This window comes from Pseudovibrio sp. Ad26, from assembly GCF_001623285.1.
Taxonomy (GTDB): Bacteria; Pseudomonadota; Alphaproteobacteria; order Rhizobiales; family Stappiaceae; genus Pseudovibrio; species Pseudovibrio ascidiaceicola.
This window is the reverse complement of record NZ_LMCE01000008.1, coordinates 173,015-229,627: the sequence shown is the minus strand read 5'-3', so window position 1 is coordinate 229,627 and position 56,613 is coordinate 173,015. Positions and strand designations below refer to the sequence as shown.

General features: G+C 51.1%; 54 protein-coding genes (2 of these 54 only partly in view). 30 read left to right on the top strand and 24 right to left on the bottom strand.

The genetic code is table 11. The annotated features are described in order from the left end of the window. The 5 genes from PsAD26_RS02600 to rsgA all read left to right on the top strand — a co-directional run. On the top strand, positions 1-309 hold the 3' portion of the coding sequence (locus tag PsAD26_RS02600; RefSeq protein WP_063309146.1) for a hypothetical protein. 141 nt of this gene lie to the left of the window's left edge; the window shows 309 of its 450 coding nt (coding positions 142-450); its start codon lies beyond the left edge, outside the window; its stop codon occupies positions 307-309. A 40-nt stretch (positions 310-349) separates the two neighbouring features. After that, on the top strand, positions 350-775 hold the full coding sequence (locus PsAD26_RS02595) for a hypothetical protein (protein ID WP_063309145.1): 426 nt from the start codon (positions 350-352) through the stop codon (positions 773-775). Between the two features lie 304 nt (positions 776-1,079). After that, positions 1,080-1,592 (top strand): hypothetical protein, encoded by a 513-nt coding sequence (locus PsAD26_RS02590; RefSeq protein ID WP_063309144.1) that lies wholly within the window; start codon positions 1,080-1,082, stop codon positions 1,590-1,592. A gap of 182 nt (positions 1,593-1,774) precedes the next feature. Next, the gene (locus PsAD26_RS02585) at positions 1,775-2,575 is read left to right on the top strand and encodes a protein-L-isoaspartate O-methyltransferase (protein WP_063309143.1); all 801 of its coding nucleotides are present in this window, start codon (positions 1,775-1,777) and stop codon (positions 2,573-2,575) included. A gap of 318 nt (positions 2,576-2,893) precedes the next feature. Further along, positions 2,894-3,934 carry a ribosome small subunit-dependent GTPase A gene (rsgA, locus tag PsAD26_RS02580; protein ID WP_063309142.1) on the top strand — a complete coding sequence of 347 codons (1,041 nt, stop codon included), beginning with the start codon at positions 2,894-2,896 and terminating at the stop codon, positions 3,932-3,934. A 503-nt stretch (positions 3,935-4,437) separates the two neighbouring features. Here the strand turns inward: rsgA and PsAD26_RS02575 are convergent. The 5 genes from PsAD26_RS02575 to PsAD26_RS02555 form a co-directional block, all read right to left on the bottom strand. Further along, the gene (locus PsAD26_RS02575; protein ID WP_063309141.1) at positions 4,438-6,024 is read right to left on the bottom strand and encodes an ATP-binding protein; all 1,587 of its coding nucleotides are present in this window, start codon (positions 6,022-6,024) and stop codon (positions 4,438-4,440) included. After that, positions 6,021-6,722: a response regulator transcription factor gene (locus PsAD26_RS02570; protein ID WP_063309140.1), complete on the bottom strand. Its 702-nt coding sequence runs from the start codon at positions 6,720-6,722 to the stop codon at positions 6,021-6,023. Before PsAD26_RS02570 ends, PsAD26_RS02575 begins: the two co-directional genes overlap by 4 nt. A gap of 33 nt (positions 6,723-6,755) precedes the next feature. Next, the gene (locus PsAD26_RS02565) at positions 6,756-8,351 is read right to left on the bottom strand and encodes a DUF4173 domain-containing protein (protein ID WP_208985465.1); all 1,596 of its coding nucleotides are present in this window, start codon (positions 8,349-8,351) and stop codon (positions 6,756-6,758) included. Positions 8,352-8,519: 168 nt separating this feature from the next. Continuing rightward, positions 8,520-10,577 (bottom strand): methyl-accepting chemotaxis protein, encoded by a 2,058-nt coding sequence (locus tag PsAD26_RS02560; protein ID WP_063309139.1) that lies wholly within the window; start codon positions 10,575-10,577, stop codon positions 8,520-8,522. A gap of 344 nt (positions 10,578-10,921) precedes the next feature. Beyond that, the gene (locus tag PsAD26_RS02555) at positions 10,922-11,422 is read right to left on the bottom strand and encodes a DUF2867 domain-containing protein (protein ID WP_063309138.1); all 501 of its coding nucleotides are present in this window, start codon (positions 11,420-11,422) and stop codon (positions 10,922-10,924) included. A gap of 308 nt (positions 11,423-11,730) precedes the next feature. On the opposite strand from PsAD26_RS02555, the gene PsAD26_RS02550 reads away from it, so the two are divergent. After that, a complete protein-coding gene (locus PsAD26_RS02550) occupies positions 11,731-12,660 on the top strand; it encodes a prolyl oligopeptidase family serine peptidase (protein WP_063309137.1) in 930 nt (309 codons plus the stop codon). A 71-nt stretch (positions 12,661-12,731) separates the two neighbouring features. Here PsAD26_RS02550 and PsAD26_RS02545 read toward each other — a convergent pair whose 3' ends face one another. Further along, entirely contained in the window at positions 12,732-13,169 is a 438-nt protein-coding gene (locus PsAD26_RS02545) for a type III secretion system chaperone (RefSeq protein ID WP_153041440.1), read from the bottom strand. A gap of 397 nt (positions 13,170-13,566) precedes the next feature. After that, the gene (gene pcp, locus PsAD26_RS02540) at positions 13,567-14,235 is read right to left on the bottom strand and encodes a pyroglutamyl-peptidase I (protein ID WP_063309172.1); all 669 of its coding nucleotides are present in this window, start codon (positions 14,233-14,235) and stop codon (positions 13,567-13,569) included. A 186-nt stretch (positions 14,236-14,421) separates the two neighbouring features. Between pcp and PsAD26_RS02535 the strand changes: the two genes are divergently transcribed. Continuing rightward, a complete protein-coding gene (locus tag PsAD26_RS02535) occupies positions 14,422-15,771 on the top strand; it encodes a DUF4041 domain-containing protein (protein ID WP_063309135.1) in 1,350 nt (449 codons plus the stop codon). 25 nt (positions 15,772-15,796) lie between these two features. On the opposite strand, the gene pyrF is transcribed toward PsAD26_RS02535, so the two are convergent. After that, complete coding sequence (gene pyrF / locus PsAD26_RS02530; protein ID WP_063309134.1) at positions 15,797-16,513, bottom strand: orotidine-5'-phosphate decarboxylase; 717 nt, start codon at positions 16,511-16,513, stop codon at positions 15,797-15,799. Between the two features lie 204 nt (positions 16,514-16,717). Between pyrF and hisB the strand changes: the two genes are divergently transcribed. From hisB to PsAD26_RS02480, 10 genes are all read left to right on the top strand, one after another. Then, complete coding sequence (gene hisB / locus PsAD26_RS02525) at positions 16,718-17,311, top strand: imidazoleglycerol-phosphate dehydratase HisB (RefSeq protein WP_063309133.1); 594 nt, start codon at positions 16,718-16,720, stop codon at positions 17,309-17,311. A 35-nt stretch (positions 17,312-17,346) separates the two neighbouring features. Next, positions 17,347-17,820, top strand: coding sequence for a DUF2628 domain-containing protein (locus PsAD26_RS02520; protein ID WP_063294277.1), 474 nt, complete (start codon positions 17,347-17,349; stop codon positions 17,818-17,820). A gap of 13 nt (positions 17,821-17,833) precedes the next feature. Next, the gene (gene hisH / locus PsAD26_RS02515) at positions 17,834-18,487 is read left to right on the top strand and encodes an imidazole glycerol phosphate synthase subunit HisH (RefSeq protein ID WP_063309132.1); all 654 of its coding nucleotides are present in this window, start codon (positions 17,834-17,836) and stop codon (positions 18,485-18,487) included. A gap of 45 nt (positions 18,488-18,532) precedes the next feature. Continuing rightward, a complete protein-coding gene (gene hisA, locus PsAD26_RS02510) occupies positions 18,533-19,276 on the top strand; it encodes a 1-(5-phosphoribosyl)-5-[(5-phosphoribosylamino)methylideneamino]imidazole-4-carboxamide isomerase (RefSeq protein ID WP_063309131.1) in 744 nt (247 codons plus the stop codon). Next, positions 19,273-20,052 (top strand): imidazole glycerol phosphate synthase subunit HisF, encoded by a 780-nt coding sequence (gene hisF / locus PsAD26_RS02505; RefSeq protein WP_063309130.1) that lies wholly within the window; start codon positions 19,273-19,275, stop codon positions 20,050-20,052. Before hisA ends, hisF begins: the two co-directional genes overlap by 4 nt. 54 nt (positions 20,053-20,106) lie before the next feature. Beyond that, a complete protein-coding gene (locus PsAD26_RS02500) occupies positions 20,107-20,430 on the top strand; it encodes a phosphoribosyl-ATP diphosphatase (protein WP_057463034.1) in 324 nt (107 codons plus the stop codon). A 54-nt stretch (positions 20,431-20,484) separates the two neighbouring features. Continuing rightward, positions 20,485-21,450, top strand: a complete 966-nt coding sequence (coaA, locus tag PsAD26_RS02495) for a type I pantothenate kinase (RefSeq protein WP_063301698.1) — start codon at positions 20,485-20,487, stop codon at positions 21,448-21,450. A 325-nt stretch (positions 21,451-21,775) separates the two neighbouring features. Further along, a complete protein-coding gene (locus PsAD26_RS02490; protein WP_063309129.1) occupies positions 21,776-22,735 on the top strand; it encodes a hypothetical protein in 960 nt (319 codons plus the stop codon). A 92-nt stretch (positions 22,736-22,827) separates the two neighbouring features. Next, a complete protein-coding gene (locus PsAD26_RS02485) occupies positions 22,828-23,607 on the top strand; it encodes a GNAT family protein (RefSeq protein WP_063309128.1) in 780 nt (259 codons plus the stop codon). A 268-nt stretch (positions 23,608-23,875) separates the two neighbouring features. Continuing rightward, positions 23,876-24,181 (top strand): hypothetical protein, encoded by a 306-nt coding sequence (locus PsAD26_RS02480; protein ID WP_063309127.1) that lies wholly within the window; start codon positions 23,876-23,878, stop codon positions 24,179-24,181. Positions 24,182-24,358: 177 nt separating this feature from the next. On the opposite strand, the gene PsAD26_RS02475 is transcribed toward PsAD26_RS02480, so the two are convergent. Continuing rightward, complete coding sequence (locus tag PsAD26_RS02475; protein WP_063309126.1) at positions 24,359-29,167, bottom strand: NAD-glutamate dehydrogenase; 4,809 nt, start codon at positions 29,165-29,167, stop codon at positions 24,359-24,361. 357 nt (positions 29,168-29,524) lie between these two features. On the opposite strand from PsAD26_RS02475, the gene argC reads away from it, so the two are divergent. The 3 genes from argC to PsAD26_RS02460 all read left to right on the top strand — a co-directional run bounded on the left by argC (position 29,525) and on the right by PsAD26_RS02460 (position 31,744). Beyond that, on the top strand, positions 29,525-30,472 hold the full coding sequence (argC, locus tag PsAD26_RS02470) for an N-acetyl-gamma-glutamyl-phosphate reductase (RefSeq protein WP_063309125.1): 948 nt from the start codon (positions 29,525-29,527) through the stop codon (positions 30,470-30,472). 40 nt (positions 30,473-30,512) lie between these two features. Next, positions 30,513-31,118: a 3-isopropylmalate dehydratase small subunit gene (leuD, locus tag PsAD26_RS02465; RefSeq protein ID WP_063309124.1), complete on the top strand. Its 606-nt coding sequence runs from the start codon at positions 30,513-30,515 to the stop codon at positions 31,116-31,118. A gap of 89 nt (positions 31,119-31,207) precedes the next feature. Then, positions 31,208-31,744, top strand: a complete 537-nt coding sequence (locus PsAD26_RS02460) for a hypothetical protein (protein WP_063309123.1) — start codon at positions 31,208-31,210, stop codon at positions 31,742-31,744. Positions 31,745-31,793: 49 nt separating this feature from the next. Here PsAD26_RS02460 and PsAD26_RS02455 read toward each other — a convergent pair whose 3' ends face one another. Continuing rightward, the gene (locus tag PsAD26_RS02455) at positions 31,794-32,471 is read right to left on the bottom strand and encodes an ankyrin repeat domain-containing protein (RefSeq protein ID WP_063309122.1); all 678 of its coding nucleotides are present in this window, start codon (positions 32,469-32,471) and stop codon (positions 31,794-31,796) included. Positions 32,472-32,612: 141 nt separating this feature from the next. Then, the gene (locus PsAD26_RS02450; RefSeq protein ID WP_057463043.1) at positions 32,613-33,236 is read right to left on the bottom strand and encodes a LysE family translocator; all 624 of its coding nucleotides are present in this window, start codon (positions 33,234-33,236) and stop codon (positions 32,613-32,615) included. 91 nt (positions 33,237-33,327) lie between these two features. Here PsAD26_RS02450 and PsAD26_RS28695 point away from each other — a divergent pair, with 91 nt between their 5' ends. Further along, positions 33,328-33,798, top strand: a complete 471-nt coding sequence (locus PsAD26_RS28695) for an Lrp/AsnC family transcriptional regulator (RefSeq protein WP_084403543.1) — start codon at positions 33,328-33,330, stop codon at positions 33,796-33,798. A 12-nt stretch (positions 33,799-33,810) separates the two neighbouring features. Here the strand turns inward: PsAD26_RS28695 and PsAD26_RS02440 are convergent, their stop codons facing one another. Further along, positions 33,811-34,317 (bottom strand): cyclic nucleotide-binding domain-containing protein, encoded by a 507-nt coding sequence (locus PsAD26_RS02440; protein ID WP_063309121.1) that lies wholly within the window; start codon positions 34,315-34,317, stop codon positions 33,811-33,813. Positions 34,318-34,342: 25 nt separating this feature from the next. Further along, entirely contained in the window at positions 34,343-35,026 is a 684-nt protein-coding gene (locus PsAD26_RS02435; RefSeq protein WP_063309120.1) for a response regulator transcription factor, read from the bottom strand. 307 nt (positions 35,027-35,333) lie between these two features. On the opposite strand from PsAD26_RS02435, the gene PsAD26_RS02430 reads away from it, so the two are divergent. The 7 genes from PsAD26_RS02430 to PsAD26_RS02400 all read left to right on the top strand — a co-directional run bounded on the left by PsAD26_RS02430 (position 35,334) and on the right by PsAD26_RS02400 (position 41,442). Further along, positions 35,334-35,798 carry a L,D-transpeptidase family protein gene (locus PsAD26_RS02430; RefSeq protein WP_084403547.1) on the top strand — a complete coding sequence of 155 codons (465 nt, stop codon included), beginning with the start codon at positions 35,334-35,336 and terminating at the stop codon, positions 35,796-35,798. Between the two features lie 135 nt (positions 35,799-35,933). Continuing rightward, the gene (gene dapF / locus PsAD26_RS02425; protein WP_244278129.1) at positions 35,934-36,857 is read left to right on the top strand and encodes a diaminopimelate epimerase; all 924 of its coding nucleotides are present in this window, start codon (positions 35,934-35,936) and stop codon (positions 36,855-36,857) included. Continuing rightward, positions 36,854-38,122, top strand: a complete 1,269-nt coding sequence (mtaB, locus tag PsAD26_RS02420; protein WP_063309118.1) for a tRNA (N(6)-L-threonylcarbamoyladenosine(37)-C(2))-methylthiotransferase MtaB — start codon at positions 36,854-36,856, stop codon at positions 38,120-38,122. The genes dapF and mtaB overlap by 4 nt, the downstream gene beginning before the upstream one ends. A 30-nt stretch (positions 38,123-38,152) precedes the next feature. Then, the gene (gene ftsY, locus PsAD26_RS02415; protein ID WP_063309117.1) at positions 38,153-39,706 is read left to right on the top strand and encodes a signal recognition particle-docking protein FtsY; all 1,554 of its coding nucleotides are present in this window, start codon (positions 38,153-38,155) and stop codon (positions 39,704-39,706) included. Between the two features lie 144 nt (positions 39,707-39,850). Then, the gene (locus tag PsAD26_RS02410) at positions 39,851-40,465 is read left to right on the top strand and encodes a LysE family translocator (RefSeq protein WP_063309116.1); all 615 of its coding nucleotides are present in this window, start codon (positions 39,851-39,853) and stop codon (positions 40,463-40,465) included. Between the two features lie 39 nt (positions 40,466-40,504). Next, positions 40,505-40,966 carry an isoprenylcysteine carboxylmethyltransferase family protein gene (locus tag PsAD26_RS02405; protein ID WP_063309115.1) on the top strand — a complete coding sequence of 154 codons (462 nt, stop codon included), beginning with the start codon at positions 40,505-40,507 and terminating at the stop codon, positions 40,964-40,966. Between the two features lie 143 nt (positions 40,967-41,109). Further along, the gene (locus PsAD26_RS02400; protein WP_063309169.1) at positions 41,110-41,442 is read left to right on the top strand and encodes a hypothetical protein; all 333 of its coding nucleotides are present in this window, start codon (positions 41,110-41,112) and stop codon (positions 41,440-41,442) included. A 97-nt stretch (positions 41,443-41,539) separates the two neighbouring features. Here the strand turns inward: PsAD26_RS02400 and PsAD26_RS02395 are convergent, their stop codons facing one another. From PsAD26_RS02395 to PsAD26_RS02370, 6 genes are all read right to left on the bottom strand, one after another. Next, the gene (locus PsAD26_RS02395) at positions 41,540-43,174 is read right to left on the bottom strand and encodes an ABC transporter ATP-binding protein (protein ID WP_063309114.1); all 1,635 of its coding nucleotides are present in this window, start codon (positions 43,172-43,174) and stop codon (positions 41,540-41,542) included. Positions 43,175-43,191: 17 nt separating this feature from the next. Next, positions 43,192-44,376 carry an ABC transporter permease gene (locus tag PsAD26_RS02390; RefSeq protein WP_063286362.1) on the bottom strand — a complete coding sequence of 395 codons (1,185 nt, stop codon included), beginning with the start codon at positions 44,374-44,376 and terminating at the stop codon, positions 43,192-43,194. 6 nt (positions 44,377-44,382) lie between these two features. Further along, the gene (locus PsAD26_RS02385; RefSeq protein WP_063309113.1) at positions 44,383-45,492 is read right to left on the bottom strand and encodes a microcin C ABC transporter permease YejB; all 1,110 of its coding nucleotides are present in this window, start codon (positions 45,490-45,492) and stop codon (positions 44,383-44,385) included. A 14-nt stretch (positions 45,493-45,506) separates the two neighbouring features. Further along, the gene (locus PsAD26_RS02380; protein ID WP_063309112.1) at positions 45,507-47,378 is read right to left on the bottom strand and encodes an ABC transporter substrate-binding protein; all 1,872 of its coding nucleotides are present in this window, start codon (positions 47,376-47,378) and stop codon (positions 45,507-45,509) included. After that, positions 47,378-49,243, bottom strand: a complete 1,866-nt coding sequence (locus PsAD26_RS02375; protein WP_063309111.1) for an extracellular solute-binding protein — start codon at positions 49,241-49,243, stop codon at positions 47,378-47,380. Before PsAD26_RS02375 ends, PsAD26_RS02380 begins: the two co-directional genes overlap by 1 nt. A gap of 279 nt (positions 49,244-49,522) precedes the next feature. Next, a complete protein-coding gene (locus PsAD26_RS02370; protein WP_063286358.1) occupies positions 49,523-50,071 on the bottom strand; it encodes a cytochrome c family protein in 549 nt (182 codons plus the stop codon). Positions 50,072-50,628: 557 nt separating this feature from the next. On the opposite strand from PsAD26_RS02370, the gene PsAD26_RS02365 reads away from it, so the two are divergent. Together PsAD26_RS02365 and PsAD26_RS02360 are read left to right on the top strand one after the other, a co-directional pair. After that, positions 50,629-51,519, top strand: a complete 891-nt coding sequence (locus tag PsAD26_RS02365) for a prephenate dehydratase (protein ID WP_057463058.1) — start codon at positions 50,629-50,631, stop codon at positions 51,517-51,519. 83 nt (positions 51,520-51,602) lie between these two features. Beyond that, entirely contained in the window at positions 51,603-52,613 is a 1,011-nt protein-coding gene (locus PsAD26_RS02360) for an adenosine kinase (RefSeq protein WP_063286357.1), read from the top strand. Between the two features lie 50 nt (positions 52,614-52,663). Here the strand turns inward: PsAD26_RS02360 and PsAD26_RS02355 are convergent, their stop codons facing one another. From PsAD26_RS02355 to dapB, 5 genes are all read right to left on the bottom strand, one after another. Beyond that, the gene (locus PsAD26_RS02355) at positions 52,664-53,272 is read right to left on the bottom strand and encodes a 2,3-bisphosphoglycerate-dependent phosphoglycerate mutase (RefSeq protein WP_063301712.1); all 609 of its coding nucleotides are present in this window, start codon (positions 53,270-53,272) and stop codon (positions 52,664-52,666) included. Between the two features lie 95 nt (positions 53,273-53,367). Continuing rightward, positions 53,368-53,919: a pyridoxamine 5'-phosphate oxidase family protein gene (locus tag PsAD26_RS02350; protein ID WP_063286355.1), complete on the bottom strand. Its 552-nt coding sequence runs from the start codon at positions 53,917-53,919 to the stop codon at positions 53,368-53,370. 28 nt (positions 53,920-53,947) lie between these two features. After that, on the bottom strand, positions 53,948-54,676 hold the full coding sequence (locus PsAD26_RS02345; protein ID WP_208985462.1) for a DUF6065 family protein: 729 nt from the start codon (positions 54,674-54,676) through the stop codon (positions 53,948-53,950). 475 nt (positions 54,677-55,151) lie between these two features. Beyond that, complete coding sequence (locus PsAD26_RS02340) at positions 55,152-55,775, bottom strand: 2,3-bisphosphoglycerate-dependent phosphoglycerate mutase (RefSeq protein ID WP_057463063.1); 624 nt, start codon at positions 55,773-55,775, stop codon at positions 55,152-55,154. 215 nt (positions 55,776-55,990) lie between these two features. After that, a protein-coding gene (gene dapB, locus PsAD26_RS02335) for a 4-hydroxy-tetrahydrodipicolinate reductase (RefSeq protein WP_063309110.1) crosses the window boundary here: on the bottom strand, positions 55,991-56,613 show its 3' portion. It continues 193 nt past the right edge of the window; only the last 623 of its 816 coding nucleotides appear in the window; its start codon lies off the right edge, out of view; the stop codon is at positions 55,991-55,993.

Genomic DNA, 56,613 nt, shown 5'->3' with positions numbered 1-56,613 from the left:
CAGATCACCGGAGACATTATTCTGGCTCCCGGGACGATCGAGATGGGCAAATCTGGAATTCTGACAATTACGGGCGTTGAAGGGTATACCCCCAACCTCTTCTCCTTCACTGGTGCAACGTCTCTCGACCTGCCAGAGGGCAAAGTTTTCTGCGAGAAAGACGTCGATAAAGGTTTCATGATCATCGACCGATCGCAGCCAGATTTTCTCGTGATTGATGTCTTTGGAGGTGATGTGCCGCCTGAAGCTGGCAAGAGTGTTGATCAGCAAGCCGGGTTCTGCGGTTCGTTTACCTACAATAAGTCGTAGGCAACCTACGCCCTGACTGTTTCAATCAAGGTAGTTCCAAATGAAAATCAAGATTACTTCTGTCTTTCTGGGTCTGTCTCTCGCGTCTATTCCACTTGCTTATGCTGGCGAGGCTCCTGATAAAAAATGGGGCGCCTCCAGCACCACCGCGACAAGCATTACCGGTGATATCGTCTTGGGGATGACCTCCATCACTATGGCGACAGGAAGTGTGCTGCATATTAAGCCTGTAGCCAGCGACGTTCCCAATCTCTACCGCTTTACGGGCGCTGATATGCTCATGCTGATCCGTGACAACAATCTCTGTTTGCCCGACACGACAGATGGCTACCTCGTTCTCAGCTACCCAAGCAAAAATATGCTGGCAATCGATGTTTTTGACGGAGACATGCCGCCTATGACGGTAGAAGGCATGGAGAGCCAGTCCAATTTCTGCGCTTCATACAGCTATGAAATGCCTAGCTAAAAGCTTCAGATTGTACCCAAGTAAGCGCTGTGCAAAATACGGAGCATTCTGACGGTTGCACGAGCCTGATATTCGAACCAAAGGCACTAACTTCTATTGGAAATACTGTAAGAGGTATCATGCCGCGCGAGATTTTCTCGTGACTGACCTCTTTGGCGATGATGTGCCACCTAAGGCTGGCAAGAGCGTTTGATCAGGCGAGCACCTTCAGCAAAGAATAAGATGAAAGATTCTGCGGCACGATCTCTGTGGAAGCTTGGTTGCGTTGGCTTTATCTATATGCGAAAAAACGAGAAATCGTTTTATGCGCGGCGCACTTATGCAAAACAAAGCCATCAGCTTTTACAAGAGATATAGTGGTCAATATTCTGAGCAGGAGCTCTTTGATCCGAATTCAATGCCGCTGACGCGCTTTGGTCTCATACGCAAGTATCTGAGCTTTGTGGTTTTCTATGCCTCTTATCCGTATGTAAGTAAATTGGTTGATGCCACAGCTCAAGATAGCTTGTTCATCAACTCAATCTATCTTGGCGGGTACCTTGTTTTAGCTGCCGTTTTATGGCCGAGACGCCTTAATATTTTAGGCTTCCTAACCCGGTATCTCTGCACCTGGGTTGTTGTCGTTTTATATTGGATGTTGATCATTTATCTGGTCTCACCAGACAAGCTCAGATTATTGGTTGCAGCTTATCCTTGGCTTACCAAGGCGGCCTATTTACCTTTTGCACTTTATGCCTTTCTTATGATCTGGCTGGCTCCTCCTTCCGAGAAACGCACATCAATCCGCAGCCAGCTCCGCGCAATAGGGCTCCGTTAAAGTTTGGACCCTTATTTCAACTGGTCTTCAATTGCTCTTGAGAAAAGCTAGTCTGTGCTGGAGTTTGTGGCATTCACGTGCTGCGCTCTAACATTTGATTTGAGTAGACCGATGCGATTTGATTGAATCCAGTCACATGGATCATGCTTTATCTCTTCTCTTGAGGCGGCGGTTTTTCTGCGATGTCTGAAAACGCATACGCACAAGAAGTTTGTTACAACTTGCGCGGTGGGAACCGGGCATTGCTGATGGATGCGTTTGCCACCGTTCGCAAAGAGGATTTCCTTTTCCCTCCCCCCTGGCGTGTAGCCATCACAACGCAGGGATATGGCCGCAGGGCGGTTCTGGAGGATCCTGAGGACCTTTATCAGGACATGCTGGTAGAGCTTGTGCACGAGGCCAATATCAATACTGGTCAGCCGTCTTTATGGGCGCAGATCTTCAACTGGTCAGATCTCAAACCGGGTATGGCAGTTTTTGAATCAGGCTCTGGCCTTGGTTACTTCACTGCCATCATTGCTCATGTGGTTGGTGCAGAGGGTTCTGTCTATTTCGATGAACCGCATGACAAACTGCATGATCCGTGCCGTGAGAATCTGGCGTCCATTGCGAACGTTCACGCAGACTACAGAGGCGCGCCGTTAGATCGGACCTACATTTGTTATGGCACAACAACAATCCCGGCCCAGCTTTATCGCAACACCAAGCTGCGGGGGCAAATTGTGTTTCCCTTTACCAATGACTGGGGGCATGGCTTCTTTATCAGCTTGAAGAAGAAAAAGAAGGTGTGTGAGCTGAAGGTCAGCTCCCCGTGTGCCTTTGTCGTCAGCCACACATACAAGAACAGCCCATTTACAGACGAGTTTGGCGAGCTCTATGACATGACGGTGGACATCAGCGTGGTTGAACAAGCACTGAATGATGACGTGCTGGATGTGGCGAAAATGATCCATTTGGCACTTGAAGCCAAGTCGAATTCATAGAGCACATCGCCCTCCAAAATCTTTAGTGGAGCGAATTCTTATGGTTTGATTGAAGCCAATCAGACACAAGGTACTTCAGCCATTATGCCGCATGGGAATCCTGCTTGCCAAACACCCGGCAGCTCTATAAGCTCAATGATGTTGCACAAGAGTGTGATGCCCGAAACGTAACCAAAGGAGGTGTTTGATGATTGTAATAAAGGTGCCTCAGGCAGGTTCGTTTAAATAGGCAACACGCCTTACCTGCCTGACCCACTTTGGGGTCCGTATGCGATGGCTACGGGGACCCCTTGGTGCTGTTCTATTTCAGGCAGATAAATGTCCCATAAATTGATTGAGCTGGGTTGGTCCGCTCATTTTATGATGCAGCTTCGCGATGACGAGCTGCAAACCCTTTCTGTTGCGCGCATTACTCAGGTTCATAGGAATCAGATGGTCGCTATCAGCAGCGAGGGAGAGTTTTCTTTGAGCGTCCCAGGCCATGGGTCTACCGGCTCTTATGCAGTAGGTGACTGGGTCATCTATGATTCTCAGTTTCAGGTTACACGTGTTCTTGATCGCCTCACTGTCGTGGAACGACGGGCAGCAGGCGAAGACGCACGGACGCAGCTGATTGCGGCTAATCTGGATGTGCTGTTCATTACCACCTCCTGCAACAAAGACTTCAACATTGCGCGCCTTGAGCGATATCTGGCCGTTGCCCAGCAAGCTGGCATTCAACCTGTTGTGCTGTTGACGAAAGCCGATTTAGTGGAAGACACGCGGGACTTCGAAGTCCAGGTGCAGAAGATTGACCCTTTATTGCCCGTCATCGCTCTTGATACCCGTAATTCCTCTCAAATCACGCCGCTCTTTGACTGGTGGAAAGCCGGGCAAACAGCTGCTTTGGTTGGGTCTTCTGGTGTTGGTAAGTCGACCATTCTCAACAGTTTGAGCGGTTCTTCGGCCAAAACCTCTGGCATTCGTGAAGATGATGCCAAGGGTCGGCACACAACGACGGCACGATGCCTTTACCCCATTGGTGAAGGACGTTGGCTTATGGACACCCCGGGCATGCGTGCTTTGAGGCTCTATGAGGTTTCTGAAGGCGTTTCGGCTGTGTTTCAGGATCTTGTTGATCTTGCTGAAGAATGCCGGTTTGGCGATTGCAGCCATGAAGCAGAGCCGGGTTGTGCCATCCAAACCGCGATTAAGGCGGGTGAGCTGGATGCAGCACGATTGAAACGCTGGCAGAAGCTGGTGCGGGAAGAGCAATACAACAGTGAGACTGTTGCTCAGTCCCGGTCCCGATCAAAGAATTTTTCGAAAATGGTCAAACGCGTGCAAAGCGGGAGCCGGCATATGAAAGGCGACGCCTGACACTCATCGTATGTGCTCCTGTAGATGCTCGTTTGCGGGAGCGCATTCTTACAGTTTACTTCCGTTTTCAGGGGGAGCCGACCCACGAATTTGGCAGTTTCCGTAGGTCGGCCAGATGTCCTTGAAGTGTTGTGTTGAGGCAACTTCAAGGACCTCGGGAGGTTTGTCCACTCGGTGGATATGCTGTCTGACCGAAGTGGTGACGCTCACCTTTTTTTCAACCGAATGCAGTGCTGCAATACCGTATTCGGCGTGGCAGCCTTGTTTGTGCAGCTGCTATAGATTGAGTGTTGCGCGGATCCATGAAACAAGCTGTCCTATAAAGAACAGCGCGAGATTTTTTTTTGGGCTAGGCGCTCACCGCGAAGCAGTGCAGGCCGGACACAGATTCGGGATTATCCGTCGTACAGCAGGGTTTTAGAGCACACTGTGTTCATTTGCGTTCACGCATCATGCTCTGACATCTTTGTTGGGACAAACTCTTATTGCTTGACTAAATCCAATCAAACAGAAGACGCTTTAGGCAACTCAACAAGGAAGGTAGTTTCTACACGGTCCGATAAAAATGTGAGAGAACCGTAGTGGGATTTCACCATGGATTGCACAATGCCAAGGCCCATCCCGGTACCGCCTTCTGAGCGGCGGGTTGTGAAGAACAGGTCAAAAATTTTGCCTGCGTTCCCCTCAGAAATCCCGCTTCCATTGTCGCAAATGTAGAATCGCAGGGATATCGACGTTTCTTCGATTTGGATAGTAACTTTCGTCGCCCCGTGGTTGATCGCATTGTCCACCAGGTTGAAGAAGATGATTTCTGCATTTTCAACCGTGATTGGTAACTGGACCGAAGACTGGCTCTCACGTTTTACTTCAAGGCTAGCATATTGATTTTGCAGGTGGTTGAGCAGGTTTCCCAGATCCAACTGACCCGTTGATTTCGGGTTATCTGCACGCGCCAGATGACGCAAGCGATCCAGCAGAGCTGTCACCCTGTCAGAATCCTTGAGGATGTTGTTCAGGAACCGGTCTCGCTGTTCCTTTGACATGTCCTCTCCAGACTCCAAGAGCAGCTCTACTGCGCCCTTGGTTGCCGTGATCGGAGATTTCAGTTCATGTGCTGCGTGTGAGGCAAACGTGGAGATGTAATCTGCTCTCTCGGATATCTTGCGTGCCATGGACAGGAAGCTATCGGCCAGTGAGGCAAACTCACGTGTGCCGTTGTGCTTGAGCGGTGCGATTGCATTTGCATCACCTGTACTGATCCGCTGTGTGCGTTCTATGAGCTCGTGGATTGGTTTTGTAATCACCCGCAGGAACACAAAGCCAATCAGCGCTGTCACCAGCAATGTGAATGCGCTTGCTATGGCAACAATTTCCCATTGCTTGAAGAGCTGCCGCATTGTGTTGCTTGGGGTTCTGGACGCGTAAATCACGCCGACAACCTTGTTCTGCAACATGACTGGCATTGCGGAGAAAATACGCGTTGCAGTTCCACGACTTAAGGATGAGAACGCCGGAGCCGGTTCGTCTGAAATTCGTTCTCGCAATACGCTTTTGTATTCACCTGAAAGGGCAGCGCGGACTTCTTCAATGTGACTTAGTGAGAGCCCCAGTTCACTGCGCCCAGCGATAACATTTCCTTTGTGGTCCAGTACCCGGAAACCAGCCAGAGTGACCTTTTGAGTTTCAACCAGTAACGGAGACAGGCGGCTCCCGATCTCTTGCATAACGTCACTTGATGGATCATGCGACGTGCGGGCTCTTGCCCGGCGTGGGTATGTTTTTGCAGAAAACAGATAGTTACGGGGTGCGATAGGTTTGTAGGGGCCATTTTCAATGGAGATGGCCGGTTCAACCTCAGCAAACTCACCGAGTTCTACCTCCTCTTGCTCGGCCACCATGCGAGACATGACAGCAGACAGGACAGCACTTTGAGCAATCAGCGCATTTTCCGTTTGCTGGAAAATCTGATGCTCGAAGATGCGGAAGAATAGGATGATTGCGAATGGCAGCAGGAGCACGCTCAGCAACACGGCAACAACAACCATGCTTAGGGTCGGGCGCCACTTTTTACGTGTTATGGCAGCCTTCATGATGCTGCAGACATAGCTGCTAATCGAAACCCGACAGCATGAACGGTTTCGATAAGATTGGGAGCCCCTGCATTCGTCAGCTTCGAACGCAGATTGCGGATGTGGCTGTCGATGGTGCGATCGGAGACATGGATGTTTGGCGGGTATGCCAGATCTATGATCTTGTCGCGTGAGAATGTCATTCTTGGACGATCGAGAAACAGTTTCAGGATCTCAAACTCGATTGATGTCAGCTCCACAGGGTGCCCGCGATACGTCACGGATCGATACGCAGCATCCAGCAGCACGCCTCCGGCCTCTCGTTGTGCAGTGGTTGTTGGCTCTGCGATCTTGGGGCCTTTCGTTCTCTTCAGGATCGCACCAATCCGCGCGACCAGTTCTCGTGGGCTGAATGGCTTGGTGACGTAGTCATCACCACCCATCTCCAAGCCGAGTATCCGGTCAATTTCTTCATCACGTGCGGACAGGAACAGGATCGGCACTTCTGAGTGCTTGCGGATTTCCCGACAGACCTCAAAGCCATCCATCTCTGGCATACCAATATCAAGGATAATGAGGTCTACCGGCTCGCTCCTGAAACGGGCAACAGCTTCAAACCCATCTTGAGCAACACTTGCGTTGTAATTGGCTTTTTCGATTGCGAAGGTGATGACATCGCGAATATGAGCGTCATCATCAACTACCAGAATATTTTGCATTATCAGAGGCCCGGATCATCACGATATCGAGTTTTACTGTCGCTCGGTTCGGTTTGCAACTTGCGGTTCGACCGGGATTTGCGTCTTGGCAATAGGTTTCGATTTGGTGGGTATCGGATTGCTTCTGAGATAGTTGACAAGAAGCTGATTTCTCAGGCTCCAAAGGCGCCAGTTTTCTATCTCTCGGAGTGAACGGTTTGCCAGGGAAAAACGCGCTTTTGATAACTCTAAAATTTCCTGAGTTGTGCGGAGGCTATCATTTTCCAGATCCTTGCGGATTTCAGCATCAATTGCCGGGATTGCCTGTGGCCCCAAATTGATCAGATACCATGTATCGAACCGTTTATTTTGGGCGTGGTTTACATTGTAGTGTGCGATGAAACCTGCGGTATTTGAAAGGCTGATGATGTAAAGCACGCCGACGACAGTGAGGATATTTACCTTCAGCAACCAACTGTTGTCACGGTTTTGAGCAAGCTTCACGATAATGGTGAGAACACCAACTAACACCAAAGCCACCCCAATTATCGCAAGGAGGCGTAAGTAGGTCATTGCGTAGACGTCGACATAATTGGTGAGGCGAGCGATACACGAGACGACAAGCAGAGCTGTTTGAACTGTCCATGTCAGCAAGAGCACTTTGATTAGCTTGGATTTTGCGGTTGGCGCGCCAGATCGACTGGCAATCAAGACAAAGAGAGCAGCAAGAAGGGCTGCGATAATAAGAGTGTACACGCCCTTATGTGCATAGTTTGCATAGGTCGTGCCTACAGGTAGTTTTTGAGAGCCCCACAGATAGAATGCGTCAAGCACGGATTGTACTGCAAAGAGGCCATTGAAAAGCACCAAGGACCGCACAACAGCTTTGTAACCAAAAATATCGTCCGTCAGTGTCCGGTAAGATTGGTTCGTTTCCAGCTCAGTTGCTTGTTTGACCTGTAGCTTTGCTTTCTCGGTTTTCAGTTTTCGTTTGAATTTCACTCGCAGAAACGGCCAGATCATTGCGAAGGCAATGCTCCAGAATACAATGCGGGCGAAATCAAGTTTTTCGAAGAACTTGCCAAGGTTGATGTTGAGCAACCACTGCTCGATGACCGGGTTGGAAGAGCTGAACAGGTAGAGGAAGACTGAGAACAGCGTCAAAGGCAGAAACCACGCAAACGCCAGTTTTGCATAGTTGGGCATGACTCGCTTACGCCGTTTCACACGTCCCAGCGTGATCATGTCCTTCACAAAGCCCAGCGGCCAACGGCGCAGGAAAATAAGCAGAGCTTTCACCAACTTCAAGTCGAAGGTATTTACGCGCAAGTTCATGATCAGTGCGCACATGGCGAGTGCGAGGACTGCGATCAGCCCGCTGAGAAAGTCCCATTGAAGCACACTTGGCGCAACACCAACAATCACAGTTAATACTGCGATCCATGCACGGTGGGCGCTCGCCCTGCTCGCGCCTGCCAGCATGATTGCAAAGGCAACCGCCACGATGAAGATGCTGAAGCCGATTTCTGCACGGTGGCCAAAGAACAGGAAATCTGCGAGCAGGCAAAGCCCCAGACCGAGGATAAGACGCGCCTGAATGCCAAGAACTGGCATCCATGATGGCATCTGCATACGAGAGGTCGATAACATTGATTTTGCCCCAAAATCACTTGAAAGAATGAAGTTGGGGGAGATCTACAGAGCCTGATTGCAGGGAGTTGGGCAAAACACATGAGATCGCGTGCAGATTTGTGCAGTTTTTGTGCAGGCAGCCTACACTGATGCGCAGACTGCCTTGGAGTTGCTGTGTAAGCCTGCTTAAGCCGCTTTGATGTCACCCAAGAACTGATCAATTTCCGTCCGGAGGTGGTCTGCTTCGGTGCGGAGTTCTTCGGAAGCAATCAGGACTTGCTTGGAGGTTACGCCGGTCTGTATGGCGGCTTCGTTCACCTTGGAGATGTTTTCCGTAACCTCCGCCGTTCCACCTGCAACTTCGCTGACGTTGGTTGCGATCTCCTGCGTGGCGAACTTTTGCTCGCTAATGGCGCTGGAGACGGCACTGGCACGTTCGTCGATCTCACGAATGATCTTGTCGATGTCTTCCATTGCCGTGAGAGAGCCCTCCGTTGCGCGTTGGATATCTGCAATCTCGTTGCGGATCTGCTCAGTGGCATGTGAGGTTTGTTCTGCCAGCGACTTCACCTCACTTGCCACCACAGCAAAGCCTTTGCCTGCAACCCCTGCCCGTGCAGCCTCAATTGTGGCGTTGAGTGCGAGCAGATTGGTTTGTTCAGCAATGTCTGTGATGATGCTGACCACGTCCCCCACGCTTTGCGCGGCCTTGCGCAGTTCTGCGGCATCAGAGTTGGCGCTGTGCACTTGTTCCACGGCTTCTGACGCCGCTTTTCGGCAATGGTGCATTTGATTGCCGATTTCAGCGACGGAGCTGTCGAGTTCCTCAGTTGCTGAGGCGACGGACTGGACACTGCGGGACGCTTCTTCAGCCGCGGAAGCCACAGCTTTGGACTGGGAGCTTGTGAGCTCGGAGATATTCGACATTTCCTGCGAGGAGAGCTGCATGGTCTGCGAGTTACGGCCCATGGTTTCCAGCACGTATGAGACAGCCTGCTCAAAATCAGCGATGCGCCCTTCCAGAAACTCACCGCGCTCAAGCTGTACGGCGTGCTGAGTATCTTGCTCCTGCTTGAGATCACGCGCCAGGATCATGTTTTCCTGAAACACGGATACCGCCTTGATCATTTGGCCGACTTCGTTTTTGGCAGGCTTTGACAGTTTGATGTTGAGATCACCGCTTGCCAGTTGCTCCATGGCTTCAATGATACCTGCGAAGGAACGTTGGATGGATTTGATAAGGATGAGAGACATCAAGAGCACCAAAAGGAAGGCAACCGCAGCGATGCTCATGTGCAGGGTCAAGCGTCTGTTCGCATTTGCCTGAAGTTGCTTAGTGTCAGCAATCAGGCTTGACGCTATGATATTTTCCAATGTCTTGAGCTGGTTGATCTTCTGGGACGCCGTCTCAAACCATTCCGGACCGCTGATCATTTCCAAGGCGGTCGTGGAGTTCGCCTCGCCCAGCGCGATATTGCGATAGGTGTTTAACTTCGTATTGGCAGCCCCTTTTTGCACCTTTGTGAAGTCCGCAAAAATCTCAGAGGTGGCGTAGGTCTGGAAGATATGGGTGAAGGACTCTTGTTCCACGATCAGTTTTTGGAATTTTTTTAAAGCGGCAGGCGGGAACGCGTTGCTTGCAAAGCCTGCTGCACCAACTGCCCGCTCCAGTCCAGCCCGCTCCTTTGCCAGCAGAAAAGCGTGATAGCTCACGATGCGGTCTACGATCTCCGCATTGGGACTGAGCTCGCTCATGGAGCCGATGATATCCAGCTTATCGGAGTTGAGCTGGGTGTAGAAACTGACAGCCTCTCCCAACTGAACATTAAGGGAATCTACATCAGCACGCATGGTAGGTGTCTTTTGCAGCTGCATGTTGATGCCTTCGAGATCCGCCGCAAATTCTGGCTGATAGATGGTCAGGTCAAAACCTTTTAGGAACTGCAAGTAGTCAATGCGCGCTGTATCGGTTGCCCGGCGCTGGTCTTTCAGATCATCTGCAAACTGCTGGCCCTTGCTGGCGAGGAACAAGGCAGTGGCCCCACGCTCCTTTTGCTGCTCATGCACAAGACTGCCGATTTTGACAGAAAGGCGGGTGAGCTGAGAAAGCGCTGCCAGCTTCTGCTCATCCTCGGTGTCTAACTTGATGAGCTGATAGAGAAAAACGAGAGCTGCAATACTTGGAATAACTGAGAGCAGTGTAATGGTATGAACAATTCTGAGCTTAGCTAAATATGCAAACATGATAATATGGGTCCGCTGAAATATAGCTAAGCATTTTCCCTTGTTTATTTATGGCCAGTTAACGATACAGGGACGATTTCATGCATGTGGGCAGCATTTGAAATCGTATGAAAGCTACATTCCCGATAGAGCCTTGTTCAGAAGTTCCTTTTCTGGAAATCAGTTCCTTTTGTTAATCAGATAAAAAATTTTAGTTATTTCGTATATTCTTAAAAAAGAAACATCAGTAAATTGATTAATCAGATCAGCAATTAGTCATAAAAAATCTACCAACCAAGTGAAGATTCGAAATCTAATATCAAAACAAGACCGCCTATACATTCTGATTAAGCGTTTTACTTAGATTAAGAGAATGCTCGACTTACGTTGCGTAGCATTCGCCAGGAAATGAACTTGTGGGCTGGGCCAACAGGCAGCATGTAGAGGTTTCCGAACCAGTTGTGAGTGATGACTGAGGACGTGATGCGCACCAGCGTCCTTTCATCTGCAGCATCGACACTGAGGGTGGTCATGACTGAGAGGTGCCTGTCTCTTGAGGTGAGCACCAATTCACGATCCTCGATATGCTCCACCAAGAAGAAGTCGAGATGTTCTCCCACGACCGGTGGTGTGGTCGTGCGTTTGCCTCCAAACCCCTTGATCTTTGTTACGCCCGCGAGCGCGGAGATTTGGTCCCGCACCCAAAATGCAGCACCTAGCCAAGCAGAGCGTTTGCTGAACAGGGCACGGTAGACCTCAAATGCGGTTGGCTGTGCATTTATGTTCAGAGAGTTGACGTGATAGAAGTTAAGCTCTTCGCGTGGAGCGACCAATTGAGGGGTCGGGAGAGATGAGGCCTCCAGCATGTCTGAAGCTCCTTTAATACTGCTATTCCTAATGGGACATGTTCTTTAGGGTAATCTAAAGTGCTTTTACGGGCAACGGACTAGGTCCTGTTATGCGACTGGTCTTAAACTGTTATAATATATTTCCCAGGCCATACTCTCGCCTTATGATTGCAGCACACTTTTTCATGCACCAGTTCGGTGTTTCTATTTTCATATTACTAGCAGACCACCTTGGGTTCTGAGATCACTTTGGGGAGTGAGGCTCAGTAAGACAGGCCTTTTTGTGTGGCACCGTACGCCTGGTGTGTTTGCTATTGGGGGATTTTATGAAGTCTGGTTTGCTTCGTGTTGCTATTGGATGTTCCGTTCTTTTCACTGCTCAGGCCGCTTTTGCATCAGGCCTTTATCTTGTGCGTGAAGACGGCAGTGAAATCACGGTTTATCTGAAATCACAAAGCCCGAAAGATGCAACGGACCTTCTGGTTCTCATTCAAGGCTCTGACTGCAACAGCGTTGCGCATAATACCCTGATCAACGAGCAGTTCTCGCAGGTTCTGCCCGAGGCGGATGTTCTGACCGTTGAAAAGTATGGCATCACCCCGGATCTCACATGGGATCGCAATGATGAGCGTGCGGACTGCCCAGCGGATTACATCGAGAATGATTCACCGGAACGCCGGACAGCAGATTACATCAAGACTATCAATCAGCTGAAAGAAGGCGGGACTTACGAACGCGTGTTTCTGCTGGGTGGCAGTGAAGGTGCTGTCGTGGCCAATTTGATTGCTGCAAAAACTGATTTTGTGACGGCCAGTGTTGCTCTGAATGGTGGGGGGCGTCACTTTATTGACGATATCCTGCACAACATGAAGTCCAGCGGCATGCCTGATGAGGCTTTCAAAGAAGCGTCAGAAGGGTTCCAAGGCTTTGCGCAGCAGGTTACCGCGAGCAAATCGTTTGAAGTCAACATGAGTGGGCACGGCTATAACTGGTGGAACACCATGCTAAAGCTAGATCAGCTGGAGATTCTGGCTCAGGTTGAGAACCCTGTTTTGATTGTGCAAGGCGGACAAGACCAGAGCGTTTCTCCTAAGGCAGTTGAGGAGCAGATTGCGAAACTCGCGGAGTTGAGCAAAACCAATATCACCTACAAATCCTATCCGGATATGACCCACTCCTTTAAAGGGGCTGAAGGGGAGAGCGCGGTCGGTCAAGTCATCACGGATATTCAAAGCTGGTTGGCACAGCTGGATTGATCCATCGAAGGGCAGTTTTCTGCCCTTTTCTTTTATGGTGGGGGATGGATTGTTAGTTGGAGGCCTGCTGATTAATGCAGTTCCAGCTTTGCCTTAGAGCTGTCCTGCGAATGACATATACCATCGCGCTTCATTTTGCGCTCGCATTGACGCTGGGAGGCAGGGGTAAACTTTGGCTTCCATGCGCGGACAATTTCTTTAAATTCTGCGAGGAACAGTTTGAGTTCTGTGGCATCAAGCTCTTCAAGAGCGATGCAGGAAACAACGGCAGGCTGGCCAAGGGCAACACGAATGAAGGTAAAGTGGTTCTTTGCGGTATGGTTCTCGTGCAGCATCTGAACCAAAACATGCTGCGGTACGTCGGTATCCTCTGAGAGGTAAGCCATCATCTTCAGGCGCTTGTCGCAGGCCCGCATGTGGATCTCAATATCATCCGCATTCAGCGTACACTCACCGTCTGCATTAAAGACAGGTGCTTCCATGCCGCCATCCGATGCAACTTTATTCATAAGTGTTTGCGGTGTCATATTCTGCAAGACAGACCATCCAATCCATTTGTTTCTATTGTGGCGGAAAACATCGAATATTCTCCTAAGAGCTCCGCGCTTTTGAGGCAGGAAGTTCTCGTCACCACTATGAATTGGAATAAGGGCAGAAACTGTCTTCTATGAGACACAAAGCCGTGATGGTCGCTCGAAAATCGTCAATCTTACCACCTAAATAACGTCGCTGTGATCCGGCCTGATCCGCAAAACTGCGAAAGCAGTCAGGTAAGTTGTGCAATCTGAAAAACACAACTCATACCGATCACATCTGCTGAACTCGGCGTCAGAGGGTTTGGATAAGTGTTGATAGGCGCTTTTGTGCCCGGTGCGTCTTTTGAACTGATGCCCGGGCATTCTCTTTTCAAACCAGCATCTTGGAGATGATGTTGATATTCTGGTCTTGATGATTTGCCTGTAATGCTTCAATCCCTGCCCGCATACCTTTGACCAGAGTATCGACGGACATGCTTGGTGCACCGAGGTTTTGGATCATAGCAGCAACCTCTGGCAAATGAGGCAGGTGCACCCAACCAGCCCGAACCGGGAGATTGTGTTTCGCAATGTGGTGCAGGACGCCATACATGAGATGATTGCAACAGAACGTGGCAGCTGAGTCCGAGATATCCGTTGGCACTCCAGCATCACGCATGGCTTGTGTCATGGCGCGCAGAGGAACAGTTGCGTAGTAGCCAACCGGCCCATCTGGCACGGTCAACTCGCCCTGAAGTGTGACACCTGCGGTGTCGGTTACGCCGTAACGAGCACAGTCGTTGAGGTTTTGCGCGAGGCGCTCCAGAGTGATCATGGAGCGACCACCATATTCGCCCAGCATGAGGACAGAGCTGGGTTTCAACTCTTCCATGGCGGCCACGGTTTCTTCTATACAGTGAAAATAGCTGCCGGAGACGATGCGAGAGACAATCTTAGCACCAGCGATCTCTTCACCATCCAGTGCCAGCGCAAGCTTTTCTGCCGGATTGGTGGGCGTATTGGCATAGGCGCCAAAGCCTGTGATGAGAATGGTTTCCACAAAATGCGCTCCCTCTCGTTTAGATCGCGCAAATGGTACCCAGAGCAGCTTAAGCCTTTGTTCAAGCATCCGACTTTTTTGAACACATCTCACCTTTAGAGCTTAGATAGATGCGGAATTTAAAGTTTTAAATGAATAGAGAGCGGTCTAGAATATACAAAATTTCTTGCTCTGGATTTTGATGAGATGGAACCTATTTCTCTTTTACTTTTACTTTTACTTTTAGTTTGGATGCTTTCAGCACCAGCACTTCTCATTTTATGGCTACGAAACCGAAGCCAACTAAAAAAGAAAGAAAAAGCACTCGAAGAAATACAAGAGCATTTCGCACCCGTTCTATCAGTTGAACAAGAAGTAACAACTCTAACGGCAGAAGTTGAGAAACTCGCGGAGAAGATTCAGGCAACCAGAGAAACATATTCTGAGAAAAGAAAGTACCTTGACGAGCTAACAGCTCAAGTAGCGATCTATGATGATCGCTTAGCATTTGCCGAGGTGGGTGTATATGAACCTCATTTCGATTTTGCAGATAGCGAAGAATATAAAGACGCCATCAAACACATTAGAAAACGCCAAAAAGATAAGGTTTCCTCTAAATCAGCAACGCGGTGTCCAGCTGACTGGACCGTAGAGGGAAGTCGATCTAAAGGCCAGACAATGGTAAACCGACAAACGCGTTTAACCATGCGGGCCTTCAACAATGAATGTGAAGCAGCGATCGCTAATACCCGTTGGAACAATGTTGTCGCTATGGAGCGCCGCATTCGGAACTCAGCAAAGGCGGTCAATAAAGAAAACTCTTCAATGCAATTGGAAATTAGCGATGACTACATTGCCTTAAAACTTGAAGAACTCTTTTTGACCCACGAATACCGAGAAAAGCAAAAACAAGAAAAAGAAGAACGCGCCGACTTAGCAAGGGCTGAACGTGAAGAGAAAAAGCTACTTGCAGAAGCTAAAGCTGCAGAGAAAGAAGAAGCAAAATATCTAGCTCTGATCGAAAAAGCTAGAAAAGAGGCCAATGTTGATGGCCTAACAGACAAGATGAAGCAACAAATCGAAGAACTAGAAAGCGCCTTAGCAGATGCTCATGCGGTTAGTGAGCGAGCAAAAGCAATGGCTGAGATGACTCGAAGCGGCTATGTCTATGTTATCTCTAACGTAGGTTCTTTCGGGGAGGAAATCGTAAAAATTGGCCTGACTCGAAGACTAGATCCATCAGACCGCGTGAAGGAACTTGGCGATGCAAGCGTACCATTCGCATTTGACACGCATGCAATGATTTACTCCGATGAAGCCCCAGCACTGGAAGCAGCTCTGCATAAAGAATTCGCCAACCAGCGTGTAAACATGGCCAACTTTCGGAAGGAGTTCTTCAAAATAAGTCTAGACGAAGTAGAAAAAGCTGTAGATGCTCTTGCCCCTGATGCGACTTTTTTCAAAGATCGCGAAGCGCAAGAATGGCATGAAACACTTGCTCGCAGAAACGAACTTCTCACGAGCAAGCCAGACAATACATTACCAGCGGAAATCTAAATTTTCTCGACTTCAATTGCTCCCTCTACAGAGCGCTCTCGATCTCAGCGACAACAGCTTCAGCTGCGGCGCGGGGCTCTTCGGCGCGGTAGATTGGGCGGCCTATGACGAGATAGTCGGAACCTGCCTTGATTGCGTCGTAGGGTGTCATCACGCGGCGCTGATCACCAGCATCTGCACCTTTAGGGCGGACGCCTGGTGTCACGATACAGAGCTTGTCGCCAACTTTGGCACGCATGGCGGCGGATTCCATTGGCGAGCAGACGATGCCACCGACGCCAGCAGTTACCGCATCAAGCGCACGCTGTTCCACCAAGGTTGCTGTAGGGCCGACGTAGCCCGCGTCTTTGAGGTCTTGCTCATCCATTGAGGTGAGCACGGTGACGCCCAACAGGCAGAGGTCTTTGTTGCCGACTTCTTCCAGTGCCTTTACAGCAGCGCGCATATTTTTCGGGTAAGCGTGCACGGTCATGAACTTCATGCCCATTTTTGCAACGTTTTTCACTGCGCTGGTGATGGTGTTGTCGATATCCAGAAGCTTCACATCCAGAAAGATGGAATGCCCTTCCTTCGCCATCTCTTCAGCAAACTGAAGACCACCTGCGAACTGGAGTTGCATGCCAATTTTGTAAGTGCCGACAAGTCCTTGTGTTTGTTTGACGAGCTGGCGGGCCTCATCAACTGTTGGAACATCCAGAGGGAGGATCAGGCGATCGACTGCACTTGCTGGGCGATAAGACATGCGAGGCTCCAAATATCTGCTAGATAAACGGCTCAGTTCCTAACAGTTTGTGCCGAGAAATACCAGAGGGAGTAGCAGATCCTAGCTTTTTCATCTTTGGGTATTTTCAGCGATCCCTTAGCCTGTTAAAACGGCGCGTCTTTAAATGCTTGTGCAGGGGTTTTGCATGAGTATAAGGACTATAAACTTATCAAGGGACATCCCATGCGTCAGGCCACTATTGCCCGCGGCACAAAAGAAACGACGATCTCTGTTTCCATCAATCTGGATGGCACAGGCAAGTACGACATCAAAACCGGTGTTGGTTTCTTTGATCATATGTTGGAACAACTTTCCCGACATTCGCTCGTGGACATGACGATCCGCGCAGATGGTGACATCCATATTGACGACCACCACACCACCGAGGATGTGGGCATTGCTCTGGGGCAAGCGTTTAAAGAAGCGCTTGGCGACATGAGCGGCATCACCCGCTATGCAGACACGCACCTTGCGATGGATGAAGCCCTGACCCGTGTGGCTCTGGATGTCTCCGGTCGTCCTTTCCTTGTCTGGCAGGTAGATTTCCCACGGGACAAGGTTGGCACGTTTGATACTGAGCTTTTTGAGGAGTTCTTCCGTGCGTTTGCCATGAATGCAGGTTTTACTCTGCACATTGCAAACCTTTATGGCACCAATTGCCATCATATTGCGGAAACATGCTTTAAAGCAGTTGCGCGTACTGTACGCACAGCTATCGAACCAGATCCACGTCAGAGTGGACGCGTGCCAACTACAAAAGGTCAGCTTGGCAGCTAACCTTTTCGGCCCGCAGCTCTGCTTGTTCAGGGAGAATGCAATTGGCTGTCTATTATGTCATGACCGAACCAGGGGTTTCACTTGACCACCTGAAGGACGAGGACGCACGAAACATCAAGTTCGTGAAAGACGGTTTCTCGTGGTGGGCGATGCTCTTTCCGCTGCTCTGGTCTTTGTACAACCGGATGTGGCTGGTCTTCCTCGGGTATCTGGCAGCTATCATTGCACTGGTGTTTGTTGCTGAAGCCTTTGGGTCTACCACTGGCGGCTTTATCACCGTGCTCGCCACTTTGTTTTTTGCAATGGAAGCCGGGTTCCTGAAAAGCTGGAGCCTGCGCCGCAAAAACTGGCAGACTGTCGGGTTTATCTCTGCCGCCAATCTGGATGAGGCAGAAATTCGTTTCTTCGACCGCGTTTCCAAAACCAAAAGTGAAGTGCGGCTTCCACAGGGGCCAGTGGCCCCACACACCAGCGACACTGACGTCGTTGGAATGACACTCAAGCGATAACAGGAGTTTCTTCATGAGTGTGGCAATTATTGATTATGGTTCTGGCAACTTGCGCTCCGCGGCAAAGGCGTTTGAGCATGCAGCCCATAACCATCATCATACTCATGAGGTTACGGTGACTTCTGATCCTTCAGTTGTTGCCAAAGCTGACCGTATCGTTCTGCCCGGTGTTGGCGCATTTGCGGATTGTCGCCGTGGCCTGTTGGCGCTGGATGGCATGGAAGAGGCATTGGCGGAAGCTGTGCTCACCAACGGTAAACCCTTTATGGGGATTTGCGTGGGCATGCAGTTGCTGGCGACTCGTGGGCTTGAATTTGAGAAGGCGGAAGGGCTGGACTGGATCAGTGGTGATGTCACCGCGATGAAACCAGCTAATCCTGAGCTGAAAATTCCTCACATGGGTTGGAACACCATCAACGTCACCGGCGATGAACATCCGGTGCTTGAAGGCATCAAAACCGGCGGTGATGGCCTGCACGCCTACTTCGTGCACTCCTATCACTTTGCGACCGAGAACCCTGAACACCGTTTGGCGAGCTTTGACTATGCGGGTGAGTTCACTGCGATGGTTGGCCGAGACAACATGGTTGGTACGCAATTTCACCCGGAAAAGAGCCAGAAGCTCGGTCTCTCTTTGATTTCCAATTTCCTGAGCTGGGCGCCGTAACGGCTGCCCGCTTTCAGTGACACAGACAAGTCCAAGGACAGAATTATGATTATTTTTCCAGCGATTGACCTTAAAGGCGGCCAGTGCGTTCGTTTGAAACTGGGCGACATGGATCAGGCAACCGTGTTTAACGATGATCCGGGTGCACAGGCGAAGGCGTTTCAGGACCAGGGCTTTGAATGGCTGCACGTTGTTGACCTTGATGGTGCGTTTGCCGGTGAGACTAAGAACGGCGAAGCTGTTGATGCGATCCTTGCCAACACCACCAACCCGGTTCAGCTGGGCGGCGGTATCCGCACTATGGAACACATCGACAACTGGCTGGCAAAGGGCGTTGCACGCGTCATTCTTGGTACCGTAGCCCTGCGCGATCCTGAGCTGGTGAAGGAAGCTTGCAAGAAGTACCCTGACCGCATTGCTGTTGGCATTGATGCCAAAGGTGGAAAGGTGGCTGTTGAGGGCTGGGCAGAAACCTCCGAACTGAACGTGATTGAGTTGGCAAAGCAGTTTGAAGATGCTGGCGTTGCTGCAATCATCTACACCGACATTGACCGTGATGGTGTGCTGAAAGGCCTGAACATTGAAAGCACGCTGGAACTGGCCAATGCAGTGAGCATTCCGATTATTGCTTCCGGTGGTCTGGCTGACATCAAGGACATTGAGCGTCTGGTGGAAACGGATTGCGATATTCTAGAGGGCGCGATTTCTGGTCGTGCGCTGTACGACGGTCGTCTTGACCCTGCTGAAGCGCTAGATCTGATCAAGAAAAGCCGTGAGGGCCTCGCATGACCCTGAAGGCGCGCATTATTCCATGCCTTGATGTGAAGGATGGCCGTGTTGTGAAAGGCGTCAACTTTGTTGATCTGATCGATGCTGGCGACCCTGTTGAGGCAGCTAAAGCTTATGACGCAGCTGGTGCAGATGAGCTGACGTTCCTTGACATTACAGCCTCCAGCGACAACCGCGACACCATCTATGATGTTGTGCAACGCACTGCTGAAGCCTGCTTTATGCCAGTGACCGTTGGCGGCGGCGTACGCACTGTTGAAGACATCCGCAAACTGCTGATTGCAGGGGCCGACAAAGTTTCAATCAACACCGCAGCGGTGAAAAATCCTGAGTTTATTCGGGAAGCAGCTCAGAAATTCGGCAGCCAGTGTATTGTTGTCAGCATTGATGCCAAGCGCGTTTCTGCTGAAGGCGAAGAAGAGCACTTTGAGATCTTCACCCATGGTGGCCGGACGCCAACCGGCATTGATGCTGTTGAGTTCGCTCGTAAGGCAGTGGATCTGGGCGCTGGTGAGCTGCTTGTTACATCTATGGACCGCGATGGCACGCAAGAGGGCTACAATTTGCCGCTTACCCGTGCAATTGCGGATGCTGTACATGTACCTGTGATCGCCTCCGGTGGGGTTGGAACTCTGGATCATCTGGTTGAGGGTGTTCGTGATGGACACGCGACTGCTGTGCTTGCTGCTTCAATCTTCCATTTTGGGACTTACAGCATTGAAGAGGCCAAGCAACACATGGCAGATGCTGGAATTCCTATGCGTCTGGATAAGTAAATTTCGCTCAGGTATTCAGAGTAAACCTGAAGCGGCCTCAACAAGGCTAGCCAAATGACCAATTTTACCCTTTCGGACCTAGAGGCTATTGTTGCTGCACGTGCGAACAGTGACGATGAAATGTCATATACCCGCAAACTCATTTCAAAGGGCGTTTCCAAGTGTGCACAGAAGCTTGGAGAGGAAGCCGTTGAAACTGCGATTGCAGCCGTAGAAGGTGATAGGGACGGCGTTGCTTCTGAAGCAGCTGACCTGCTGTATCATCTACTTGTTGTTATGAAGGTTTCCGATGTGTCGCTGGATGAAGTTCTAGCTAAGCTTGCAGCACGCACCGGACAAACTGGACTGGAAGAAAAAGCGTCCCGTACGGACGACTAGTTTTCTTCCAGTCACGCGAAGTGGGAGGCACGAGGGGCCTTGAGCGCTAACGCTATGCATAAAGAACTCACTCCAGTGCAAGAGCTGGACCTGTCCCCCTACTCTGTCTTTACAGAGACTGAATGGGCATCTTTACGCGCAGACACACCAATGACGTTGAGCATGCAGGAAATTGAAGACCTGCAATCGCTCAATGATTTTGTGTCTCAAGAGCAGGTGAAGAATATTTATCTGCCTCTATCTCGTCTGCTGACCTATTACGTGGAAGCTTCCCAAAGCCTTCAGTTTGCGACGAAACGCTTTTTGGGCATGCAGTTGACCCGAACGCCGTTCATCATTGGTATTGCGGGCTCGGTCTCTGTCGGCAAGTCAACGACAGCCCGCCTGTTGCAGGCACTACTTTCGCGTTGGCCCGCCAGCCCGAAAGTAGACCTGATTACCACCGACGGATTTTTGTATCCTAACTCTGTTCTGGAAACAGAAGGCTTGATGCGTCGGAAGGGCTTTCCTGAGAGTTATGACCGCTCTGCACTGCTCAAATTTCTGACAGACATCAAGGGTGGGGAGCGCAAAGTTCGTGCCCCGATTTACTCTCATTTCTTCTATGATGTGATGCCGGGACAGCATGTCACAGTCGAACAGCCAGATATTTTGATCGTCGAAGGGCTGAACGTTTTGCAGACTTCGCATCAACCTAAAGCGGCCAAGGCAGTGCCCTTTGTCTCTGATTTCTTTGACTTTTCCATCTACATTGATGCGGAAGAGCAAGTGCTGCAACGCTGGTATCTGGAGCGTTTCATGCGTCTGCGTGAGACGGCATTTCGAGATCCCGGTTCATATTTCCATAAATTTTCCACAATTTCGAATGATAAGGCGCAAGAGATCGCGAAGGACCTTTGGCAAAACATCAATCTGGAGAACCTTCGCCAGAACATCTTGCCGACGCGACCACGCGCTGATCTGATCCTGACAAAGGGAACAGACCACAGCATCGAAACCGTGGCGCTGCGCAAGATCTAAACGAGCAAACGCGCTCTTACATTGCTGACTGACAGACTGGCACCGAGAGGCAGGCGCCAGCCTGTATTGCATGTGTTTGAGCGTTGAGTGCCTGCAGGCCTTCCCCGGAAAGCTTGCTGGAAAGTTTTGCCTGCCGGCGTGCAAAATGCCCCCGAGCAGGAGCTTGCGTCAGTAAAACGACAGCTGCGCACCATCATCAGACTGGCATGAACCACGAAGCGCGTGAGCGCCTCGACCGTTTCTTATTGCCAAGTTCCAGCAATCTCGCATGCAACGCACGCGGGAACCGGTGCTGCTGTGCCTAAAAAAGGCTTTCGGAGGAATTATGCTACAGCTTGCAAAAGTATCCGCGTATGCAGGGTTTAGTTTTCTGGTTCTCACTACAGCAGTTGCTGCAGGGCCAAACGCTTCTTTTGGTGACCTATCTTTGTCTGAGGAGCCAGTTTCTCTGCTCTCCGGCAAAGATACTCTTCCGCAAAACAAGATGACCACCTCCGGCAACTATAATGTTGCCAAGCCAATTCTTGCTAAAGGCTGGGCGACAGCTGAAGACGGCAAAGCGGGCTCTCCTCTTCAACAAATCCTACCTGTTGGTGCACAACTGAGCGTATTGGACTGGGCGACTGACCCAACCAAAGGCGAGCTGGTTCGTCTGGGTGTTGACCAGCCAGAAGAAGGCAGCATCACCGCTGACATTTACGTTACCAAAGCAGATTTTTCGACCTATACACTGACTGAAGTTGCCAAACTCAGCCGTGACGAAGCAGACAAGATCGCCGGTAGCGAAGAAGACAGCTATATTGGCTATGCTGGCGCAGTGCTGGCTGCAAGCTCTGGCCGTGTTCGCTCTGCTCGTCGCCGCCGCGGCATGACTTACTGCTACCGCTATGTGAAGAAGCATCTGATTTCTGAAGGTCTGGTAGACACCTATATTCCGGGTGGCTCGGCTTACATGGCGATCAAGGCTCTCCCGAAATATGGCTTTAAACGCTTGCGCGTGAGCAGCCCTGATCGTGCGCCAGATGGCTCGATCTGCGTTTATAACCGCGACAAACGCAATCGCCACGGCCACATTGAAGTGAAGAAAAGCGATACCTGCTACTGGTACGGCTACGGCTGTAGCAAGAACTCCATGTATGGACGTCGCGACTTTTACGACTGTTTTGCCAAAGGTGACATTAAGCGGAGTTTCTGGGCGTTTACGTCTTCGAGGAAAGACGAGGACGACAATGAACGCGGAAGTTCTGCTCTTGTAAGAAAGAACGATCCTTCTGAACGCCTTTAATACCTGATGATGATACCCTGACTGAAAGGTCGGGGTTTTGTCATTTTGGTGCTTTAAACTTTCCAGATCGGGACATTTCGAGGAGGCCTAAAATGCTTGCATATCTAGCTGCACTGAAATCCACAGAGAAATCCGAAAAGGATCCTTCTCAAAACCAGAACGAACTGGGGCAGGTCGTGGGCGAAGATATGTTGGATTGGGCTCCAGCTCAGCTGCCAACAGACGAGACGATGGTCGGTCACTTTTGCAGGCTGGAGCGATTGGATCCTGAAAAGCATGCGGAAGACCTGTATGAGGCGTTCAGCGTCGATGCTGAAGGCCGTAACTGGACTTATCTGGACGAAGGCCCGTTTCCTGATTTCGAGAGCTTTGAGCGCTACATCAAAGAACTGGCGGAAGGGAATGATCCGTTTTCCTTTGCCATTATCGAGCAGGAAGGCGGCAAAGCTCTTGGTGTTGCGAGCTATATGAACATTGTGCCTGAAACTGGTAGCATTGAAGTTGGGCACATTCACTTCTCCCCCTTGCTGCAACGCAAGTGCGGTGGCACAGAGGCGATGTTCCTGATGATGCAGCGGGTGTTCGATAAATGGGGCTACCGTCGTTATGAGTGGCGCTGTAATGCTCTGAACAAAGTCTCCCGCAAAGCCGCAATACGCCTTGGTTTCAGCTATGAGGGTACATTGCGTCAAGCATCTGTCGTCAAAGGTAAAAATTTGGATACGGCCTGGTTCTCTGTGCTCGATAGCGAATGGCCTGTTTTGCGCGCCTCCTTTGAGAAATGGCTATCGCCTGCAAACTTCAAAGAAAATGGTGCCCGCATCAAAACACTGTCTGAGCTGGTAGCACGAGAAGAGACGAAAGTGTTTTAGTTTTCGGCAGATTTGCCTTGAGATTTGACGACAAAGCCTCGGGACGTTTCCGGGGCTTTTTTGTGTCGTAGACCCAGCAATGTGTGACCGTAACAGCCAGACTGACTTGCGAGTCAGTCTGGCATTCAAAAGGTTGGATTTAAATAGATAGAGCTTCATGCCATTAGGCTGAGATTCAGCAGGTTTTTCGTGGTGTGATGGACAGATGCGCTGGTTTAAATTCATATCAGTAGGGTGGATATGTGCAGACACGCGAGAAGGAACCAGCATGTTCGACCTCAATAAGAACAACAAGAACGCCGCCGCCCAACAGGAACTCAAAGCGCAGTTGGAAGCGCTCCGTTCAAAGTCAGGAACCAAGGTCGAAGAAGAGCGCGTCGAAGGTGTAGACAAGAGCGTACTTGATCGTGCAGCTGCCCCTCGCGAAGTGCAGCTAACCCACGACATTGCCGCCGCGCGTGAGAAGTATCGCGCCGCCTCCAGTGATGAGGACAAGAAGGCCGCGATGAAGCATATCTCCGACCTTGAGATGCGGCTGGCGATGGAAAAAGAGAAGAACGCCAAGAACAGATAAATTTGGTCTCAGGCAACGAAAAACCCCGATGCAGGGTGCTGCACCGGGGTTTTGTTTTGTCTTATTCAAAGCGCTTAGAGCATGTTGCGTTCATATTCATTCACGCACCAAACTCTAACTCTTTATTTTTGCGCGTATTCTCATCCGAAAACCGGAACCACTTTTCGGGAATACGCTTTAGTTTGCAAGCTCTGCCAGCATTCCAGCTGCCACAGAGAACTTGGAAACCGACAGGTTCTTCTCCAGAATCTCGTTGGTTGCCTGCTGCGTTCTTTCAGCTTTACCGCCGTTGCGTTCCAGCCAGCCGTCAAAGCCGTTTGCATCTGCCAGAGCTTGAGCAGCCAGATCACGCAGAGCATTCGCCAGAATGGAGCGGGAACGATCGAGTGCCAGTCCATCGTAGTAATCACGAATGACAAACTCACGAGCCAACTCTTCAATCGCACCGAACTTGAAATGCTCGGCGACGCGGAAGTAGGAAGCTGCAACTTCGTCCACATCACGGTTGGCTTTTTCGGAGACCAGAACGATATCCGGGATCACCATTTCGCCAATGAGACGGGCAATGCGAGCCGCAATCATGATTGGAACGCCAGCTTCGACCAGACGATCTGTTTCCGCTTTGAGCGTTGCTGCCCGTTCTTCGGAAAGGAACGTTTCCAAACGTGGAGACAGACGCTTGACGGTATCACGGAAGCGGTTGATCGCTGCTTCCAGACCATCTTCGAAGGAGACGTTGCGCAGGAACCAGATTACCATACCCAGCACCAGATCCTGAACCAGAGTATAAAGCTCTAGCTGCAGATCACCGGAGATGGTGTTGTCGAGACGATCAATCTCTTCGTTCAGCTGGGTCAATCCAAACGCATCGCGCACCACGGCGAAAGCACGAGCCACATCAGCGACAGACGCGCCGGTCTGATCAATGATGCGGGTCAGGAATGCAGGGCCACCCCGGTTGATGATGGAGTTCGCCAGCATTGTTGCGATGATTTCGCGACGCAGACGGTGTCCTTCGATTTCCTGAGTGTAGGTCTCTGCCATCTGTTTCGGGAAGTAGCGGTACAGCTCTTTCGCGAGGTAGGCATCATCAGGAACGGAGCTGTTCAGCAACTCGTCGTGGAGCGTGAGCTTTGCGTATGCCAGCAGCACGCCCAGTTCTGGACGAGACAGGTGCTGGCCTGCTTTTTCACGTTCCTCAATAGTCACATCATCCGGCAGATCTTCAACAACACGATCCAGCAGATCCTGAGATTCAAGCTGACGCATCATACGGACCTGATAACCCAGATCTTCGAGACCACGACGATCACAGAGTGAAATTGCCAGAGTTTGCAGGTAGTTGTTACGCAGCACCAGCTGAGCAACTTCATCTGTCATATCTGCAAGGAGAACGTTGCGGTCCGGAGTGGTCAGGGTACCCTTCTTGACTGCTGCGCCCAGCGCGATCTTGATGTTCACTTCCATATCAGAAGAGTTCACACCAGCGGAGTTGTCGATCGCGTCGGAGTTACAACGGCCACCGGCACGAGAGAACTCAATACGAGCTTTCTGAGTGATGCCGAGGTTTGCACCTTCGCCGATGACTTTCGAACCGACTTCAGCCGCTGTGATGCGGATTGCGTCGTTGCCACGATCCCCCACATCGCTGTTGTTTTCGTCAGAAGCGCGGATGTATGTACCGATACCACCGAACCACAGCAGGTCTGCCTGCATCTTCAGGATAGCGGTCATGACCTCCTGAGGAGATGCTTTCGACTTGTTAAGGCCGAGCATCTTCTGAGCCTGAATGGTCAAAGGAATAGACTTAGAAGAACGTGGGTAGATACCGCCGCCTTCTGAGAGCAGTTCCTTGTTGTAGTCCTGCCAGGACGAGCGTCCCAGATCGAACATGCGCTTGCGTTCATCCCAGGTCACAGCAGGATCCGGGTTCGGATCAAGGAAGATATCGCGGTGATCGAAAGCAGCGACCAGTTTGGTTGCCTTTGAAAGCAGCATACCGTTGCCGAACACGTCTCCAGACATGTCACCAACACCACATGCAGTGAATGGTTCTTTCTGGATGTCACGATCCATTTCACGGAAATGACGTTTCACCGCTTCCCAGCCGCCGCGTGCGGTGATGCCCATCTTCTTATGATCATACCCAGCGGAACCACCGGAAGCGAATGCATCGCCCAGCCAGAAGCCTTTGCTTTCTGAGATCGCGTTGGCGGTGTCTGAGAAGGTCGCGGTGCCTTTATCAGCTGCCACTACGAGGTATGGATCGTCCTGATCATGACGAACAACCAGCTCTGGTGGCAGGATGAGATCAGCGTCCAGATTATCTGTCAGATCCAGCAGGGAGGAGATGAAGATCTTGTAGGCTTCTGTTCCCTCTGCGATCCACTCATCACGGCCGCCTGTTTTTGGTAGCTGTTTCGGCAGGAAGCCACCTTTAGACCCAACAGGAACGATCACAGCGTTTTTGACCTGCTGTGCCTTTACAAGGCCAAGCACTTCTGTGCGGTAATCCTGAGCGCGGTCGGACCAACGCAGGCCACCACGAGCAGCTGGACCAAAGCGCATGTGCACGCCTTCAACGCGCGGGCTGTACACGAAGATTTCGCGATATGGCAGCGGCTTCGGCAGGCCCTCCACTTTATGCGGGTCAAGCTTGAATGCGAAGGTTGGTTTTGGCTGACCAGCGTCATCCAACTGGAAGAAGTTGGTGCGCAGTGTCGCCAGGATCAAATTCTGGAAACGACGGAGAATACGGTCGTCATCCAAGCTCGTTACTTCATCAAGGCTTGCGGAAATCTCATCAATCAGACGCCCCTCCTTACCCGAACGTTCAAACGTTCCAAGTGTAGGATCAAAGCGTGTATGGAACAGATGAACGAGCTGCTGAGCGATCTGTGGATAGCGGTTAAGAGTTCCCCACATATAATCTTCAGAATAGAGGATTCCAGCCTGACGCAAGTAGCGGGAGAGCGCCCGGATCATAGCAATGTCACGCCATGCCAGTCCTGCCGTCAGTGCGAGGGCGTTATATCCATCGTTTTCAGCCTGTTTGTTCCAGACTGCGAGGAACAATGCACCGAGGCGCTCGATGTCTGCTTCTGTGAAGTTGCGGAAGCGTTTTTCATCCAGATGCAGCGTGGTGTCGTGCAGGTAACTGAGTTCGCGGTCTAACGGGGTGATCCGGTAGGTTCGCTCATTGATGACGCGGAACCCGAGATTTTCGAGCATTGGCACGCGCGCGGACAATGGAATCGGTTTGTTGAGGTGGTAGGCACGCAGAGAAATCTGACCCTTACCTTCACGCTCGCGCTTGTAGAAGCTGATGACAAGCGGGCGCTTCTCGCCCAGCTGTTCAACGCGGCGAATATCCTTGGTCGCGGTCACCGCTGGTGTCGCGGAGGTGTATTCACCATCAAACGCAGAGCCGTATCGCTTCAGCAGTGCGCCAGAGATGGCATTGCCATAAACTGAGCGGAGCGCTTCTCGCAGGCTGTCTGTCCAGGTGCGGACGATGACCTGAATAGAGGCTTCCAGCTCTGCTTGAGACGGTTGAGGCGTATCACCGATGTAACGGCCAATGATGTAGTGAACGCGGACAAGAGGGCCTTCAGGGAAGGTTGCGTACCAGGCAGACAGGCGGCCTTCGTAGACGTTTGCCAGATACTTACCAACTCGCTCACGAATGCTCGTGGTGAAATGATCACGCGGGATGTACGTGATGATCGATACGAAACGGTCGAACTTATCGGTTCTGGACAGAACACGGACACGTGGCCGCTCGTTGAGCTGAAGAATCGCATCTGCAAAGTTGGAGAGGGTTTCAACATCAATCTGGAACAGATCATCACGCGGATAACCTTCCAAGATGTTGCGAAGTGCGCGACCGCTGTGGCTTTCCGGATCAAAGCCGTGCTTTTTCATTACTTTCGCGGTCTTATGGCGAATGTAAGGAATGGAGCTGGTTGAGCGGGTGTACGCTGTGGCGGTGAAGAGACCGACAACGCGCAGTTCACCACGAAGTTTGCCTTCATCATCAAACAGCTTCACGCCAACATAGTCCATGTGCACGTGACGGTGGACGCGGCTGCGGATGTTGGCTTTACCGATGATCAATGGTTCCGGCTTCAGCAGAAACTCTCTGATTTCCGGTGTCATAACAACGAATTCAGAGCCCTTGCGGAGCACGCGGACCTTCGGATCGGTCAGAATGCCGAGACCGGAACCTTCGATCAGAGAGAGTTCGCTGTTTTCGCTGGTGTCATCGAAAATAAACTCGCGGATACCCAAAAGGGTGAAGTTATCAGCCGCCATCCACTCAAGGAAGGCGATTGCTTCGTCAAACTGCTTGTTGTCTGCCTTTGCACGGACCTGCTGGTATTCTTCAACCGCCAGCTGGATTCTGTCGCGCATTGGGCGCCAGTCCTGCACGGCCTGACGGACGTCGTTGAGAACAAGGTCAAGAGTCTCTTCGAGCTTCTGGATGTCCTCATCAGAGTTCAAGCGTGTAAGGTGGATATGGATGAGACTTTCGCGGCGAACAGATGGTCCTCCCAGACCAACAGTGCCGTGGAATTTTTGCAGGCCGCCATCATCATCACGCTCTACGATGAAGAGTGGGTGCAGTACGAGGCGGACTTCATAGCCGGATGTCTGGATTGCCCCCATCGCGGAGGAAACGAGGAAGGCCATGTTATCGTTGACGATTTCAACGATGGTAATGTCTTCGAGCTGCTTACCGTCAGCGTTTGGCTGCGGGTTGAACACGCGAATACGATGGGTCCCCAGCGGGTGATTTGCGAAATCAGCCCAGGCTTCCTGCGATACGACCGCAAGCTCTGATGGGGTATAGTTCAGGAGATCTTCTGCATCGGCGTGAGAGAAGAGGTCTTCGGCAAACCTTGCTTCGTCTTCGTTATCGTCAATTAGCAGTGCACAGGTATCGGCAATAAGCCCAGCTTTAGCCTCGGCTGTCGTTACAGACATTCAGGCGTTCCTCATCCAACATTATAGTCGGCACAGGCTGCGCGAACATGCCACATGGACGCGGCCTATGCCTTTGAAACCTATTAAGGTGCATTTACTCAATATTTCAATGCGAAACGCGACAAGAATCCCGCAAAAACATCGTTTTCAGTAGAATGTGTTCGGATGTGAGCGACATACGGGAATTCTTGTAATATTCGAAAAGCCCTTCCTGTGAACCTGAAGTTGCTTGAGCCCCCCTCAACTGCCAATTGAGGACAGAGGCCTAAAAAAACGCGCCCTATTCTGTGACAATGGGTGATGGACGTTGTACAACCCCTGAACCTAATTCCAACTACAAGCTCCAAGGAGTCGAAAATGTCAGTGCGCGTGTTCATTGATGGAGAAGCCGGAACGACGGGTCTGCAGATCCGCGAGCGTCTGGCCGGGCGCCGTGACATTGAGATCCTCAGCATCGCTCCAGAGCGCCGCAAGGAGCTGGCAGCTCGCGCCGAGCTTTTGAATTCTGCTGATGTTGCAATCCTGTGCCTGCCCGATGCAGCTGCACTGGAAAGCGTGTCGCTCATCAAAAATGACAGTACCCGCGTTATCGATGCATCTTCTGCGCACCGCGTTAATCCAGATTGGGCCTACGGCTTTCCTGAGATGACGAAGGATCAGGCGGAGATCATTTCCAACGCGCGTTTCGTTTCCAATCCGGGTTGTTACCCGCAAGGCGTGATCGCGACTGTGCGTCCACTGCTGGAAGCTAGGGTTATTCCGTCCACCCACGCACTCACTGTGAACGCAGTTTCCGGTTATACTGGTGGTGGTCGTCAGATGATTGAAAAGTATGAAGCCAGCGACAAGCCGTCTTCTTACTGGCCTTACGGTTTGCATTTTGGACACAAACATCTGCCGGAAATGCAGCTGTACGCTGACCTTGCCCATGCACCATTGTTCCAGCCAGCGGTTGGCAACTATGCGCAGGGCATGATGACATTTGTTCCGTTGCAGCTGGGACAACTGCGTAACGCACCAACAGGCAAAGACCTGCACGCTGTGCTTGATGACCATTTCTCCAGCATTGCTGGCGATGTGGAGGTCGCACCGTTTGAAAGCGTCAACGCAATTGAGGATCTGAGCCCGGAAATCTTCAACGGCACAAACAAAATGCAGCTGCACGTTTTTGCCAATGATGACCGGCACCAAGCTCTGCTGGTCGCAATCTATGACAACCTTGGCAAGGGCGCTTCCGGCGCAGCCGTCCAAAACCTGAATATTATGATGGGCCTGAACGAGAGCATTGATCTCGCTGTAGCCTAATAAAAATTAGAGAATTCCAGAGATCCGAGGAGAGTATTCCATGGAAAAGTTTAGTACACTGACAGGCGTTGCTGCGCCGCTGCCACTGGTCAACATCGACACCGATATGATCATTCCGAAGCAGTTTCTGAAAACCATCAAGCGTTCAGGCCTTGGCACTGCACTTTTCCATGAGATGCGTACCAACGACGACGGTTCCAAGAACGAAGAGTTTGTGCTGAACAAGCCAAGCTACGAGAATGCTCAGATCCTTGTTGCTGGCGACAACTTCGGCTGCGGATCTTCCCGTGAGCACGCGCCGTGGGCTCTGCTGGATTACGGCATTCGTTGTGTGATCTCCACCAGCTTTGCTGACATCTTCTACAACAACTGCTTTAAAAACGGCATTCTGCCGATCGTGGTGAGTCAGGAAGATCTCGACAAACTTATGGACGATGCATCCCGCGGTGCGAATGCGACTCTGACAGTTGATCTGGAAGAACAGGAAGTTCGCGGCCCGGATGGCGGCTCAATCAAGTTTGATCTGGACCCACACCGCAAGCATTGCCTGCTGAACGGCCTTGACGACATTGGCCAGACTTTTGAAAAAACCGATCACATCGACAGCTACGAAGACAAGCTCGGACTGAGCCATCCCTGGCACTGAGCAAGTCGGTGTGAAGCAAAGTTTTTCAGGGCGCCCTTGTGGCGCCCTTGCTATATGGACTCTATACGGTGCTATCCATGGAGATCTGAATGAAGCAAGGCGCTGACAAAAGTTTCTCATTCAAAGCAGCATTTAACTGGTGTTTCGTAGCTCTATTCCTTCCAATCTTGATTTTAGGTTTCACTTCCAGCATTTTTGCTGGAACCTGTCAGAGGCCTGAAATTGACGCAGAAAGAAAGGCTCGCGCTTGCAGCATTTCCATCACAACAGGTTTCTTAAACACCCTCATCGCATCTGAAGAAAAGAAGCTTGCGATGTTGTACTTAGAACGTGGCATTGCACTTAGTCACCTTGATCGCTCCCAAGAAGCAATCAAGGACTTTAGACTCGCGATAGAGAAGGCAACCGGCATTACATTGGCCGAGCTCGCCCAGCGCATTGAAGCTAATGAAGATTTTCTGGAATTCTTTCAAACACGAACAGGCAAAGAGCGCACCCGATCCCCTCTTTCAGGTCTTGAGCCCTCTAGCCGAAAGCGATTTGAAGGGCTGATCTTGCGGTTAATTAGTGAGGAACCAACCTCCAAAGCTTGGTCTAACTGGGAAAAGCTGCTTAAAGAGGCTTGAGGCTAAAGCGCTTTGCTTTCTCACCAAACTTCCATCCCCTTAAGCAACCTTAGTCTTCCAAGAGCTGCACAATTGCTGTGTGGCCTTTGTTGCGGGCGTGGTTGATTGGGAGGGCGCCGTTGCGGTCGGCGATGGTTTTGTCAGCTCCGGCATCAACGAGTTTCTTGACGATTATCTGATAGGGCTCGCTGCCATCTCCAAGAATGGTTGCCTCAAGAAGGGCGGTCCAGCCCAGATTGTTGACATGGTCAAGCGGTGCACCAGCATCAATCAGCATGGAGACAATCTCGATAGCTCCTTGATGGCTGCCGTAGATGAGCGCAGAACCTTCATAGACAGATGTGACCATGGAAGGGTCGATCCCTAAGTCCAGAGCTAATCGTGCCAGGTCAGGGTTGTTCGTGGTGATCGCTATGTTCAGCACATCACGCTTTTTGGCATCCATCAGATTGATGTTAGCGCCGAGATTGACCAGGTGCTCGACAAGCTCAAGATCTCCGCGTCTGGCTGCAATGATAACCGCTGTATCACCAGAACTGTCACGGGCATCCAGCGACGCTCCGCCTTTTGCAATTTGGTCTAATGCCTTCATGTCATTCGCCTCTACTGCAGCAAAGACATCTTGCTCTGTATAATTTTGAGCAAGCGCAGAAGAGTTTAGTCCGCCCAGAGTGAGCAGTGTCGCCACAACGGCTCCTGCAAATACTTTACTGACTGTGTTTGGCATGGAGCAACTTCCTCTTTGAGTGAGACGTTGGATAACTCAGTCAAAGCGGCAAACTATGACTGCATGAGGGCGGCACGCAGTCATATCACAAGCAGACGGATTAATTGGCAATGCACTATTCAAAAGATCGTGCGGACACGTTTAAGCTATATCAGCAACAACCATAGAGATGCCGACCGCAAAGACGCAAAGGCTGGCCAGCATGGAGACACGTTTGCCGTTGTTGCTGTTTGCAAGCCACACGCGTGCCGGACCAGAAACGAGGCTGCCAACGCCGTAGTAGACAATCAGGCAGAGCAAGCTCGCCACCATGCCAAAAACCAGCGCATAGAGCCAGAAAGGCATTACTTCCGGCACATAGAACTGCGGCAGCAGGGAGAAGTAAAAAAGCATTCCCTTTGGGTTCAGCAAACTGGTGAGGAAGCCGAATTTCAGATCATTGGTGTCTGCAGGTGCTTGTTGTTCGTCTTCTGAAGTCCACATGCCGCTTGCGAAGAAGAGGCGATAGGCCAAGTACATAAGATAGGCCAGCCCCACCCAGCGGATTGCCTGAAACAGTCTTGGTTCCGCCAGAAAAAGGGACTGAAAACCCGCAGCAACCAAAACGGTGAACACGAGATAACCAGCTGAAATGCCGAGAGATGCTTTGAGGGCAGCGGGTTTTCCGCTCGCAAGTGCCCTGCTGGTGACGTACAGCATATCCGGACCGGGCACGATAATCAGACTTAGAATGGTGATCAAAAAGAGAAGGGTATTCGCTGCCATTGAGGGTATTTTCTTATAAGAGGTTTTATTCCAAATTTTCTCCGAATATACTGCGGCGCATACCCTCCGAATATCGAATTGATTCCGAAAAATGACCTCATCTCACAACCTCGACCGAACAGACTTCGCTATATTGGAAATTTTGCAGAATAATGCACTGCTACCCAACAAGCAGGTGGCAGCAGAGGTTAACCTAAGCCCATCGGCTTGCCATGAGCGTATTAAGCGCTTGAAAGACTGTGGTATTTTACAGAGCAGCCATGCGGTTGTGGACCCCAAAGCCTATGGAGTGGGCTTTGAGGCGATGTTCTTCATTCAGCTGGACAGACACGAGGCGCTTCTGGTGGAAGAATTCATGCAGGAGGTCGTTGGGCTACCGGAAGTAAAATCCGTCACGCTCATCAGTGGGGCATATGATATCGTCGCTCATCTGCGTGTCCGCGATATCGAGCACCTGAAAAGCCTTGCCTTTGAAAAGTTCACAAAGCGGGCCTACATCACCAAGATTGAGAGCTCGATTATCTATGATTTTAAAGAGAGCCGCGTGCAAAAGCCGCTTTAAAGAGCCACTATCTTAATTACGCTTAGCAGCAACTTCTTGTTTATGGCGTTCGTTGAGAGCGTCCACTTCGTCCAACTTGCGACCAACGCGTGCCAAGGCGGCAGCGGCTGTCGTAAACTGGTTTGCTTTATCGACGTAAAGCTTTTGCGCGGTTTCCGGAAATTCCTGCAGCATGCGGGAGAAGAGTGCGCGGCGGACGCGGATCAATTCGCAATTTTCAAGTGCGACAGCACGGGCCGGGCGTTTGCCCTCAGCCATCAGCGCGTTTTCGCCGAACAGAGTACCGGGGCCGTAGGTACCTCTGGGACGCGCGTCGCGCCCCATGCCGGTTTCCAGCTGCACCTTGCCGATTGTCAGCACGATGCCACCGTCTGCCCGCTCACCCTCATTAAAAATTGTTCCACCTTTAGACACCTGCATGGTTTCCGCACTGAATGCGAGCAGGCGTAACTGGTCCTCTGAAAATTGCGAGAGGAGAGGAACACGTCTTAAGATTTCGATGTCGCGGGCTAGACTCATAGTTCTTGGATTAGCTGCTTATGCCTCAAGGCACAAGCTTATATCCACCAGCTTCTGTCACGAGCAGCTCCGCATTGGACGGATCACGCTCAATTTTCTGACGCAGACGGTAAATATGGGTTTCCAGCGTATGTGTGGTGACGCCGGAGTTATAGCCCCAAACCTCATGCAGCAGCACATCGCGTGTCACTGGCTTTTCACCTGCACGGTAGAGGAACTTCAGGATAGAAGTTTCTTTTTCGGTCAGACGAACCTTCCCGCCATTGTCGTCCTGCATGGACTTTGCAGCAGGCTGGAAGGAATAACGGCCAATGGTGAACACAGCATCTTCGCTCTGCTCATGCTGACGCAGATGCGCACGAATACGAGCAAGCAGAACAGCAAACTTGAACGGCTTGGTGACGTAGTCATTTGCGCCAGCTTCCAAACCGAGGATCGTGTCACTGTCTGTATCGTGACCGGTGAGCATGATGACTGGAGCACCAAAGCCTGCTTTACGCAGCAGCTTCACAGCTTCACGGCCATCAATGTCCGGCAGACCAACGTCCATCAGAACCAGGTCGAAATGATCTTCTTTTGCTTTTTTGATGCCAGCCGCAGCACTGTCAGCTTGAGTGGTTTCAAATTCATCATAAAGCGACAGCTGCTCAACGAGCGCTTCGCGCAGATCGTTATCGTCATCTACAAGCAGAATTTTACGTGCAGTCATATTCTCACCCAATCACCAATCTTTGGTGCTAGCCCTAAAACTTATCTCACATAAATACATGAAGGGTTGCCGAAAAAAAGGCGAGCAAAAACGTGGTAAATCTCAAAGTTTTTCGTAAAATCTACTTCACGCGTAAGTGACCCCCGCTTTATTTGGGAGTGTTTCTCCCGGTGTTTTCCGCAGGACAACAGGTTCATAGATGCTTCCTCTCGCAGTACCCACTCCCCCCGCAAAGCTACTTAAAAAGACCCAAAAGACCCTATTTGTGCGGCATACAGGTGATGAGCCTCACTCAGGAACGCTAACACTGGGTGCAGTAACATTTGCGTGTGCACTTGGGCGGTCCGGTTTGACGCATACAAAGCGCGAAGGCGACGGTGCGACACCGATTGGGCAATTTGAACTGCTGAATGTGTATTACCGCTCGGATCGCAGCTCCTGTCCAGTCACGTATTTGCCAGTTTCCCCGCTGTCCCAGAGCGATGGATGGTGTGATTCTCCGCAGGACGCTCTATATAATCGGCCAGTAGATCTGCCGTTTGAGCCCAGCCATGAGAAAATGTGGCGGGATGACCGGCTCTATGACATCGTCGTTGTGCTGGATTGCAACATGTATCCGGCGGTTAAAGGAGAAGGCAGTGCGATCTTCTTCCATGTGGCGCGAGAAGGCTTTCTGCCAACAGAGGGATGTGTTGCGGTTTACCCCGAAGTGATGCGTGAAATTTTGAAGGAAATGGCACCTGGGGATATAATGGAAGTCTGTGCGGATTAGTGCAAAACCAGAGAATTCGATTAGGGAGGCTTTAAAAGCTGGCCTCACAATCGTCTCAGGTGAGGCTTTTGCCTGCATTTTCCCTAGTAATCTAAAGTAATTTACTCCATATAGTGCCTTCTTGACGGATTACGCATGAATGGAAGCAAGCTCATGGCGGATACGCTGGTTCCCTTTTTGAAAATGAACGGTTTAGGCAATGACTTCGTGGTGTTTGATGGCCGCGCAAAGAAGGTTGTCTTAACTCCGACGCAAATCGCAGCTATCGGAGACCGCGAAAAGGGTATTGGTTTTGATCAGATGATAACGGTCGAGCCTGCAAGTTCTGATGCTTATGCCTTTATGCGCATTCATAATCGCGATGGTAGCGAAGTAGATGCTTGCGGTAACGCAACACGTTGCATTGGCCGCCTGCTAATGGGTGAGGCAGGCACTCCAAGCGTTCCTATTCAGACCAACGCTGGTTTGCTGATTGCACACGCATCTGACACTGAAACGCTGGTGAGCGTTGATATGGGTACACCTCGCCTTGAGTGGGATCAGATTCCACTGGCTGAAGAGTTTGCCGATACGCGCGCAATTGAGCTACAGATCGGGCCAATTGATGCTCCGGTTTTGCACTCGCCAAGCGTTGTGAATGTTGGTAATCCGCATGCTATTTTCTGGGTGGATGATATTGAAGCCTACGACCTTGGGCGGTTTGGACCGCTGCTTGAGTGTCACCCGATATTCCCTGAAAAGGCGAATATCTCTCTGGCCCAGATCATTGGCGAAAACGAAATTCGCATGAAGGTCTGGGAACGCGGTGCCGGCTTGACGCGAGCCTGTGGCACCGGGGCCTGCGCAGTGGGTGTTGCAGCAGCACGGACAGGCCGGACCGCACGCAAGTGCACCGTCCACCTACCGGGAGGACCGCTGGGGATTGAGTGGCGTGAGGACAACGACCACATCATGATGACCGGTGAAACCGCAATTGAATTCGAGGGCGAGCTCAATCTCGACACCCTCACCTACACAAAGACCGCTTCGGGGGACGCGGCAATGGAGCCTACGCAGTGAGCATTGATGTTGTGACATTTGGCTGCCGACTGAACGCTTATGAGTCGGAAGTGATGAAGCGCGAAGCTGAGGCCGCGGGCCTTAAGGATGCCGTGCTTATCAACACATGTGCCGTGACCAACGAAGCTGTCCGCCAAGCACGACAGACCATTCGCAAAACCCGCCGCGAAAATCCGGATGCACGTATTATTGTGACCGGCTGTGCGGCCCAGACGGAATCTGAAACCTTTGCCGAGATGGGTGAAGTGGATCTGGTTCTTGGTAACTCCGAAAAGCTGGAGCGCGCCTCTTATGGCCGTGTCGCTCAGTTTGGCATTGAAGAAACCGAGAAGGTGCGCGTCAACGACATTATGAGCGTGCGCGAGACCGCTGGTCACCTGATCGATGGACTGGAAGGACGCTCCCGTGCGTTCGTGCAGGTCCAAAACGGGTGTGACCATCGTTGCACCTTCTGCATCATCCCTTATGGCCGCGGTAACTCACGCTCTGTGCCGATGGGCGTGGTGATTGACCAGATTAAACGCCTTGTCGACAACGGCTATGGCGAGATTGTTCTGACCGGCGTTGATATTACGTCCTATGGTGCTGATCTGCCAGGAACGCCGAAGCTTGGAACGCTTTGCTCCAAGATTTTGAAGATGGTTCCTGATCTAAAGCGCCTGCGTCTGTCCTCCATCGACAGCATTGAAGCTGATGATGAGTTGATGGAAGTGATTGCGCATGATCATCGTCTGATGTCGCATCTGCACCTTTCCCTGCAGGCTGGCGACAACATGATCCTCAAGCGCATGAAGCGCCGTCATTCTCGTGAAGATACGATCCAGTTCTGCGAAGACGTACGCAAGATGCGCCCGGATGTTGTTTTCGGCGCTGACATCATTGCCGGTTTCCCGACCGAGACTGATGAGATGTTTGAGAACACCCTGCGCATCGTTGATGAGTGTGGGCTGACACATCTGCATGTGTTCCCATTCTCTCCACGCCCAGGCACTCCAGCGGCCCGTATGCCGCAGCTTGATCGCAAGATTATTAAAGAGCGCGCTGCACGCCTTCGTGAAAAAGGTCAGGAAGCTTTGCTGGCTCACCTCCGGGCTGAAGTGGGCAAAAAGCGCGAGATCCTGATTGAGCGTGAGGGACTTGGTCGCACCGAGCAATTTACTCAGGTTGAACTGGATGCGGATATTGCCGGAAGGCTTGTCTCCGCACGCATTACAGGGCATACCGAAAGACATCTAATTGCAGAGCCACTTGGCAAAGCAGCTTAAGCTTTTACATTTCAAAGGTATCTTTCCAGCATGAGCGAAAAGAAGCGCGGTTTTTTCAGTCGCCTGTTTGGCGGTTCCTCAGAAGAAACACAGAGCCTGCAGGAGGAAAAAGCTCCTGATAGTGCAGAGCTGCGTGAGTCTTTAGAAAGCGTTCAGTCCGTTCCGCTTGACCCTGTTAAAGGCCTTGAAGAAACAGCTGAAGCAGTCGCAGATGAAACTCTTGATCTGGAAAATCCAGAGCTCGTATCTAAGTCGGAGTCTTCGCCTGAAGAGAAAGCTTCTGATAAGCCTCATGATTTGGATGAGGCCGAAACCAAAGCCCTCGAAGAGACCGCTTACCTGGATAATGACGATCTGCATGAGGAAAATTCAGCAGACGTTGAGCCTGAGCAAGATATACTTTCCCCGAAGGTCAGCGATGATGCTGCGCCCGTTGCTGAGGATACTGCCGATGGACAACCCGTTCTCACAGATGAGATCTCTGAAGCATCAGGAACAGCGGAAGGATCTGAAGAAGCAGGAAGCTCTGAAAGTGTTCGGGAAAGCGGAGGACAAGGAGCAGACGAGGAAACTGGAGCGGTCGAAGAGGGCCGAGAGGCTGAAGAAGCTGGAGACACTCCGGGAACTGAGGAAACTGGAGAAGATGTTCCAGTAAAGAAGAGCTGGTTCCAACGTCTTAAAGCTGGGCTCTCCCGTTCTTCCAATGCCCTATCCGAGGGCATCAGCTCAATCTTCACCAAGCGCAAGCTGGATGCAGATACTCTTGAAGAGCTGGAAGATATCCTGATTCAAGCAGACCTTGGCATTGATACAGCGATTGCGATTACCGATCGTGTATCTGACGGGCGCTATGATAAGGAAATTTCAGGCGAAGAAGTCCGAAGTATCCTTGCTGAAGAGATTGAAAGCGTCCTTGAACCTGTCGCCAAACCGCTGGACCTTGATAGCGGTCATAAGCCACACATCGTTCTGATGGTCGGCGTGAACGGTACAGGCAAAACCACCACAATCGGCAAGCTGTCTTCTCTGCTGCATGAGCAGGGCAAGAAAGTGATGCTCGCGGCGGGTGACACATTCCGTGCTGCTGCTGTTGAGCAGCTGAAAGTTTGGGGTGAGCGCACAGGTGCTGAAGTTGTGGCGCGCGATACCGGCGCTGATGCTGCTGGCCTTGCCTACGATGCAGTTGATACCGCTCTTAGCAACGGCACAGATGTGCTGCTGATTGATACTGCTGGCCGTTTGCAGAACAAAGCAGAGCTGATGGATGAGCTTGAGAAGATCATTCGAGTGATCCGCAAGCGTGTTCCTGACGCACCGCATACCACTTTGCTGACCCTTGATGCGACCACTGGCCAGAACGCTCTGTCTCAGGTGGAGATCTTCGGCAAAGTTGCTGGTGTAACTGGCCTTGTGATGACCAAACTGGACGGCACGGCCCGCGGCGGTATTCTGGTGGCGATTGCCCGCAAGTACGGCCTGCCGGTGCACTTTATCGGTGTTGGCGAGGGTGTAGACGATCTTGAACCATTCTCAGCAAAAGACTTTGCAGCAGCCATTGCTGGCAAAGACCACGAGCTGGACTAACTCAGTCATGCGATGTGGGAAGGCGTCTGTCGCCTTTCCATTCCCACCTATTTTGGGGTCATTTTCTTCGAGTCCATTGGACACGCCTTAGCTATCAGATAGACTGGTGCTTCTGTTGCCTGCCATCGATTTGTGAGCTCTTCCATGACACTTGAGTATCTTCTAACGTCCTTCATTGTTGTCCTGCTGCCCGGCACTGGTGTGCTTTACACGATTGCTATTGGGCTTGGGAAAGGACTTAAACCGAGTGTTGCTGCTGCATTTGGCTGTACGCTTGGGATTGTTCCTGCGGCTTTGGCAAGCATTGTTGGGGTGGCAGCTATCTTTCACAGCAGCGCCCTTGCCTTTCAGATTCTGAAGTACCTTGGTGTTGCTTATCTGCTTTACATGTCGTGGAGCATCTTGCGCAGTGGTGGTGCGCTGGAAGTGAGTGGTGAGAGCCGCGAGAGAACTCTTTCTCGTACCGCGCTCGACGGTATTCTGCTCAACGTGCTGAATCCTAAGCTGTCTCTGTTTTTCCTCGCTTTCCTTCCTCAGTTCGTTTCTCCCGGCAGTGAAAATGCAACATCTGCTCTACTGTTTCATGCCTTTGTTTTTATGGCACTTACGTTTGTTGTTTTCATTGGATATGGCGCAATGGCATCACTGGCACGCGATTATGTGATCAACCGCCCAAAAGTTATGGCTTGGCTCAAACGGGGTTTTGCAGCTACGTTTGGCGCGCTTGGTGTTAAGCTGGCGCTCTCTGAGAGCTCATAGGCTTCCTGCATTTTTGGAACAACAAACTACTGGACCACTATGGATAATTTAAAACTCAGGTTCCCGCCTGTGGCCGTCTTCTTTAGCTTTGCGGTTATCATATGGATGGTTGCAGTGTTGCTTCCCGGAGATATCAATCTGCATGGTGCAGAGACAGCCTTTCTTGTGATTGGCATCGGAGCTGGTGGTTATTTTGGAGCGACCGGGCTTTCTGAGTTTCGCAGAGCACGGACAACAACAAGCCCTACACATCCTGAAAATGCGAGCGCGATTGTTTCTGACGGAATTTACTCCAAAACGCGCAATCCGATGTATCTTGGCTTACAGTTCATTTTGCTTGGCTGGGCTATCTTTCAGGGGAACGTGTTCGCCATTCCGGTTGCTCTGGGTTTTGCTGTCTACATCACCCTGTTCCAGATCAAGCCTGAAGAAGAGCTTCTGGAAGAGAACTTTGGCCAAGAGTACCTTGCCTACAAAGCGCGTGTCCGGCGGTGGATGTAAGTTCTCCGCTCGATGTTCAAGCGCTTTGCCTTGAATGCTTCAACCTCCACTTCCTTTTGTTACCCTATGGTAAGAATGCGCAAGTAGTGTCCCTAGCGTGATACTGGCCGTTGATCCAAGAGAACAAAAAGAAGGAGATCCTGATGGCCGTGCTTTTGACATTCGATGATATCGAAAAGGTCTACAAAGACACCAGCAAGATCAAGGCTGCTTTCAAGAAAGCTAAGGTAGATGAAAAAACCGAAGACGCCTTCCTCAAAGAGCTCAAGCAAAAAAAGAAACGCGCTGAAGATAAGTTTCTTGATGAAGTGAGCAAAGATTCCAAACTGAAGAATTTCAAACCAACTTCACTGAAAGGTGATGGCGGATATACTAAGGCAATGGCCGAAGCCGTTAAGCGAACACCAATTCAGCTGATGGAAGCGAGTGGCAAGGTTACGCTAAAAGTTGGCAAGGATGTTGTTGTCGGAACCTAGTTCTTATTGAGACAGCAAGCCCGATTTGACCATGGCCGGGTGATCGGCCATGGATTAAGTATCTGTTGTTTATTGAGCTTATACGGCAGTGCAGCCATCAAGAGCTGATAACGCCACCCTCAATTGCTTCCAGACGGAATGCAGCCGCCATCAGAGCCTTGGTGTATTCGGTCTGCGGATTGTCGAAGACGTCATCTGACGTTCCCGCCTCCATCACCTTGCCATGCTGCATAACCACCACATCATTAGCAAGTGCACGGACGACCTTGAGGTCGTGCGAGATGAACAGATACGCCAATCCATGAGCCTTTTGCAGATCACGGAGCAAGTCGACGACCTGTGCCTGAACGCTCATATCCAACGCCGACGTTGGCTCATCCAGCATCACAAACTTTGGTTCCAACACCATTGCTCGCGCAATCGAGATACGCTGTCGCTGCCCGCCAGAGAACTCGTGCGGATAACGGAACCTTGTGGCTGCATCCAGCCCCACCTCTTCCAGAGCAGCTGCCACTTTGGCTTCCCGCTCCTTCGCCGTGAGGTTTGGCATATGGATCTTGAGGCCTTCGCCAACAATCTCAGAGACTGACATACGCGGTGACAGGGAGCCAAATGGATCCTGAAACACAATCTGCATATCCCGGCGCAGCGGACGCATCTGTTTCCAGGAGTGTTCCTGAATATCAGAGCCGTTGAAGCTGATCTGACCGTTTGAGGAGATCATACGCAGGATAGCAAGACCCAGCGTGGTCTTTCCTGATCCACTTTCGCCCACAATGCCGAGTGTCTGCCCAGCGCGAACGGTAACGTCAATGCCATCGACTGCTTTGATGTGGCTGACTGTTTTACGCAGGAAGCCGCGTTTGACGGGAAACCAGACCTTGAGGTCTTTTGCTTCTACGACAATTGGCTGGCTGGTGTCACCTGCAGGCGGATGCCCCTTAGGTTCTGCTGCCAGCAGATGCTGTGTGTACTCGTGTTGAGGGCTTTCGAAAATGTCTTCGGTATCGCCCTGCTCCACGATTTTGCCCTGTGTCATCACACAAACCCGATCAGAGATCCGACCCACAATGCCAAGGTCATGGGTGATGAAGAGCATGGCCATGCCTGTGCTCTTTTGCAGGTCTTTCAACAATTGCAGGATTTGCGCCTGAACAGTGACGTCTAGTGCCGTTGTTGGTTCATCTGCGATAAGCAGGTCTGGCTCGTTTGCCAATGCCATGGCGATCATGACACGTTGGCGCTGACCACCAGAGAGCTGGTGCGGATAGGATTTCAGGCGTTCTTCCGGATTCGGAATACCGACCTGGTCCAAGAGTTCCAGCACGCGCTTTCTGGCATTGGTTTCACCAAGACCGCGGTGGATCTTCAGGATCTCCGCAATCTGTTGTTCGATGGTGTGTAGTGGGTTCAGTGAGCTCATAGGCTCCTGAAAGATCATGGAGATCTTGTTGCCACGCACACGGCGCATTTCGCTTTCCGTCGCACCGATCAGGTCTTCACCCTGATAGACGATCTTGCCAGTTGGATGGCTGGCAGCTGGATAGGGCAGCAGCTTGAGCACGGATAGAGCTGAAACAGATTTGCCCGAGCCGCTTTCGCCCACAAGTGCGACAGTCTCACCTTCTTTGATCTCGAAGGAGATTTGGTCGACGGCGAGATTTTCCTTTTCACCTTGTCGAAAGGCGATGGAAAGGTCCTCAACAGAGAGGAGCGTTTGATTATCAGTCATGTGCGATCCTCCCTTCTTCAGTTCATGGTTTTGCGTGGATCAAAGGCGTCGCGGACCGCTTCACCAATGAAGATCAGCAGGCTGAGCATGATCGACAGGACGAAGAAGCCGGTCATACCAAGCCACGGCGCCTGAAGGTTGTTCTTGCCTTGCTTGAGCAGTTCACCCAGCGAAGCGGAGCCCGGAGGCAGACCGAAGCCGAGGAAATCCAACGCTGTCAGCGTCGAGATAGAGCCATTCAGGATGAACGGCATGAAGGTGAGTGTTGCCACCATCGCGTTTGGTAGCAGGTGGCGGCGCATAATCGTGCCATTGGAAACGCCCAAGGCTCGCGCTGCGGAGATGTATTCGAAGTTCCTGCCTCTTAGGAATTCCGCCCGGACTACGCCGACCAAGGCCACCCAGGAGAAGGCGAGCAGGATTGAGAACAGGATCCAGAACCCCGGCGTTAGCACCGACGAGATGATCAAGATGAGATAGAGCGTCGGCATTGCCGTCCAGATTTCAATGAAGCGCTGGAAGCCAAGGTCAACCCAACCACCATAGAAGCCCTGCACAGCACCGGCGCCAATGCCGATGACGGACGACGCCAATGTAAGAGCCAGACCGAAGAGCACGGAGATGCGGAATCCGTAGACAAGACGGGCAAGAACATCCCGGCCCTGATCATCCGTACCGAGCCAGTTCCAGTTGCCTATTGTACAGTTTGGATCGTTCACACCCTCTGCATAACGCTCACAACGCAGTTCCTTGTCCATCATCCAGCTTGGAGGAGCAGGTGCCGGGACAGGGATTTCATTGTTGACCGTCTGGTAGGAATAGCGGATCGGAGGCCAGAGGATCCAGCCGTTGGCGTCGATCTCTTCCTGAATAAACGGATCACGATAGTCCGTTGTCGCCAAGAAGCCGCCGAATTTCTCCTCCGGGTAATCCGTGAAGACCGGCATTAGTAACTCGCCCTTATAGGAAACCAGGATTGGGCGGTCGTTGGTGATGAACTCTGCGCCCAGTGCGAGCACAAACAGGACGAGGAATATCCAGAGGGACCAGTATCCACGCTTGTTGGCTTTGAAGTTCTGCAGGCGGCGCTGATTGAGCGGTGACAGCTTTTGCCGCTTTTCAGGCGGTTGTGTCTGCTCTGGCAGCGGATTGATTGTTTCGTAGCCCTGATCCTGAAGGCGTTTTTCGAGTTGTGTGTCCATTGCTCGTTACACCTCCCGGCTTTCAAAATCGATCCGGGGATCAATCCAGGTGTAGGTGAGGTCCGAAACCAGATTCACAATCAAACCCATCAACGAGAATATATAGAGCGTCGCGAACATAACTGCATAGTCGCGGTTGAGCGCCGATTCAAAACCCAACAGACCAAGGCCATCCAGCGAGAAGATCGTCTCAATGAGGAGTGAGCCTGCAAAGAACGCCGAGATGAACGCGCCCGGGAAGCCAGCAACCACGATAAGCATCGCATTGCGGAAAACATGACCGTAAAGCACCTGACGCTCTGTCAGACCCTTGGCGCGGGCGGTTTGAACGTATTGCTTTCGGATCTCATCGAGGAAGGAGTTCTTCGTCAAAAGCGTTGTTGTTGCAAAGGCAGACAGTGCCATTGCAGTCAGCGGTAAAACCAAGTGCCAGAAGTAGTCGAGGATCCGCTGTGGCCATGACATGTCGCTCCACCCCTCTGAGGTGAGGCCTCGGAGCGGGAAAAAGTCCCAGAAGGAACCGCCGGCAAAGAGAACAATCAGCATGATTGCAAACAGGAAGCCCGGGATTGCATAGCCCACAATGATGATGCTGGATGTCCAGACATCGAACGAGGTGCCGTCTTTTACTGCTTTGCGAATGCCAAGGGGGATCGAGATGCCATAGGAGATGAGCGTCATCCATAGGCCCAGCGAGATGGACACCGGTAGTTTTTCGACGATCAGATCAACAACAGCAATGTCTCGGAAGTAGCTGTCACCGAAATTGAAGGTCGCGTAGTCCAAGATCAAACGCCCGAAACGCTCCAGAGGGGGCTTGTCGAAGCCAAACTGGACCTCGAGTTCCTTGATAAATTCCGGATCAAGGCCTTGTGCCCCTCGATACTTCGATCCTGCACTGTCTCCTCCGCCCTGATTGGCTGCGGCAGAACTTCCAAAATCACTTCCACCACCCGAAATGCGGCTGGTTGCGGATACACTATCCCCTTGCAATTGAGCAATAACTTGCTCAATTGGTCCGCCTGGTGCGAACTGAATAATGACAAAGTTGATTGCCATGATGCCGATAAGGGTCGGGATCATCAAAAGCAATCTACGCAGAATATAGGCGCCCATGGGCTTCTTTGTCCCTAACTTTCCTTGCCGATGCGAGCGGCTTTTTCTGAATCCACCCACCACGTCGCTTCTACGGGGAAGGCATATGCCGGCATATCATTCGGAATGCCGAACATGTCCCAGACAGCTACTGTGTGGAAGGCTTTGAACCACTGCGGCACCCAGTAATAGCCTGCACGCAGAACTCTATCCAATGCTCTGGCAGCGGTTATCATTTCCTCACGCGAGGATGCATTCAGCGCCTTATCCACCAAATCGTCGACAGCAGGCACCTTGATGCCCGAGAGATTGTAAGATCCGAAGGTTTCCGCAGAAGCCGATGTCCAGAAGTTGCGGATGCTCGGCCCGAGTGTCGGTGTCAGAGAAAAACGATGCCCGACAATGTCATAATCGAAATCATCTACACGCTTCTGGAACTGTGCCGGATCAACGACGCGGAAGCTTGCTTCAATGCCTAACAGTCTGAGATTCTTGACATATGGTAGTACAACTCGTTCGAAACCAGGCGAGTTGGAAAGAAACTCCATTTCCAGCTGCTTTCCATCAGGCCCGATCAATTGCTCACCACGTCTATAGTAGCCTGCCTCTTTGAGCAGAAGCGAGGCTTCTCTGAGGAGTTTGCGATCCTGACCTGAACCATTGGAAACCGGTTGTGTGATCGCTTCGCCAAAGACCCCTTCTGGCAGGTCTTTCTTGTAAGGTTCAAGCAGGGCCAGTTCGGCATCGCTTGGCAGACCAACAGCCTTCATCTCCGAGTTTTCGAAGAACGACTGGGTTCTGGTGTACAGATCATAAAACAGCGCAGAATTTGACCACTCAAAATCGAAGGCGTAGCCGAGCGCTTCACGGACCTTGGGATTGGAGAACTTTTCTTTGCGCGTGTTGAGGAACCAGCCTTGCGCGCCTGATGGGAGGCGGATGGCAAACTCCTTCTTGGCAACACGTCCCTCTGTCAATGCAGGGAAGTTGTATTCCGTCGCCCAGGTCTTGGAGGAAAACTCCTCGTGGAACGTTAAGCGGCCTTTCTTGAAGGCTTCAAATGTTGCTTGTCGATCGCGGAAGAAGTCGAGGCGAATGATCTCAAAGTTGTGGTGCCCATTGTTGACCGGTAGGTCTTTTGCCCAGTAATTCTCTACTTTTTTGTACTCAATGTACCGGCCAATCTCATAGCGTCCGACCATGTATGGTCCCGAGGACAACGGCGGTGTCAGTGTTGACGCCTCGAAGTTGTAGCGGGTGTAGTACGCTTTTGAGAGGATAGGGAGAGTTGCTATCAATAAGGGAAGTTGCCTGCTGTGATTACCTGAAAAAGCGACCGTGACAGTGTGTTCATCCGGTGCGGTCGCAGAGACCATTTCCTTGATGGACTGACTGATAATCGGGTGCCCTTTTTCCTTCAGAAGGTTCAGACTGAAGGCAACATCTTCTGCATTAAGCATTGATCCGTCATGGAACCGGGCTTCTGGCCTAATTTTGAAGGTGACGAAGTTGCCGTCTTCAGAGACCAGAGCGCTCTCGGCCACCAGACCATATACGGCATCCGGCTCATCATAGGCACGCACCATCAGGCTATCAAAACAGAGCTCCATACGCGGTGGGGCATCTCCTTTGAGGATGAAGGTGTTGAACGTGTTGAAGGTCTGCGGGTTCTGATTGTAGCCCCAGCTCGGCGCAGTCATGGCGATTTTGCCACCAACCGGAGCTTGCGGATTGACGTAGTCAAACGCCGTGAAATCCTTTGGGTACTTCAGATCACCAAAGACAGAGAGGCCGTGGCTTAAGGTTCCCGCCTGAACCGGCAGGGCTCCACCGGGCACCAGAAAGGCTGCCGCAGTGGCCGCGCTGAAGTGCAGGAAGCTACGTCTACTGATTTGGCTAAGCGTCATCAATTGGCCTCCTCTATCTTCTTGGCTTTTTCTTCGTCCCACCACCAAACGGTTGGGAAACCTATGGAGAATTCAGGAAGCTGTTTTGGGTGTGCGAAACGATCCCACCGCGCAACGCGGCTGAATGGAGATGTCCAACCAGGAACAACGTATTGCTCCCACATCAGGATACGGTCCAAAGCCTTAGTTGCAGCAACCAGCTCGTCACGATCATCAGAGTTGATGATGATATCAATCAGCTCGTCGATGGCAGGGTTTTTGATACCCGCATAGTTTTGAGAGGCTTCGCTGTCTGCTGCATTTGAGCCCCAATACTCTCTCTGCTCATTGCCCGGAGAAAGAGACTGCGCCCAGCCGGTGTAAATCATGCCGAAATCACGGCTGCGGACGCGGTTGACATATTGTGAGCTATCGACGACGCGCAGCTGCAGGTCAATGCCCAGCTTCTTCAGCGAGGCCTGATAACGAAGAGCTACACGCTCAAAACGGCCACCATTCATCAGGTATTCGATTGTAAATGGTTCGCCAGTCTCTTTGTTGACGAGCTTACCTTGCTTTTGCACGTAGCCAGCGTCTCTAAGAAGGCCGATTGCCTTTCTCAGGTTGGCACGCTCCTGACGGGAATCTTCGGATACCGGGTTCTCGTAGGGCTCTGTAAAGACGGCTTCAGGCACTGGCGCTTTCAAAGACTTCAGAATTTCCAGCTCACGCCCTTCTGGCAGGCCTGCAGATGCGAGCTTTGTTCCGTCGAAGTAGCTGGTGAAACGGCTGTATTGATCAAAGAAGATCGTGCGGTTCATTTCCTGGAAATTCAAAGCATAGTTCAATGCCCGGCGCACGCGGCGATCCTGAAACTTCTCTTTGCGGGTGTTGAGAATAAAGCCCAGCATCAAGCCACTACCACGATACGTCTGCGGGAATTTTTCCAGCACGACATGGTTGGCTTTTACGGCAGGAATATCATAGGCCGTTGCCCAGTTCTTTGCCGTGGTTTCCGTGCGCCAGTCAAAACGGTCAGCCTTAAAGGCTTCAAGTTGCACGGTTTCGTCGCGGTAGTAATCGTAGGCGATTGTGTCGAAGTTGTTGGAGCCAACATTCACATTCAGATCTTGCCCCCAATAGTCGTCAACGCGCTCAAATGAGATTGAACGCCCTGGTACGACTTCTCCAATACGGTACGGACCAGAGCCGAGAGGCACTTCCAAGGTACTTCTGGAAATGTCACGCGCATTTCCAGAGGCATCTTTCTCATTCCACCAATGCTTTGGCATGATGTAGAGAGAACCAAGGATTTGCGGGGCTTCTCTGTTACCCGGTTTATCGAAGTTGAAGCGGATCTCTGTCGGGTTCAGAATGTCATAGCCCGTAACATGACGATAATAGTATTTTCTGGAAGGATCTTGCGTGGTCCACTGATCGAATGACCATCCCACATCTTCTGTGGTGATTGGCTTGCCATCGTGCCAGCGTGCATCAGGGCGCAAGCGATAGACCACCCACGCAAAGTCCTCGGGATACTTCATCGCATCAGCGATCAAGCCATATTCAGTCGAGGACTCGCTCATTGATGGGGTCATCAGGGTATCGTAGATGAGGCCCAGTCCACCTGCACGAATGCCCTTTGATGCCACAAGGTTCAAACTGTCAAAGGTGCCGGTTGCCGAGAGCCGCACCCTGCCCCCTTTGGGAGCATCTGGATTGACATAGGGGAAGTGCGCGAAACCTTCCGGCATCTGGGGAGCGCTGATGAGGGAGTCTGCATACCGCCATCCAGGCTCACTGGTTTCAGCAATTGCTGCGGAGGATGTCAGGCTTGCAATGGCAAGCGCCAAACCTGTCAGTGAGCTATATAGTCTGGTACGCACAGCATTCCTCCATAAATACAATCAGTAGTTCTAGCGTAGAAAAAACACCACGCGCTGAAAATTGAACTTTTCTTGCAGCTTTCAGCCAAACTTAAACTAAGATTACGGCTGAAAACACTTCCGCTACAACGTCTTTTGCCAAGATGACAAAAATTTAACTGGAAGAAACGAGGAAAAGGTTAGCATTCACGCAAATTCAGACAATAAAAAAGCCGGGATCAAATCCCGGCTCTTTAACAATTCTACCCTCACATATGTTGGAGGGATATCAATTCAATATTAATTGATCGGTACTGGGTTGTCTGAAAGTGAACGCAGGTAAGCGATCAGGTCAGCACGTGGCTTGTCTTTCTTCAGACCAGCGTAGCCCATGGATGTACCAGAAACATGTTTCTTAGGTGCTTTGATGAACTCGTTGAGCTGCTCAAAGGACCACTCAGGATTGTTTGCCGCAAATTCCTGCATCGCTGAGGAATAAGAGAAGCCATCATGAGATGCAGGTGAGCGACCTACAACACCCCAGAGGCCCGGGCCAACTTTGTTTTTTCCACCCTGATCGAAGGTGTGACAAGCTGCACATTTTTTAGCTTGTTTCGCACCAGCATCCGCAGAAGCAGTGGTGAGCAGCTCTTCAATTGAGACGACCTTGACTTCTTCCGCAGCTTCATCACCTGCACCGTTGTCGGCACCAGCGACTTCAATCTCAAAACCGCGTTTCTCGTTTCCATGAGGCGCAAAGATGACTTCCGTCAAAACATTCAGGCCCATGAATACAACCAAGGCGAACAGAATTGCGCCGGCAATTTTGTTCAGTTCAAACGAATTCATAGCTCACACGCTCCGAATATTTGGTTAGGCTAGCCTTCATGCAGCAGGCACGGCACCTAACTCGATATGTGTATTTTGCTGGGAAACTACAGTTATTTTCGGGCACTTGTCCATAATTTAATTAGTGTTTTTCCTAGGACTTTTGCAGTGATGTGGACCACAGGTTGATGTTTGAGAGCTCAAAAAACCAAGGAACACAACAACTCTCGCCGGTCAGCAGTTTAAAATGGCTATAAACTACTGATTTATTCGAGGATATCCCGCTCAGGCCAATTCAGATTGCAGTGAAGGCGCAGCGCAACCAATTTACCTGAACTCAAGAGAATGCGACAAAATATCACACCAAAGCGCTTTTAGATCTGGGGATTTCATTGCAGAGCGCTCAACAGGACCGCAAACGCGTTCATTCTTGAGGTCTTTTCACCTTAAGTTTCGCCTCTGAGTATTATTAAGGTTTGCAATCCCTCACATCTAGGGCAATTTGTGCGAGGGGCTTTTTCGCGACTGTTGGCGAAGCCTCAAATGTATCAGGTTTCTAAATTGCCGTGAGTATAGTGATGTCAGATCAGCGCAAAGTCGTGTTTCAAGGAGAAGTGGGAGCTAACTCCCATATGGCGTGCAACGCCGTTTACCCAGAGTACCAAGCTATCCCTTGCGCGACTTTTGAAGACTGCTTCCACGCGATCGAGACCGGAGAAGCAGAACTTGGCATGATCCCGATCGAAAATTCGGTCGCGGGACGCGTTGCAGACATTCACCACCTGCTTCCTCGCAGCAATCTGCACATTATCGGCGAATACTTCATGCCGATTCGGTTTCAGCTGATGGGCATCAAAGGTACCAAGCTGGAAGAGCTGAAGAGTGTTCAAAGCCATATCATGGGACTTGGACAATGCCGAAACTTCATTCGCGATCATAACCTTAAGCCGATTATTGGCGCTGACACAGCTGGATCCGCACGCCAGGTTGTTGAAGGCGGCGACAAAACAATCGGGGCCTTTGCTCCAGAGCTTGCCGCTGATGTTTATGGTCTGGATATCCTCGCACGTGATTGTGAAGACGCTGCCCATAACACGACCCGTTTCGTGATCCTCTCTCGCGAGAAAAAGCAGACTGCGAACACTGGCCAGCCGATCATCACGACCTTCATTTTCCGTGTTCGAAACGTTTCTGCTGCTCTTTACAAAGGGTTAGGCGGTTTCGCGACCAACAACGTCAACATGACGAAGCTGGAATCCTATCAGCTTGAAGGTCAGTTTTTCGCGTCCATGTTTTACGCAGATATTGAAGGACACCCAGAAGAACCCAACGTAGCCCTTGCACTTGAGGAGCTGGCGTTTTATTCGACTGAACTGAATATTCTTGGGGTGTACAACGCTAGCCCGTTCCGCGAAAAAATTCGGGAACCTGAGGCTAACCGTGCTTTGCGTCCTACACCAGGGAAATAACAGTTGTAGGCCTTGCTCCAACGGTGAGTCACCTATGTATCGTTCCGGGCGCTTGTGATCCGGGCTAGTTACAAGGACTTTACATGTCTGAATTCAAGTTTGATGCATTGTGCATCGGCAATGCAGTCACTGACGTCTTCTCTCATGTGGAAGATAACTTTCTCGTTGAGCAATCTCTAGTTAAGGGATCTATGCGCCTCATTGATACTGATGAAGCGCTGCGGCTTTACGATAAGATGGGCCAAACAACCCGCATTTCCGGCGGAAGTGCCGGGAACACGGCAGCTGGCATCGCATCTTTGGGCGGCAAACCGGCTTATTTTGGCAAAGTGGCCGACGACGAAATAGGTGAAGTTTATCGCCATGATATGAATAGTATCGGCGTTCACTTCAAAACCGGACCTTTGCGTGATGACTTGCCTTCCAGTCGGTCCATGATCCTGATTACGCCTGATGGTGAGCGGACCATGAACACCTATCTGGGTGCAGCGACCAAGCTGACTGCGTTTGATATCGACCGCGACGTGGTTGCCAATTCTGCGATCACCTACATGGAAGGTTATCTCTGGGACGAAGAAGCGGCGAAAAATGCGTTTCTTGAAGCTTCCAAGATTGCCCATGAAGCAGGGCAGCTGGTGTCTCTTTCGTTGTCAGACAGCTTCTGCGTTGATCGTTTCCGGGATGAGTTCCTGGAGCTGATCCGCGAAGACAAAGTCGACATTCTGTTTGCCAATGAGCATGAGCTCAAAGCGCTCTACCAGACCTCTGACATTGAAACTGCGATTGCGATGGTGCGCGAGGATTGCACACTGACCGCGCTGACATTGGGCTCAGAAGGCGCTATGGCGATTTCTCGCGAGGAAACTGTACATGTGCCAGCTTCCGCGATTATTGGCGGTGTGCGTGACCTGACAGGCGCTGGAGACCTGTTTGCGTCTGGCTTCCTGTTTGGTCTGGCGCGTGATTTCAGCCTGAGCGATTGTGCTGAGCTGGGTTGCCTTTGTGCTGGTGAGGTTATCAGCCACGTTGGTGCGCGCCCTGAAAAGCCGCTTAACCAGATTGCAGAGCAGACTGGCTTCACTCTTAAAGCCTAGCACACTGCGAACTGAAAATATCAATTCAGGCGGCTTACGGGCTGCCTTTTTTATTTGCTGATCTGCTGAATATCCTCTGCGCTGTTTACCTTAAAGAAGAGCGGCTGTGCGGTGCCGATGTGCATGCGCTCGGTCTCTTTTTGATTAAGCTTGCAAATCTTCGAGATCAGTCCTCGAATTGTGTTCCGGTGCGAGGAGATGATGACGTTTTTTCCATTCATCAGCTGAGGCAGAACACGGTGCTTGAACACACCATGGGCTCTGTTGGCCGTCATCTCCACACTTTCACCACCGGGTGGCACAGCGTGCAATGAATGGCGCCATTGGTGCACTTGCTCCGCACCGTGTTCCTGAACCGCGCTTTCGATAGGAATGCCTGTGAGATCACCATAGGCCCTTTCATTGAAGAGCTTGTCCTCAATGACATGCAGATGAGATTGCTCAGCTTCTTCAAGGATGAGATCCAGTGTTTTGCGGGCGCGCCTAAGGCCTGATGAATAGGCCAGATCGAACTGGATTGCCTGAGAATGGAGAGTACGACCTGCGTTTCGGGCCTCTTCAATGCCTTTGGCACTCAGCTCAGGATTGGCCTGTCCTGAGAAAACCTTCAGCGCATTCCATTCGCTTTGCCCGTGGCGCACCAACACCAACAATCCCATAAAACACGCCTCTCAGATCTTCTGTGTGTGCGTGTCTTATATAGGTTCAATTGCAGCTCTAAACCCGACTTTCGTTAAAACATCCAATGATGATTTCAGGCAGGCTCCAGAATATTGGTGGGCAAACCGTCCAGACTTGTGGCGTTGTGCTTGCGCCAGTAGTTCTCCAGCTCCTCACGATCCATCGTCTCGTAGTAAGGCAGGAATTCCTTTTCAACCCGCGTATCGACCAAATCCATGCGCGGGACTGTTGAGCCGCAAGACGTCTGAATGAGTTCGATATCAAGGTCGAAGATTTGTCTGCACCCCGGCAGGTCGGGGAACTGAGCGACCAGTTTGGCCCAGTCCTCATCTCTTGGATGAATGACCTTTGCCGTTCCGAACACCCGAAGCGTGAGGCGTTGCTCGCCGAACGAACAGAACATGAGCGTCATGCGGCCATCATCTTGCACGTGGGTGGCTGTTTCATTGCCAATACCGGTCAGGTTCAGCCAGATGATGCGCTCGTCACTTAAAACCCTGAGGGTATCCATGCCTTTGGGGGACAGGTTGATATGCCCTGTGGCAGCAGCTGTTGCGACGAAGAACATTGATTGCTCTTCGATGTGCTGACGAAATCTGCGGTTCAAATTTTTGGCTACGATCATCGGCTTTCTGATGCCTTTTCAGGAGCGACTAGTCGGCGACTGCATATTGAGTGTTGATGCGGCGCTGTTCGCTGGCGTAGCTGCCAGAACGCCCGCCATTGCGTTTGTCGTAACTTCTTGCCCAGGCCTGCCAGAACTCTTGGGAGCTGCCGTCCATCTCGGTGATTTCCGGTTGGACAATCGGTGTCTTCGGCAGGATCGTGTTGGGCAACTGCACGACCTGCAACAAAGGCCGGTGGCGTGGGAAGCTGATTGGGACATCCTGTTTGCGAAGCTTGATATTGATGAAGAGCGGTGAACAGAACCAGCTGGAGTCAATCATCGCTTCAAAGCAATCATAGCCTGCATTGGACGGCAGGTTGATTGGGCCGCGGACCCAATGGCACTGACCTTCATCGCCGATCAGGCTGTAACCAGCGCCGATCTGAACGATGTCGCCTTCAGGAAACACATCCAGGAATGGGGGGTAGTAATCCTCCAGCCCTTCCGGACAGGAGCTTTGGTAATCTTCCACGAAGTCTGTAAGATACAACCGATCCAGCAGGGTCCACTCGCCGTCGGCGCCAAGCCGATAGAGGACCTCAGATCCGGTCCACATCAGATAAAAATCTACTGGCGGATAAACATAGTAGCCCTGACGCGAAGCAGTAAGGAGGGGTTCACAATACTTCATTGCCCGGGCTGGCATCATGCCAAGGTTCGTTCCATCTGCCTTAACAACGTCCGGGGCAGATTTGACCATTCTTACAAACTTCACAGGAATTCCCTCGCAGATAAAACACTCTGCAAAAATGAAGCGAGGCAGCCTAAACTGCCTCACACATTAAATTATTTTGGTTTTTTCTCTTCATCTTTTGGAGCAAGGCCACCATTCAACTTTGCTGGCTTTGCTTGAGCAGATGCTGGGCGACCGTCGTTTGCTACTGAAAACTTCATAGGTTGTCCTCTCAATTAATATATTAATGCGGTCATACATTTTCTGTATGCATGGAGAGGCTTGCATCGAATCTTACGTAGCGCAAGGCAAATAATAATGACGCATGCATTATCTATTATTGATAATTTTAAGTGTATTTAATTTCACATACTTAGTATTTTAACAAAGACTATTTGTGTGAATAATATTTATATTTTTACAATTCTAATTCAGCCATTCCAGAGCAGCTCAACTCAGCCAAATAAAAAAGCGGCCCGAAGAGCCGCTTTTTATGATTCTGAATTTTGAGGGTGGCTTAAACTTCTGCCAGGTCCTCAACAGAAAGAACCTTACCTTCTTCATCAAGGCGATAAACAACAGGCTTGCCTGTGCCGAGCTCGCGCTTGAGGATTTCTTCAGGTGAAAGTCCTTCAAGTTCCATGATGAGGGAACGCAGGGAGTTGCCGTGTGCAGCAACAATCACGCGATTGCCTTCGAGAACTTTAGGAAGAATGTCAGAACGGTAGTAAGGCAGGGTGCGCTCTGCAGTCATCTTCAGGCTTTCACCACCTGGAGGAGGAACGTCGAAAGAACGACGCCAGATATGAACCTGCTCTTCACCAAATTTCTGACGAGCTTCATCTTTGTTCATGCCGGTGATGTCACCGTAGTCACGCTCATTCAGAGCCTGATCTTTTGATGTTGGCAGGTCTTCCTGACCAAGCTCACCAAGGATCAGCTTAAGAGTGTGTTGAGCGCGCAGCAGGTCAGAAGTGAACGCCAGATCAAATGTCAGGTTCATTTCTTTGAGTTTTTTACCGGCTGTTGTTGCTTCTTCAACACCCTGTTCTGTCAGGTCTGGGTTTTTCCAGCCGGTGAACAGGTTTTTCAAATTCCATTCGCTTTGTCCGTGACGGACGAGAACCAAAAGGCGTTCCATTAAGCTCTCCTAAGGAGGTTATGTTTGCTTGAAAACAGTTGTCTTGGAAGGACTGTTTCAAGTCTCATTTCACATGTCTTGCTCATCGCTCATCAGAGCACGTCGCGTTCATGTACGTTTGCGCATCGCGCTCCAACATCTTTGTTGGAGCGAAGTCTTGTCATTTGATTGGACCCAATCAAACAGAACACGCTCTAGCAAGCATGCATTGTGTGTCACTCATCATTCAGGCCGAGAACATCAGCCATTGAGTACAGGCCCGGTTGCTGATTGTGTGCCCAGAGGGCTGCTTTCACGGCACCGCGAGCAAACAGTTGTCTATCCGTTGCGATATGTGAGAGATCTATACGCTCTCCCTCGCTCGCAAACATCACCGTATGTTCACCTACGACAGATCCACCTCGCAATGTTGCAAAGCCGATGTCGCCTCTTTTCCGTGCACCCGTAATGCCGTCTCGTGTGCGAACACTATGGGTTTCAAGATCAATCCCCCGGCCTTCAGCTGCTGCCTCACCCAACAGCAATGCTGTTCCTGATGGGGCATCAACTTTATGCCGATGATGCATTTCCAGGACTTCGATATCGAAATCTTCATCCAGAGCTGCAGCGGCCTTTTTAATGAGGCATGCGAGCAGGTTAACACCTAGGCTCATATTGCCTGATTTTACAATGCGGGCTGATGTCGCGGCGTGAGCAAGCTCGGTAGATTGGGCAGACGTCATTCCCGTTGTGCCGATAATGTGCGCAATAGAATGACGCGCTGCAGCTTCTGCAAATTCAACCGTTGCCTCTGGCACGGTGAAGTCCAGCACGCCATCAGCATCAGCAAATGCAGCCT

Excerpts from the sequence above, each read along its gene's own strand:
- hisH (WP_063309132.1), top strand. The coding sequence starts at position 17,834 with ATGAGTGTGGCAATTATTGATTATGGTTCTGGCAACTTGCGCTCCGCG.
- PsAD26_RS02450 (WP_057463043.1), bottom strand. The coding sequence starts at position 33,236 with ATGGCAGCGAATACCCTTCTCTTTTTGATCACCATTCTAAGTCTGATT.
- rsgA (WP_063309142.1), top strand. The coding sequence starts at position 2,894 with ATGTCCCATAAATTGATTGAGCTGGGTTGGTCCGCTCATTTTATGATG.
- PsAD26_RS02365 (WP_057463058.1), top strand. The coding sequence starts at position 50,629 with ATGTCAGATCAGCGCAAAGTCGTGTTTCAAGGAGAAGTGGGAGCTAAC.
- PsAD26_RS02555 (WP_063309138.1), bottom strand. The coding sequence starts at position 11,422 with ATGCTGGAGGCCTCATCTCTCCCGACCCCTCAATTGGTCGCTCCACGC.
- PsAD26_RS02475 (WP_063309126.1), bottom strand. The coding sequence starts at position 29,167 with ATGTCTGTAACGACAGCCGAGGCTAAAGCTGGGCTTATTGCCGATACC.
- hisB (WP_063309133.1), top strand. The coding sequence starts at position 16,718 with ATGCGTCAGGCCACTATTGCCCGCGGCACAAAAGAAACGACGATCTCT.
- PsAD26_RS02355 (WP_063301712.1), bottom strand. The coding sequence starts at position 53,272 with ATGGGATTGTTGGTGTTGGTGCGCCACGGGCAAAGCGAATGGAATGCG.
- PsAD26_RS02590 (WP_063309144.1), top strand. The coding sequence starts at position 1,080 with ATGCGCGGCGCACTTATGCAAAACAAAGCCATCAGCTTTTACAAGAGA.
- PsAD26_RS02565 (WP_208985465.1), bottom strand. The coding sequence starts at position 8,351 with ATGTTATCGACCTCTCGTATGCAGATGCCATCATGGATGCCAGTTCTT.
- hisA (WP_063309131.1), top strand. The coding sequence starts at position 18,533 with ATGATTATTTTTCCAGCGATTGACCTTAAAGGCGGCCAGTGCGTTCGT.
- PsAD26_RS02400 (WP_063309169.1), top strand. The coding sequence starts at position 41,110 with ATGGCCGTGCTTTTGACATTCGATGATATCGAAAAGGTCTACAAAGAC.
- PsAD26_RS02485 (WP_063309128.1), top strand. The coding sequence starts at position 22,828 with ATGCTTGCATATCTAGCTGCACTGAAATCCACAGAGAAATCCGAAAAG.
- PsAD26_RS02340 (WP_057463063.1), bottom strand. The coding sequence starts at position 55,775 with ATGGAACGCCTTTTGGTTCTCGTCCGTCACGGACAAAGCGAATGGAAT.
- PsAD26_RS02360 (WP_063286357.1), top strand. The coding sequence starts at position 51,603 with ATGTCTGAATTCAAGTTTGATGCATTGTGCATCGGCAATGCAGTCACT.
- ftsY (WP_063309117.1), top strand. The coding sequence starts at position 38,153 with ATGAGCGAAAAGAAGCGCGGTTTTTTCAGTCGCCTGTTTGGCGGTTCC.
- hisF (WP_063309130.1), top strand. The coding sequence starts at position 19,273 with ATGACCCTGAAGGCGCGCATTATTCCATGCCTTGATGTGAAGGATGGC.
- pyrF (WP_063309134.1), bottom strand. The coding sequence starts at position 16,513 with ATGTCTTATCGCCCAGCAAGTGCAGTCGATCGCCTGATCCTCCCTCTG.
- PsAD26_RS02410 (WP_063309116.1), top strand. The coding sequence starts at position 39,851 with ATGACACTTGAGTATCTTCTAACGTCCTTCATTGTTGTCCTGCTGCCC.
- PsAD26_RS02595 (WP_063309145.1), top strand. The coding sequence starts at position 350 with ATGAAAATCAAGATTACTTCTGTCTTTCTGGGTCTGTCTCTCGCGTCT.
- PsAD26_RS02560 (WP_063309139.1), bottom strand. The coding sequence starts at position 10,577 with ATGTTTGCATATTTAGCTAAGCTCAGAATTGTTCATACCATTACACTG.
- coaA (WP_063301698.1), top strand. The coding sequence starts at position 20,485 with ATGCATAAAGAACTCACTCCAGTGCAAGAGCTGGACCTGTCCCCCTAC.
- dapF (WP_244278129.1), top strand. The coding sequence starts at position 35,934 with ATGAATGGAAGCAAGCTCATGGCGGATACGCTGGTTCCCTTTTTGAAA.
- PsAD26_RS02490 (WP_063309129.1), top strand. The coding sequence starts at position 21,776 with ATGCTACAGCTTGCAAAAGTATCCGCGTATGCAGGGTTTAGTTTTCTG.
- PsAD26_RS02585 (WP_063309143.1), top strand. The coding sequence starts at position 1,775 with ATGTCTGAAAACGCATACGCACAAGAAGTTTGTTACAACTTGCGCGGT.
- PsAD26_RS02460 (WP_063309123.1), top strand. The coding sequence starts at position 31,208 with ATGAAGCAAGGCGCTGACAAAAGTTTCTCATTCAAAGCAGCATTTAAC.
- PsAD26_RS02500 (WP_057463034.1), top strand. The coding sequence starts at position 20,107 with ATGACCAATTTTACCCTTTCGGACCTAGAGGCTATTGTTGCTGCACGT.
- PsAD26_RS02440 (WP_063309121.1), bottom strand. The coding sequence starts at position 34,317 with ATGAGTCTAGCCCGCGACATCGAAATCTTAAGACGTGTTCCTCTCCTC.
- PsAD26_RS02570 (WP_063309140.1), bottom strand. The coding sequence starts at position 6,722 with ATGCAAAATATTCTGGTAGTTGATGATGACGCTCATATTCGCGATGTC.
- PsAD26_RS02545 (WP_153041440.1), bottom strand. The coding sequence starts at position 13,169 with ATGAATAAAGTTGCATCGGATGGCGGCATGGAAGCACCTGTCTTTAAT.
- PsAD26_RS02380 (WP_063309112.1), bottom strand. The coding sequence starts at position 47,378 with ATGACGCTTAGCCAAATCAGTAGACGTAGCTTCCTGCACTTCAGCGCG.
- PsAD26_RS02575 (WP_063309141.1), bottom strand. The coding sequence starts at position 6,024 with ATGAAGGCTGCCATAACACGTAAAAAGTGGCGCCCGACCCTAAGCATG.
- PsAD26_RS02550 (WP_063309137.1), top strand. The coding sequence starts at position 11,731 with ATGAAGTCTGGTTTGCTTCGTGTTGCTATTGGATGTTCCGTTCTTTTC.
- PsAD26_RS02390 (WP_063286362.1), bottom strand. The coding sequence starts at position 44,376 with ATGGACACACAACTCGAAAAACGCCTTCAGGATCAGGGCTACGAAACA.
- PsAD26_RS02435 (WP_063309120.1), bottom strand. The coding sequence starts at position 35,026 with ATGACTGCACGTAAAATTCTGCTTGTAGATGACGATAACGATCTGCGC.
- PsAD26_RS02350 (WP_063286355.1), bottom strand. The coding sequence starts at position 53,919 with ATGATCGTAGCCAAAAATTTGAACCGCAGATTTCGTCAGCACATCGAA.
- leuD (WP_063309124.1), top strand. The coding sequence starts at position 30,513 with ATGGAAAAGTTTAGTACACTGACAGGCGTTGCTGCGCCGCTGCCACTG.
- PsAD26_RS02520 (WP_063294277.1), top strand. The coding sequence starts at position 17,347 with ATGCAATTGGCTGTCTATTATGTCATGACCGAACCAGGGGTTTCACTT.
- PsAD26_RS02455 (WP_063309122.1), bottom strand. The coding sequence starts at position 32,471 with ATGCCAAACACAGTCAGTAAAGTATTTGCAGGAGCCGTTGTGGCGACA.
- PsAD26_RS02370 (WP_063286358.1), bottom strand. The coding sequence starts at position 50,071 with ATGAATTCGTTTGAACTGAACAAAATTGCCGGCGCAATTCTGTTCGCC.
- PsAD26_RS02535 (WP_063309135.1), top strand. The coding sequence starts at position 14,422 with ATGGAACCTATTTCTCTTTTACTTTTACTTTTACTTTTAGTTTGGATG.
- PsAD26_RS02385 (WP_063309113.1), bottom strand. The coding sequence starts at position 45,492 with ATGGGCGCCTATATTCTGCGTAGATTGCTTTTGATGATCCCGACCCTT.
- argC (WP_063309125.1), top strand. The coding sequence starts at position 29,525 with ATGTCAGTGCGCGTGTTCATTGATGGAGAAGCCGGAACGACGGGTCTG.
- PsAD26_RS28695 (WP_084403543.1), top strand. The coding sequence starts at position 33,328 with ATGACCTCATCTCACAACCTCGACCGAACAGACTTCGCTATATTGGAA.
- PsAD26_RS02480 (WP_063309127.1), top strand. The coding sequence starts at position 23,876 with ATGTTCGACCTCAATAAGAACAACAAGAACGCCGCCGCCCAACAGGAA.
- PsAD26_RS02395 (WP_063309114.1), bottom strand. The coding sequence starts at position 43,174 with ATGACTGATAATCAAACGCTCCTCTCTGTTGAGGACCTTTCCATCGCC.
- PsAD26_RS02405 (WP_063309115.1), top strand. The coding sequence starts at position 40,505 with ATGGATAATTTAAAACTCAGGTTCCCGCCTGTGGCCGTCTTCTTTAGC.